Source organism: Campylobacter sp. LMG 7929 (genome assembly GCF_024723595.1).
GTDB lineage: Bacteria > Campylobacterota > Campylobacteria > Campylobacterales > Campylobacteraceae > Campylobacter_D.
The window spans coordinates 1-47389 of the sequence record NZ_JANQCY010000012.1 but is presented as its reverse complement, the minus strand read 5'-3'; the positions used below and the strand labels follow the sequence as shown (position 1 = coordinate 47389).

The following is a 47389-nucleotide window of genomic DNA, read 5'->3' as shown; positions in this document are numbered from 1 at the left end:
AAACGGTTTTTAAGAAGTTTAGTGAATTTTTAGAAGAACATCATATTTTTCCTATAAATTCTAATATAGGAAAAGAGATATCTAAAAATTTTATCTCATCTAATGATAATATAATTAATAATATAGCAAATATAGCACTTATTACAAAAGAATCTAATAATAAAATCAATAATAAAAATCCAAGCACATATATAAAAGAGTTGCTAAATAAAAAAAATACAAGATAATCAACAAGAACAATTTTTTAAAGATTTAGAAACACATTTTATAACAAAAGATATGGTTGAATATTTATTAAATGATGATTTTGAGAATTTTATTATTAGTCGAACAGCTTTAATTTATGATTATATGAAAAACATTACTTAAATTCATAGGATAACTATGTTATCCTAACTATAAAATATATATCAACAAGATATAGTAAAAACTTTAAATAATTTTTATTTTAAGCTTTCTAGCATAAAATTCATCATAATCCAAACGCTTGAAAGTATAGTTACTGTAGTTGCTACTGCAGTACCTAAAAGCCAATAAAGTGCTTTTTGCTTAGCGCTAGAAATTTGTTCTGAGAATTCAGTTTTAATTTCAGCTATTTCAGTTTTAATTTCAGCTATTTTGGTGTTAATAATTCCTTCTAGTCTTGCAACTTCAGAATAAATTAAACTTTCCAATCTTTTAATCTCTGATTGAAATAAATCTTTACTTACAAGCTCTTGTCTTATTTCTTCTATAGTTTGATTTTTAAGATTTTCAAAATTCAATCTTTGAGTAGTTGCTCTACCATTAACAAGCTCTTCAAAAGCTTTAATTAATTTTTGTGATTGTTCAGGATTAGAAAAAATACTTTCTAATAAAGCTTTAAAACTTTCATTAAGTATATACTCTTTTTCCCGAGCCATAATATTTCCTTGCATATTTAATCCTTTGTCATTATAACACAATTTGTGATAGGTTATTTATTTTATATATCAAGCTTTTGTATTTAACTTATATTAAGCTGTTTTATATTTTATACTAGATTGTAGGCATTTTCAATGTTTTTTGCACATATTCACTATATGCAACTTCAACTATAAAAGGCTTATTTGTATCAGTTCTATAAACTTCACAAATTGCAACCAAATCTTGAGTGTATTGCCATTGATTATTCACTAATTTTGGATAGTTTTTAATCTCGCTATAAGAACGAATACCACCAAATTTTCCGCTTTTGTGAGCAATAGCTAAAAAGCCATCTCTGCCCACTAAAGGTTCTATTTTTTCAACCCACACATCTTTACCATTTTTTGTAACTTTTGCCCTATGAGGAACAAAAAATACTTGGTGCAAGAAAGGATCTAGACCATATTTAGTTGCAACGCCAAGACAATATTTCATTTCTGTTACATTGATCTTAGTTTCAGCAGGGAAGAAATGTTTTTTAATTAGAGCGATTCTTTCTTTGTTTAATTCTGTATTTTGATTTGTATTTGTTATTGCTGACATGTTTTTCCTTTTTTTGATTTGATAATAAAAAAAGGAATAGAAAATTATATTGCCCAGGAAGAGAATAAAAAAATCTATTCCCAACTTATAGAGCGTGTTAAGCTAAAACCTAAAGATTAGCTTTTACTTTCGTTAGTGTATTTATCGTTAAAATAATGAGCTACTAAAACCAATGTGCCAAAAATAAGAGTGATAGCACCAATTAAAATAGCTATATTATAACCATCCATTCTCTCTTATTTTCTTTTAAAAAAAGATCAATCTTTAAGAAAGATCGATGATAGTGCAACTATCGCCCATTTGCAAACCATAAAGACTATTTACAAATAATCCTACGCCAATAGATTCCATGAATCTTAAGATTGTTTCGCAGGTATTTTTATAAATAATGCTTTTTAAAATTTTTATTTATATTATTATCTAGCAATAAAAAATAAAAGCTAAAAGATATAAACATGCTTCTAATAATAAAATATCAAAATCAATTATTTTTTATTATTATCGGTTTTTTTATCTTTATCAAAGTCATAAAATGTCACAAATATGGCAACTGCTATTGCAAAGGCTAATACAATATATTGTCCCATTTTATTTCCTTTTTTTTGTTATAAAAATTATTAAATTAATATATTATCTAATCAATTTTAAAAATACAATATTATTTTTTTTAATTATAATATTTCCAAAGATCTAGCTTTTATCAACTTTGTATTATATCCATAGTTGTTTTGTTGATATTTTTGATATTTGCGAAATCTACAAATTTCTACTAAGAATAGTTTAAATAATATATTTACAGAAAAAAATTATTTATAAGTTATAAAGTCTATTTTTGATATATTCTTTATATTATTAGCTTAGGATTTTTAATGGGTGCAAACAAAACTACTTTTGAAATTATCTTGGAAAAATTAAAATAAGCAAAATTAAATAATAAAACAAAAGGATAGATGTGTTTAAAAATGAAAAATACATAAAACAGAGAAAAGCATTATGGATAAAAAGTTTTGAAGCTTTTAAAGATGATGAAGAATTTCACAAAGAACAGTTAGAACTTGCCGAAGTAGGAATAAATGATGGATTTGAGGAAGATCAATTATATAAATTAAACCAAAATTGTAAAAAAAGAAAAAAAACTTACTCATAAATATTTAAATTGTTTTAGCTAAAAAAACCAATTTCAGATATTATTGATTAATCTGTATATAATCACAATATAAAAAAAGAAGTAGAGTTTTTTAAACACCATTATATTGTTCTAATAATTTTCTAAAATAATATAGATTACTTTGAGTTAGATTATTTAGTGAATTTTTATCAATCTCACGCTGGTCATTGCAAAAAACAGCGATATTGCAAAAATACTTTTCAGCATTTTCTATACATCCACCTTTATTTAATATTTGAGAATATAAATCGTTAGTAGATGATTTAAAATTCTTACTATCGCTATATCCTAATTTTTTATAAAAATTTGTTTTGTTATTTTTACTATTATCTACAAAATGAAATCTAAGCCAATCTTCAAAATCATCAAGAGTAAGAAATAAATGTATATCTTTTGACTTTTTTATATGTTTTATAAGTTTTTCTAAAATTTTTAACTCATTAGTATCACTTTTTGCTCTATCTAGATCCATTACAATAATAAGTTTATCAATATAAGGTGCTTTTTCTATTTTATAAAGAATGTTTTTATATGAATTATTATTTTTTAAATTTTTTACATCTATTTTAACATTATCATAATTTAGATATTTAAAAAGGGAATTAAAATAATCTTCTTCTGTTTTACCTTCACACCAAATCTGTATACTGGGTTTTGTTTTTTTATTCATCATAAAGCCCTTTTAAATAATCAATATATGCTTTTTTCTTTTCGCTTCTAATATCATAATCGTAGTAAGTTCTTATCTTACTCTCTAGGTATTGATCTTTTTGAATTAAAAATATTTGTTGTGAATTTAAAAAACTAACATCAAATAATAAAACATTATGAGATGAAACAATTAATTGTCCATTATGGTTTTCCTCTGTATTAATAAGATTGTTAAATATAAGTATTAGCGCCAAAGTGCTTATTGAAGAATCTAATTCATCAATAAAAACAATTTTTCCTTCCTTGATAATTTGGGTTATTTTATCTGCAAAATATACTATTTTTTTAATACCTTCTGATTCTATTTGATAATTAAATTTCTTTCCATTGCGAACAAAAAAGATTTCGTATATATTCTTTCCATCTTTTTCATACTTTTTAAACTCAAAATCTTTTATAGTTTTATCTAGCAATTGAAAAATTTCCAAAATACTTTCTTTGTGTTCTAAAAAATATTTCTTTTTATTTTCTTCAAATTCAAAATTATATTTTTTTGAATAATTACTATTCATATAAACTTCAATATTGTTTATAAGATTTACAAATATTTCTTTTTGCTCTATTTCAAAATCTTTTAATAAGTAAAATATATTTTCACTAAGATTTCTTGAAAAAAATGACTCTAATAGCTTATTATCTTCTTTACTGTAAATATTAAAAATAGCCTTATCATTCTCAAATTCATATATAATTTTATTATTTTTCAAAAAAGATTCTTTTAGGATATATTTTTTATCAAACTCTATCGAATATGTAAAAATATCTTTATTGTTATTAGATAACTCAATACTTAATTTTATAGAATTTGAATTTTCATTAAAGGCATTGTCTGTTAAATGCTCTCTTAGGGTATGAGAAAAGCCATATTTAATTATATTTAGTAAAATTTTTACGCCTATAAAAAAGTTAGTTTTTCCGCTAGTATTCTTTCCAAAAAAAACTGCTGATTTCATAGGTTTCCCAGCTTGTGATAAATTAAAATTATACTCGTATTTTGTATTTTTCAACTTACTTTTTGGCTTTGCTGTAAAATCAACAATTTGTGTTTCTATTCCAAAAGAATATAGACCAGATATTTCTATTTTTCTTAACATAATATTTTCCTTTTGTGTTATTATAAAGCATTGATAGTTAATATAAACATAAAATATGTTTATATTTAAAAATATATAGTTTTAAAGTCTGTTTTGATATTTTTTATAATATTCACTAAAGAATTAAAGCTATAAAAATGAATTAATAAAAATACATTCTTAATCAAGGTAAAAAATAAACAACTTAGCAAATTTCAATATTGCACTTCATAGGCATATAAAATATTAGTATAAAACTAAATCCACAAAATATATTTGCTCTTAATGATTTAAATGAAACATTCAATAAATATATTTTGAAATATTGTTAAGAATAAAATAAGTTATTATGAAGCCCTTTGAAATTAATATAATAATTATGGCTTCAAAGAAAACTAAAGCATAAAACTGTATAAGAAGATATCTCTATAAAGAAAACACTACTGATCTAATAAGCTTTCTAGTAGGTATAATATCCATTTATAATTACACAAAATAAAAATACAAAACTTTTATATTTATAAGTTACAAAGTTAATTTTTGATATATTCTTTATATTATTAGCTTAGGAGTTTTAATGAGTGCAAACGAAACTACTTTTGAAATCATCTTAGAAAAATTAAAAAAAGCAAATTTAAACACTAGATCGAAGGGATCTATGTTTGAAAAACTTTCAAAACATCTTTTAAAAGAAAAAGATACAGCAAATATTTATAAAAATATTTATCTTTGGGATGAATGGGATAAAAAAAATGGGCAAGATTGTGGTATAGATTTAATCATTCAAACAAATGATGATGATTATATTGCAGTTCAGTGTAAATTTTATGAAAACTCAAAAGTAGATTTTAAAGACTTAAGTACTTATTTTAGCAAGTTGCAAAGTGGAATAGGGGAGATTAAATTTAGTAAAGGCATTATTATAAGTACTAGCGATCTTACTCAAAACGCTAAAAAAGAGATGGAGCAAATTTTAAAAAACACACCTATAGAATTGATCACTTTAGAAGATTTTTTAAGCTCAAACATAAGTTGGGATAAATTTGATCCAAATAATTCTTTAGAACTACCAATTACTGCAAAGAAAAAACCAAGAGAACATCAAATACAAGCCATAAATAACACAAAAGAATATTTTGCAAACAAAAATAACACAAGAGGCAAGCTTATCATGGCTTGTGGTACTGGGAAAACTTTTACTTCTTTAAAAATTATAGAAGAAATTACTCCTAAAAATTCCATTGTTTTATTTTTAGCTCCTAGTATAGCTTTAGTAGGGCAAACATTTAGAGAATATTGCAAAGAGAAAACTGATGATTTTGTTGCTTCTATTGTATGCTCAGATAGTAAATCAGGTAAAAGCATTGAAGATGATATAGATATTTTAGAATTGCCCATTCCTGCTTCTACTGATACACAAAGCATTAAAAAAGCTTACGATATAGCTAAAAAAGACAACAAAAGATTTATCATCTTTTCTACTTATCAAAGTGTTGAAAAAATTATGCAAGCTCAAAAACAAAACGATCTAGATGAGATTGATCTAATCATTTGCGATGAAGCTCACAGAAGTGTAGGAAATTTATATTCAGGTAAGGAAAAAGATAAACTAAATACCTTTACTCTATGCCATAGTGATGAAAACATCAAAGCCAAAAAAAGAATTTACATGAGTGCTACTCCAAAGATTTATTCTAGTTCTCAAAAAAGCAAAGCTTTGGAAAGTGATAATGAAGTATTTTCTATGGATGATGAAGAAATTTTTGGAGATGAAATTTATAGTATTAATTTTAGAGAAGCAGTTGAAAAAGGCTTACTTACCGATTATAAAGTTATTATTTTAGCTATTAAACAAGAAGGTATTGCAAACATAGCAAATACAGCCATAGCAAAATTAAAAGATGAAAAAAATGTAGATGAAAAATATGTAGATATAGACTTTGTATCTAAAATCATAGGTACGCATAAAGGTTTAGCAAGAAATGATTTAGTTGCTCTTGATGAAAATAACCAAATAGATAATGACTTTTTAGAAGAAATGGATAGTAATATTTCAAGAAGAGTTATAAATTTTTGCAAAAGCATAAGAGATTCTAAAAATATAACCAATTCTTTTAAAATTATTATGCAATGCTATGATGAAGCATTAAAAAAAGATTCTTTTAAAAATCTTGATATAAACATAGATCATGTTGATGGAACTATGAACTCCAATATAAGATTAAACAAACTAAATAATCTCAATTCCCCAAAAGAAAATACTTGTAATATACTAAGCAATGCAAGATGTTTAAGTGAAGGTGTGGATGTACCTGCTTTAGATAGTGTAGTATTTTTTGATGGAAGAAATTCTATGGTAGATATAATCCAATCAGTAGGTAGAGTAATGAGAAAAGCTCCAAATAAAAAAACAGGTTATATCATACTGCCTTTAGCATTAAGCGAGAATGAGCTTTCAAATTTAGATGAGGCTATAAAAAATACCAATTTTTTAAATATATGGAATATCTTAAAAGCCCTAAGAAGTCACGATGATACCTTAGTAGATGAGGCTGTATTTAAAGAAAAGATCAAAATAGCTGTGGCTGATTATGTGGCAGATGAAAGCTCAAATAATACAGATAAAAACTACGAGCCAAGCTTGTTTGATAGCTTCACCTTAAGCGAACTTGCAAACACGATGTATAATGCCATACCAACTAAACTTGGTGATAAAGGTTATTGGCAAAGCTTTAGTGCAAAAACAGCTAAAATAGTAGAAAAATTAAACATTAGATTAAATGCTATTTTTAAAGATCATCCTGAAATTTTAGAAGAATTTTTAACTTCCTTAAAAGAAAACATTCACCCAAATATCAAAGAAGATGAAGCCATAGATATGATATGCTCTCACATTATAACTAAACCTATATTTGATGTTTTATTTGATAAGAATATGGATGATAATCCTATAGGAAAAGCTCTTGATGAAGTAAATAAAAAGTTAAATACCTTTGGTTTAGATGATGAAGAAACAAGATCTTTAAAAGCCTTTTATAAAAACGTAGAAGAAAATGTAAAATTGGCAAAAAGTCAAAAAAGCAAACAAGAACTCATTAAAAACTTATACGATACTTTCTTTAGATCAGCTTTTAAAAAACAAGCTGAAAAATTAGGTATAGTTTATACTCCTATACAAGTGGTTGATTTTATACTTCATTCTGTTAATGAGCTTTTAAAAAGACATTTTAATACAGATTTTAACGATGAAAATGTAAAAATCTTTGATCCATTCACTGGAACTGGAAGTTTTATCACAAGATTATTAAGTAAAGAAAATGACTTAATTAGCGATGAAAATTTCAAAAACAAATACGAAAAAGCAATTTTTGCTCAGGATATTATTTTACTTGCTTATTATATAGCGCTTATTAATATCACTCAAACGAGTAATGAAAGGATGAACTCTTTAGATAAATTTAAAAATATAGCCTTAGCTGATAGTCTTGATTATCTAGATAAAAAAACACAAGATAATGGCTTATTTGCTTTAGAATTTAAAGATTTAGAAGAAAATAAAAAGATCAAAGACTTAATAGCCAATGAAAAAATCAAAGTCATCATAGGCAATCCTCCTTATTCAACTGGAGCAAGTAGTGCAAATGATAATAATGCAAACATTTCTCATCCAAATTTAGAAAAACGCGTTAAAGAGACTTATGGCAATGAATCAAATGGTAAATTTGGTAATTCAACAAGGGATACGCTAATTCAAGCTATACGTATGGCAAGCGATAAAATACAAGATAACGGCATTATAGGTTTTGTGGTAAATGGAGGCTTTATAGATGCAACAAGTGCTGATGGCTTTAGAAAATGCGTAGCTAAAGAATTTAGCGATATTTATATTTTAAATTTAAGAGGAAATACAAGAACTTTTGGAGAAAAAGCTAAACAAGAAGGCGGACAGATATTTAGTTCTGGATCACGTGCAACAGTGGCTATAGTATTTTTCATAAAAGATACAAATGCTAAAACAAATAAAATTCATTATTATGATATAGGAGATTATCTAGATAGACAAACTAAGCTTGATAAATTAGATAATTTTAAAAGTATAATAAATGTGCCTTTTATAAATATAATCCCAAATGAAAAAGGCGATTGGATCAATCAAAGAAGAGATGATTTTGATAAATTAATGCCTTTAAAAAGCGATAAAAATGAATATGGAATTTTTGCTATAAATGCCACAGGCATAGTAACAAATCGTGATAGCTGGGCTTATAATTTTTCTAAAGAAAAGCTTGCAAATTCTATGCAAAAATGCATAGCTACTTATAATGAAGACTTAGCTAAATTTGATCACAAAGCATTTTTAGATAAAAATAAAAATATTAAAAAATCTGAACTTTATAAAGAGCTAAGCGATAATGATATAACCATAGATAATACTAAAATAGCTTGGACTAGAGCTTTAAAAAAAGATTTAATAAATAATGAAAAAATCAAAGATTTTAATCAAGAAAATATAAGAGAAATTTCTCATCGTCCCTTTACTAAAGAATATCTTTACTGGGATAAAACTTGGAATGAAGAACAATCTCAATTTTCAAAATTATTTCCTAAAAATACAGATGAGAATTTATTGATTTTAACAAGTTTAATGGCGACTAAAGAATTTTCATCTTTTATAGTAAATTCTATAACCGACTATCAAACTTTAGCCAACACTCAAGCTTTTCCGCTTTATTTTTATCAAGAAAATGGAAGTAAAGAATACGCTATAAGTGATTTTGCTTTAGATGAATTTAAAAAACAATTACAAGATGAAACTATAAATAAAGAAGATATATTTTATTATATTTATGCGATTTTAAATCACAAAGGCTATTTAGAAAAATACAAATTTGAACTTTCAAAAGAAGCCCCAAGAGTACCTATAAGTAAAGATTTTAAAAGCTTAAGCATTTTGGGTAAAAAGCTAGCCGCTTTACATTTAAACTATGAAAATAATGAAATGTTTAAAGAAGTAGAATTTAAAGATGGAGTTTTGGCTGATACAGACAATGATGAGTTTTATAAAGTCACTAAGATGAAAAAACTAGGAAATGATATTTTTTATAATCACAATATCACTATAAAAAATATACCAAATATTGCTTATGAGTATAAAATCAATGGCAAAAGTGCGATTGATTGGATTATCGATCGCTATCAAATAAGCATAGATAAAAAAAGTTTGATAGAAAATAATCCAAATGATTATCAAGGTAGTAAATATATCTATGAACTTCTTTTAAAAATCATTAATTTATCTATAAAAAGTGTTGATTTGATAAATGAGATTAGTAAAATGGAGTGTGAGTGATGAAGAAAGAACAATATAAAGCATTTTTAAATACTAGTATTGAAAATATTAAAAAAGCACTTGATGAAAATTATTTAAGCATATTTGCAGGAGCTGGAATCAGTGTTAATTCCGGCTTACCTACTTGGAGCGAACTTATAAATAATATTTCAAAAGAACTTTATGGTAACGAAAAATATTCTGAAGATAATTTAGTTTTAGCAGAAAAATTTTATAATCAGTTTGGAGAAAATTATTATTATCAAAAGCTAAGCGAATTTATTCCAGATAATAAACAACCAAACGACTTGCATAAAAAAATAGTAAAATTAAATCTAAAAAATCTTATCACTACTAATTGGGATAATCTATTTGAAAAAGGAATAGATGAGGAAGGTTGTTTTTATAATATTATAAAAAAAGATGAAGATATAGGATTTGCAACTGGATTTTCAAAGCTTATTAAAATGCATGGGAGTTTAGAAGATCAAAATATAGTTTTTAAAGAAGATGATTATCTAAAATATTCTGATAATTTCCCCTTAATAGAAAATTATATCAAAGGTATTTTTTCTACTGATTTGGTAGTTTTAATGGGATATTCGCTTAGTGATAGCAATGTAAAACAAATCATTTCATGGGTAAATTCCAAAGCTAGCAACATAAAACCTGTATATCTTGTCAAAATAAATAAAAAATTTGATAAATTAGAGTTTGATTTTTATAAAAATAAAAATATTTATATTTTATATTTAGATGAAATATATAAAAAAAATGATTATGAACAATTTTTATATGATTTCTTTTTTAAAAATGAAATTAATAATTCTATTGACAATGTATTAGATTTGTTTTTAGGTGATTTAGATAAAAAATATTTTGATTTAGATATGTTAAGCAATCAAGAGATAAATGATAAAGTGGAGGATTTTTTGCAAAGATACAAAAATTGCAAATTTATAATACCAAAGCTACTAGTACAGGATTTAAAGAATTATTTTCAAATAAGCTATCAAGAAATTAACTTAGATTCGCTAGCAATTAGAATAAATAATAATAAATTAGCTGAAAATATAAAAGAAGAAACTTTTAATAAAATTGCAAATTTAACAAATACCATGGTGTATACTTGTAATAAAGAATATGGGAAATTGAAAAATAAATTTATATTAGATAAGGATTTATTATATTTTAATTATGATTATATAGAAGATAAAATAAAAAAACTTACACTAAAAAACTTGAGTGATGAAGAAGAACTAAGTTTAGCTTTTTGGCTTTATCAAAATGAACATTATATACAATCTTATAATGCTTTAAAAAGAGTATCTAAAAATGCTTTTAAAAATAAAGATTACACTACTTGGTTTATAAGTGAAACCAATAGAAAAAACTTTGTATTTAGAAGTATAATTGAAGAAAACGAAATTGAAGAAATAAAAACTTATTTAAAAGAAATGGATAAAATCAACATAAGTGAAATGTATTTAAAACTTCCAGAAAAAAATAGGAACGAGATAGCCCATATAAAAGATTTTGATTTTTTTATAGGAGAAAATATAATTAAGACTTATGTTCTTAAGGAAGAAATTATAGAAGAATATAATAGACATATCAAAGGAGGGCTAACTTTTGATAATAAATTTTATTTACTTTGTAATATTTTTTCCAGGATTGTCAATCTAGAAGTAAGACTGAAGATTATATATGAGTTGAAATCTATATATAGTAACATTATAGAAGGATTGTTGATTTACTATTCTATCAATGGACTAAAAACAGAAAATTCTTATAAATACACCAAAGAAAATATTTCTATTGAAGTTGAATTGAATGTATTTAGTTTTGCTATAAAATATTTTAAAAGCCAGGAATTAAAAAAGATCTTTGATAAATATTTTAAGCAAAATTACATATTGAAATTAAATAACAATAAAGATATAGATAAAATTAATAAAAATATTTGTAAAAATTTTACTACTTCAGGATTTATTGCAACTAAGTATAGTCAATTATTCGATAGTTTTTTAGTAATTAGTTCTTGGGTAGATTTAGCTCAAGAAAATTTTGAATTAATCATAGATAGTTTTAATGAAAAATTGGAAAACAATTTATTAGGAATTAACCAATATGATAGCATGAACTATTTTTTATCTAATCAATACCAAAAAAATAAAAATTTAGATTTTTCTAATATAGCTAATATTATTAAAAAATATATAAATGCGTTTTTAAGTGGCAAATTAGGTAATAACGATACATTAGTTTTGCGGTATTCAAATATGTTTTATGATGTTTTTAAAATACTGATTAATAAAAAAATAAAATTAGAAGATGATTTTAATCCGAAAATATCAGAATTTATAGCTAATTTAAAAAATAAAAACATAAATGATAAGTATTATTGTACAAGGTATTTTTTGGGATTATTAGGTCATATTGTTTCTAAAACTATACGAAAAGAAATAGATAATTTTAATCTAGAATGTTATAATCAGGTCAGAAATGAAAATAAAGATTTATATACACTAGAATTAGGATTTTGTTTATATAGTGATAAAAAAATACCTAAAGAAGAATATGAAAAAGTGTTCTTTGAGATCAAAAAAAGAGTAAAAGAAGAATATGATAAAAAAATATCTAAAATGGAACTTAATAATTTAGGTGAAATTATGCACATTTTAGATTTTATAGAACAAAATGAAAAAAAGATATTTGGAGAAGATAATGAGTGATATTAAATCAATAAATGATTTATTTGGGTTGAATTTTGTAATTCCATCTTATCAAAGGGGTTATAGATGGGATAAAACACAAGTTAGAGATTTATTAGAAGATATATGGAATTTTTGTGAAAAAGAGGATGATAAGAAAGATAGTTTTTATTGCTTACAGCCGATTATTGTAAAAAAATACGAACAAGATGAGAAAAAATATAAATTAGTTGATGGACAACAAAGACTTACTACTATATATATGATTCTTTCTCATTTTAAATTATATATGGATGATAGTAGATATGAATCATTTGAAATAGAATATGAAACTAGAAAAGATAGTAAAGATTTTTTAAAAAATATACAAGAAAAATACAAAACAAATGAAAAAGAATCAAATATTGATTTTTATTATATGAGCAAGGCTTATGAATATATTGAAAAATGGTTTAGTGAAAATAACAACAGAAGGCAAGAATTTTTTAGAATTTTAACATCACAAAATAATATAGCAAAAAATGTGAGAATTATATGGCATGAAATAGAAGATAATGAAGATGAAAGGGAAGTATTCTCAAGAATAAATAGCGGAAAAATTCCATTAACTAATGCCGAATTAATCAAAGCCTTATTTTTAAATAGTAATAACTTTAAAAAAGAAGAAGTTGATTTAAGACAAATTGAAATTTCTAAAGAATGGGATGAAATGGAATATGCCTTACAAAACAATGAATTTTGGAGATTTTTAACTAGCGATGAAGATTATCCAGCAAGAATAGAGCTTTTGTTTAAAACTTACTACAAAATAAAAAAAGATGAAAAATATGAAGACTCTTATGTGATTTATAGATTTTTTGCTGATAAACTTAAAGGCGATAATAAGCTTAAAGTTTTAGATGAAATTTGGTTAGAAGTTAAAAAAATATTTTTAACATTTAAATATTGGTATGAAAATCATAAGTTATATCATTTAATAGGCTATTTAAATGTTTTAGAAAACAAAGAAAGCGAAAAATCACTAGTTAGTCTTTATAAAGAATCTTCAAAAAAGAGCAAAGAGGATTTTGTGCTATTTATAGAGGAGCAAATTAGTAAGCGTGTAAATGTAAAAAATATAAGTGAAATAAAGGAAATGAGCTATGAAGATAATAAAAATGAGATAAAGAAGATATTATTGCTATTTAACATAGCTACATATTTAGAGAGTGATATAAGATTTTCATTTGATAAATTTATATCAGAAAAATGGAGCTTAGAACACATAAATCCTCAAAGCAGATTTACCATAAAAAGCAAAGATGAAAAAAAACAATGGATGAAAGAAATTATTGATATTTTAAAATTACTTCAAGATGATAATTCGAATGAGCAAACAACTTCATTATTAAAAAAACTTATTGATAATATAAATGAAAACATTGATGATAAAAAATTTGCTGATATAACTAACGATGTTTTTGAATATTTTAGTCCTGAAGATAAACATAGTATAGCTAATTTGACTTTGCTTTCGCTTGATACAAATAGTAAGCTTAGCAATCATATATTTGCTATTAAAAGAAATAAATTAAAAGAAGATGAAAAAAATGGAAAATTCATCCCTTTATGCACTAAAAATGTGTTTATGAAGTATTATAGTGAAAAATTTGATGATATAAAAAATATTTATTTTTGGACTAGTAGTGATCAAGATTCGTATTTAAAAGCTATTGAAGAAAAAATCAATGTTTTTATAAAAAATGGAGAATAACAATGCTTAAAAATATTACCAATTTTAAAAAATTAATTGAAGAATATAAAATTGAAATTCCTATTATACAGAGAGATTATGCGCAAGGAAGAATTGAGGCTAGTGTTATCAGGGATAAATTTTTAGACAATATTCTTGCACACTTGAACAACAATAAAGAAATGCGTTTAGATTTTATTTATGGAAGTGTTAAAAATGATGTTTTTTTGCCGCTTGATGGGCAACAAAGACTGACTACTATTTTTTTACTTTATTGGTACTTCGGAAAAAAGGAAGATAAAGAAATAGATTTTTTAAAAAAATTTACTTATGAAACTAGAGCTAGTTCAAGAGAGTTTTGTCAAAAATTAATACAAGAAGAATTTAATACTTTTGAAGATGGTGATAAATTATCTGAAAAAATTAAAAACAGCAGTTGGTTTTTATATTTTTGGGATAATGATCCTACTATTAAATCTATGCTAGCAATGATAGATGATATACATAAAAAATTTAACAACGAAGAATTCTTTGATAAATTAGAATTACTTAAATTTCATTTTATTAAACTAGAGAATTTTAATTTAGATGATGATTTGTATATAAAAATGAATGCTAGAGGTAAAAAATTAACAGATTTTGAAATTTTTAAAGCAGAATTTGAAAAATTTCTAATTAGCAATAAGAAAAATCTCTTCAAAGAATATTTTATAAAAAATATTGATGGCGAGTGGACAGATTTGTTTTGGAGATTAGGCTTTAAAAATAAGCACCATTTGATAGATGATGCTTTTATGAATTTTTTTTATTTTATCAGTGAAATGCTTCATGTAAAAAATAAAGAAAAAACAACAGTTATTGATTTTGAAAATATGAAAAAAAACATTAGTAAGTTGATTGAAAATGTGTATTTTGATGATGAAAATATTGATTTCTTCTTTAAAGCTATTAAATACTTAGAAAATATAGCTAATTTTAACAAGGAAAACCTTTCGGTTAATTTTGAAAAAAATAAATTAGCTTTATTTGATAAATATCCAGATTTATTAATAAAAGTAATTAATAATGATAAGGGTAATCTGATTAATTTACAGCAAAAAATATTATTATTCATCATTATTAGTAATTTTGTAGAAAATGAAAGTAATATTAATGTTGTAAATTTATTAGATAAACTTAGAATTGTAAGAAATTTAATTCAGAGAATTAGAGCTTTAAAGCAAGGTAAAATAGATTATACTGCTACTTTATCTTATGAAAAATTACATTATATATTAAATATGTCTTTAGTTAATGCAAAAGAAAATATATATACCTATCTAATCAATAATGAAGTAAAATTAACAAATACAGATATAAGCAAAGATTCATTAGATCAAGAAGTATATAAAGCAAAATATATACAAAATGACAATAATTTAAAATACACCATTCAACAATTAGAAGATTATAAATATATTTGTGGAGATCTATCTTTCTTTTTGTTTGAAGATAAAGAATTGTTAAAATTTACAAGTGATAATATTGATGAAATTTTTAATAGTCAAACTCATTTAATTATTAGGTCTTTGCTAACTATAGATGACTATGTAAAATATATTGGTTTTGCTGGCTCTGGTTTAAAATATTACTTTGGTGTTGATGATAAATGGGAAATTTTATTAACCAAGAATAATCAAAATGATATGGAAGATTGCATAGACTACCTTAACTTATTTTATCAGTTCTTTAAAAAATATAAATCTATTAAGGATGAGTTTTTAGATTATGATTCAAATGAAATATTAGAGCAGTTAGTTTCGGATTATCTCAATAACAAAAGTAATATAAACTATACCAGTTGGGTTTATTATTTCATTAAATATGGAGATAAAATATTTAACAATACAGAAAAAAGGGAAAAAAATTATTTTGTTTGGTATGATGAAGAAAATTTTAATATAGATAAGATGTATGGTGAAACAATGGGTAGCAAATATGTAAATACTTATGTAAAAATATTATCTGAAATAAGTAATATCCATTTGATAGAAGATGAACAAAGATCTGAATATATTAAAATTGCTGATAAAATAGAAATAATATCATGTAATAAAAATGGGTGGCTTTTAAAATTGAATGATAAATTTATTATAGAAAATATAAATAGTGATTTTGTTTTAGAAAAAGAAGATGAAGATGGAGTTTATATTTTAAAACACAATAAATCACAAGATGTTATTGAAATGACACAAGAATTAATTAATACTATCCAAGATAACTAGTTTAACCTAGTTATCTTGCTTTTAAAAGAGAAATAAAATCCACTTTTAAGTCCTCTAGCTTTTTGTATCTATTTTCCTTGTCTTCACCAATTCCTTTTTTTAAAAAATCACAATTTGCTTTTTTTACATTCTCTTTACCTGTAGCTATAAAATACAAGACTTGAGTTAACGCATAAAGCTCATCTTCAATGTTATACTCATTAAAACCTTTAATTTTCAAAGTAGAAAAATCATTTAAACTCCCTTTTATTTCCGTATCAATACTTATTGAATCGCTATTAATTTCTTTTGCTAATCCAAAATCAGAAATTTTTATCACAGGATAAATATTATCATATAACTTCAGTAAGATATTATTAAAACTAATGTCTCTATGTAATATATTATTATTCCATAGAATTTCAATTCCTCTGAGCACTTGACAACCTAAGGAAATTCTTTCATTGTTTGAAAGCTTTTGGTTATAATTTTTTATATAATTTTCTAAAGTGAAATCAGCATACTCCATAATATATTCCTTCTTTTTTCACCCATAGAATATACTTTTAGAATATAAGGATTGTTAACACTTCTCATTATTTCATACTCTTTAATAAATCTAATAAATTCTTTATTGTTGGTAGCCTTATTTAGTCTCTTTAGTGCAAAATGACATTGATAAAAATCATCGTAATATTTATACACATTAGCATAATATCCACTACCAATAGGAGTTAAAGTGCAACTTCTGAGTATGTTTGGAATATTTATTTTATTTGACAAAATAAAAATAGATATTTTTTCATAAATAGTTATTTTTTTCATTCCTAAAGGAATCTCACTACCTCCACTATTTTCTAGAAAATCTAAGCACTGTTTAAAAATATTGTAATAATATTTATCTATCTCAAAAGATAACTCACTGTTTTTAAATTCTTTCTGTAAGTGCAAAGCTAACTCTATATTGGTTTTTAACTTTTTACTATAGTCGGACAAATAATGTTTATTGCTTTTTTCGGTAGATGGAAGACGTTCGTTCATTTTTTTAAAACACTCTATGATGTTATTATGTAAAGATGAAAAAACCAATTGAAGGTGTTTGTTTGTAGTGCAAGAATACAATTCTAAATAAGAATTAGATAATGTTTGTTGAAGTTCGTTAAGTGCATTAGTTAAATTATTTTCTAATATTCTATCTATATTTAAAACTCTTTTACCTATAAAAAATAAAACTATTGATTAATAAAATCTATGCAAAATAAATTATAACACAAAACAAGCTCATAAATCGATTTTAATTATTTAATGCTAGGTTGATATTACTTTATAGTAGATTTTTGATTTTAAGCTTATTTTTGTTTATATTTGGCGGTATTTAATTGCAATAAAATCTTTATAATATTTTCAAAGTCTTTAACATCTTCATTTAATAAAGCACATTTATTGCTTAATATGGCATATTTATAAGCATTGATAATATCTAAATCAGGATATTTTTCTTGTAAGCTTTTTATTTTACTTGATTGCTTTACTCTAGCAAGTTTTGATTTATAGAGATTTTTATATTTATCATAAAGCGAAGAGCTAATGCCAATTAAAGCACCTTCATTTTTAGTTTCTTTAAAGATTCTTAAGACGAATTTGATACAGCCATTTTTTCTGTTAATGCGTCTTGTATCATAAGGATTTTTTAAAGAATATTTAGTGCAATTTACTACCCAAGTGTGAATTATTTTTTCTAATCTATCACTTTTGTATTGTGTAGGAGTTTCATCTAGTTTTATCTCATCTTTAGGATTATCAGCAGATACAGTTTTTTTGAAAAATATATTTTTAAACACAGAATAACTTGCCTTTTTTAACAAAAATTTATAATATTTTATCATACAAAAATTACAAAATCATAACATTTTCATTTTTTAAAAAAACACAGCAAATCTCAAAAAAATCTCAAAAAAATCTCAAAAAAACACTAAAGGTAACGAAAACATATAATATATACTTACGAAGTAATGTATAGGTGTACGATTATTTTTTACAAAAATGACAAATTTTATAAATATCTATAAAAAATACACCAAAAATTTATCAAAATATACGAAATATATACTTTTTAAGCTAAAGGTAACGAAAATGGCATATCTGCTTAGCATGGTGTAGTGATTATTTTAAAAATTAGAGTATTTTATACGAAATATATACTTTTTTATATTAAAGGTAACGAAAACGGCATATCTGCTTAGCATGGAGTAGTGATTGTTTTAAAATGGGCTATTTTTTGATAAATTTTAACCTATAAAACTCCAAAAATAAAGCTTTAAAATACAGCTTAAAATTTCCATTTTACTAAACTTTTTATCAAAACAAAAAAAGTAAGATTTTTTGAAAAAATTAGCTTGTATTTTTTTGGATATTTTTTTATAACTTTAATAAAATGAAGATATATTTTAAGAAAAAATGAGAGTATTTTTAAGCTAGCGATCCAACTAAAATAAATTTCATTTTTATAAAAAATAAAAAAGATAAAATTAGATTAATTTTTATTTTAATATCAATCATGATCACCTCCTTGTAATTTAATAAAATATAAAAAGGATCATAGCTTAAGCTAATCGCTAGCTTAAAAATACTAAGTAATATAATTTTATAATAATTTTAAATTAAAATAATTTTTTCATATTTTTGATAAAAAGATTAAGATGTATATAAAATAATATTTGCTTAATCCTAAAAGCAAAAAAACCGAAAAAGCCGAGAAACCATTGTTTTACCAATACTAATAATTATAAAATTTCATATGTTTTAATGGTTTAACTAATTTTAAGCATTATGAATAAAATAAATAAATTATAATGTATTTAGTTTATACTGTCTTCTTTTAATAAAAAAAAGAAATAGAGAATGAATTAGCAATTGAATATAAAAAAGTAAAATGTATTTTTTATTTTATTCTTTTTTTAAATATTTTTATAAAAGTCAATTTCTTTTTTTAGATTATAATGATAAATTATATTATTTTAATATGGAGTATTAAAAATTAATTTTTGAGAAAAAAACCGCTACCAAAACCGCTCCCTGAGTTTTTTAAAAATTTTAGAAAACACTTTGAAAAGTAATGGTGCCCGAGGTCAGCTACTAAAAAATTTCATTTGATATCTATTTTTAGATATATTTTATTCTATTAGTAACCCACTGAGTAACCCATTACCTTACAATTCAATATATGCACAGCAACGGTTTCTTTTAATCCGATTAAAGTCAATATTAGTATATTTTTTATATTTCCGATTAAAATTAATACGATGTCGACTAATGCTCCGATTAAAAGCCATATGTTTAATAAGAGCAATAGCTTTTATTTGGTTGTTTATTGCGGAGAAAAGATATAAATACTTTTTGCTATTTAGTATCTTAGTAAGAGCAAATAACATTCCAAACTTATGTATTTTTTATTTTTGTGTGAAATTATGATAAAATACAAAATATAAGGAACTTCACTTATTTTTTTGCTTTAATTTGATAAGAGTAGAAAAATGTTTAAAAATGAAATAATTAATAATGCTGTACCTGCAAAGATTTTTATAAATAATCTTGGATTATATGATAATTTTCATAGAAATGTTAATGATATTAAAAGTGGTTTTAAAGTTAAAAGAGTTGGTGGAAATTTCTTTATTTTGCTACCTGAATGGTTTGTGAAGATAATTGAAGCTGGTTATAGTTGTTATGCTATTAAGGCTTATGATGATTTTGAATATGAATTTAAAGTATCGCTTACAAAGAAAACCGAAATAGGTTTTTATAAAAGATGAATACGTATAAATTTTGCAAATGCGGAAAGAAGATACTCTCGCATTTGAGTAAGTGTTCTGAGTGTAAGATAACAACTGTTAGAAATCAAAATAAACACTATGATGCTTTCAAAAGAGATAGAGATAGCTCTAGTTTTTATCATAGTGTAGAGTGGAAGAAATTACGTTCTAGTTTTATTAATGACAATCCATTTTGTTTTAAATGTGGAAGATTTGCAAAAATTGTTGATCATGTTATCCCTATAAGACAAGGTGGAGAAAAACTAAATGTAACAAATTTGCAAAGCTTATGTATGACTTGTCACAATAAAAAAACCAAAGAAGAATTAAAAGGGGTAGGGGGTTAAATCTCTATAAAATCGATATTCTGGTCACCGACCGGCTAGTCGCGAAAAAATGCGAGCTATTTTTTTTATTGCGTGTGTAATTGACTAACTAATTAACCAATAAATACCAAGTTTCAAATATGAATAATTAGGGCTTGTGCTTTAATTTCTTTTGCATGTTTTCCTTATATTTAACGCCCAATTAACTAATACGCACTTTAACGCCTTATGTTTTGTATAAAATCACTAAAAAGAAAGGTGTTAATGCAAAAAGAATTTTTAAGTTGTGATGAGGTTTTGCAAATACTAAATATTAATTCTAAAGAGTATTTGAGTAGATATTTAAAGAAAAATGGAGTTAAGGTTTTAAGAGGAAAAGCTAAACCTTACTCAAAAGAAGAAATACTAAAGTTAGCTAAAAGAAGACAAGATGATAATCACCATAACTCAAAGCAAAATGAAATAGCACTTTTTATAGATGAAAGTATTATAAAAGAAAAACCAAAAAACAAGCAAATTGCTAAAGACAAAGAAATAAGTGAAATTAGCTTAAATTTTCAAATAATAGAGCAAGAATTGGCTCAAAAAGTAAAAAACGACTTAATTAATTTAGGAATTTATGATGATCTTGAAGATGATATTATTAAAGTATATGCTAAAAATCTTATTTTACTAGAATGCTCAAGCAAAGAGGTAGAGAAAAAAGGTTTTTGCACTACAAGTGATAAAGGAGTGCAGATTATCACTCCCGAGCTAGTTGCTTTTAACTCTCTAACTAAAAATGTAATAGGCTTGGCTAAAATTTTAGGCATAGGCGCTCCAAGTAGAACAAGAGTAAATCCAAAAGAGAAAAAAGAAAGCTCTCCTTTTGATGTTTTATTGGAGAAAGAAGATGAATGATATCAAGTTAAGATCTAGAGAAGATATTTTAAATTATGCTAAAAAATATATCAAAATAAAAAACGAAGAATTTCAAAATTCTCCATTTTATATAGATGAAAAAATAGCCTTAAACGCAGTTGTTTTTGTATCTTTATTAAAACATACCGATGGAGAATTAGCAGGAAAGCCATTTGCTCTTTTAAATTTTCAAATAGAGTTTATAATAGACATTATTGCTACATATTCAAAAGAAAAAAATGCTAGGAGGTATTCTTATGCATTATTATTTATTCCGCGAAAAAACGGCAAAACAGAGCTTATAGGAGCTATTTTGCTTTACTTTCTTTTTGTGGATAAAGAAAAAGGAAAGAAAATATATTGTGCTGCAAATGAAACTGAACAAGCAAAGTTAGTTTTTAATGCAGCTTCATCTATGATAAGTCAAGAAAAGCATTTGAATGATATGTGCTATCAATATAAGACTTATAGGGAAATTCGTAAAAAAAATACAAAGTTTGAAGATTTTATAAAGGTTTTGACAGCTACTAGTGAAACTAAAGATGGATTAAGACCTTATGTTTTTATTTACGATGAGCTTCATGCTGCAAAAGATGGAAAATTATACAAGGTCTTAGAAGAAGGAACGGCAAGTCGTTCTAATTCTCTTTGTATAGTAATATCGACAGCAGGTTATAACCAAAATTCAGAGATGAAAAAACAATATGATTATTGTAAAAAGGTTGCTTGTGGTATTATAAATGATCCTTCTACATACTCTAAAATTTACGAACCAAATGAAGATGATGATTGGCATGATGAAAAAGTGTGGGCTAAAGTAAATCCTGCTTTAGGGTATGGAGTTAAGATAGAAAAATTAAGAGAATATTTTGAAAAAGCAAAATCAAATGCAAACGATGAGGTTAGTTTTAAGACAAAGCATTTAAACATATGGACTTCAAATGCTGGTGCTTTTGTAAAAGATGATGATTTTATGAAGTGTAATCTTGGAAAAATAAATTTAACTTCTGATGTTTTTATGGGAATAGATCTTTCAGCTACGACAGATTTGACTGCACTAGCTATAATCTGTGAAATTGATAAAATTTTACATGTTGATTTTAAATTTTATGCACCTAGACTGTGCGCTGAGCAAAGAAGTAGAAGAGATAAGGTTCCATATTTAGAATGGGCTAGGCTTGGATATCTGACTTTAACACCAGGTAATAGTGTAGATTATGACATATTGATAGAAGATATTATTTGTTTTAGTAAAACACTTAATATCAAAATGATAGGTTATGATCCTTGGAATAGTACTGAAGTAGCCAAAAAACTTAGTGAAGAAAACTTAGAATGCGTACAAATTAGACAAGGTTTTGCAAGTATAAGCGAACCGCTAAAAGAGTATCAAATAAGAGTATTAAAACAAACTATAAACCACAATGCAAATCCTATTTTTAGATGGTGTAATAATAATTTGGTAATAGATAAAGATGCAAGAGAAAATATAAAACCTGATAAGAAAAAATCAAGTGAAAGAATAGATGCAATTTCAGCTTTAGTAACTGCCATAGCGACTAAAAATACCTTTGCAAAACCTCAAGAAAGTGTTTATGAAAAACGGGGTATTAGGAGCTTGTAAGCATTAGGAAAGCCATAAGCTCTCCTTTCTAAAAACTAGCAAAAGCATTATAACCTTCTTTTTAGAAGCTAGCTAATTAAATTTTATTTTAAAAGGAATTTGTCATGAACACTATAAACAAATTTCTAAAAACTAGCACACAAACTAAACCTACACAAACTAAATTAAAAGCTGCATTTGCTTGGGTAGGTGGTAAAAACTATTTAGCTAAAGAAATCATTGCTTTAATGCCAGAGCATAAAACTTATATAGAAGTTTTTGGCGGAGCTTTGAGCGTTTTTTATCAAAAAAACCCATCAAAAATAGAAGTTATTAATGATATAAATAACGAGCTTATTAATCTACATCTTTGTATTAGAAATAAACCACAAAGCTTAGCAAATGTGCTTAATTCTATGTTAGTGAGTAGAAAGATATTTGCAATGATAAAAAATAAAGAATTAAAACCAAGGAATGATATAGAAAGAGCTGCTTTTTATTTTTATCTCATTAGTACTTCTTTTGGATCAAACATGGGTCAATTTGCTATGAGCAAACAAAGAGCGCCAAAAAGATTGCTTAGAGATTTTAGCTTACATACGCAAAGGCTTAAACATGCTAGTATTGAGAATAAAAGCTTTGAATATATTTTAAAAGAATATGATTACAATGAAGCTTTGTTTTATTTAGATCCACCTTATGTGGGGACTGAAAATTATTATAAAAACACTAATGGTTTTGGAATAAAAGAGCATAAATTATTAAATGAGTTATTAAAAAACATCAAGGGCAAATTTATGCTTTCTTATAATGATTGTGAGCTTGTAAGAGAACTTTATAAAGATTTTAATTTTAAGGAGCTCAAAGTAAGATATTCTTTAAATAATAATATTTTAAAAAGAAAAGAAAGCAAGGAGGTTTTAATAATGAACTTTTAAGGAGTTTTACTCCTTAAAATTCACAAAAAGTGCTTTTTAATTCATATTTTTGTTTTTTATCATTGTATTGAACTACAAATTTTCTACCGATTATATATCTTTCAAATAAAGGCACTTGTATAATGGTTTTATCTTCATTTATTTCAAGTATTTTTGCAATAGAATAAGAATATATTCCCATATTATAAATAGTCATAAGCTCTAAGATATTATCTCTTGCTAGATAATCTTTTTCTTTTAAAAGTCTTTTATACAAAATTTTAAATTCATCCTCTAAATCCTGCATAATTTTTTCTTTTAATTCTTCATCAGTATAGTTTTTAATCTCTTTCATTTTTTTCTCCTTTTGTTGATTAAGCACACAATAGCTTGGCTTAGCTTATTGTGTGCTGTTAGATCTTAGAAAGCTCTCCAACTACCACACCAACTAATAAAAAATCTCCATTTTTATAAAATATGTCTTTATATAAAGGGTTTAAAGAGTGTAAAATCACTCCATTATCTTGTTTTAAAACTTGTTTGATAAAAAGCCCATCTTTAGTATTGACTACACAAATGCTTCTGTTTTTAAAAGTTTTATTTCTATTTATTACACAAATACTTTTATCTTTAATAATTGGCTCCATACTCTCACCATAGCAAGTAATAAGCTCACAATCTTTTGTTTTAAAAAAATCTAATATCTTTTGATCTATTAATATGTTTTCAAAATCTAAAATATCATTAATACCACCTCCACCTAAACTAGCATTGGTTTTATATAGTTTTAAAATTTTATATTTGTATTCACATTCTAATTGATCTTTTGGAGAGCTTCCATAAAAGAAGTAATTAATACTAATATTTCTTTTTTCTAAGAAATTTAAAATATGTGCATAAGGAATGGAGTTTCTAAATTTCATAGAATTAAAAGTGTCTGGATGGATACCTAATTCTTTAGCTATATCTTTTGTTTTTAATTCGCACTTACCTTCACTTGCAAGTATGTCTTTTAACTTCTCAATTACTTCTTGCATTTGCATGATCAATCCTTTTATTTTAATTTAAAAGAATTTAACAAAAAATTGCAAAAAGCAATGAAAAGATTTTATTTTGAAAGATTAATTTTTAAGTCAAACTTAAAAAGTTTGTAAATAAAAATATGCTTAATTTTGTGTTAGAAATTAAAGTCAAAGAATAAAGCTTTAACTTTTAAAATTGACTAAATTAAAAATTTAATATATCATTTCAATGAAATTTAATTATATATCAAAGGATTTTTAATGAAAATATTAAAAAATAAATATTTTATCCTATTTCTATGGACTATCGGGTTTTTTATAGCAATATATTTATGTTTTATATATGTTGATGATTTAGAAAGTAGAATTAAAGCTATTGTATCTGTTGTTTCTGCTTATGTAATTTCAAGCTCATTGGCACTAAATGCTTATTCTATTTTTGAAAAAACAAGAGTGGATAAATTTAATTCAACAATGCAGTTATTATCCAAATGGGATGAAAAACATTTTATAAAGGCAAGAGATTATACAAGAAAGCAACAAAATATAAAAAAAGAAAAAGGAGATAAAGCAATATTAAAAAAGATTAGAAAGAATTCAAAACTACAAAGATCAATTATAATGATGATGAATTATTTTGAAACACTTCAAACTTCTATTGAAAATAATAGGTTAGATGAAGATATTATAATGGAACATTTTGCATATATGATAAAAGATATTTTGGAAAGATATGATTGTTATTTAAATAGCAATGATTTCAAAAAAAATAATCCTTTGGGGTTACAAAAACTTCTGAAATTAAGAAATAGATGTATTATCTATACGCAAAAACACAACTCATACTTAATTAAAAATTAATATAGTTATATTTATAAGTCTAAAATAAATATAGCTATGTATTCCTATAAAAGTTAATATACCGCTCTTTATATTTATCTTTTAAAAAAATATTACAATTGGCAAAAGTTATTATCAAAGTTAAAAAATAAAAATAATTTTTAAATAAATTGAAGTAATCTTAGTCTATTGCAAGCTTGCAAAAACTTACTAAATGTTTAAGTTTTCTATGTAGCTATCCTCCAAACCTCAAAGTTATAGATAGTTACATACTATTCTTGTATAAAAAGTGGTTAAACTATGATTATATAGTGTTTTATATGGATAGTTACATGGTTAAAAAACATAAGAATACTTTAAGTAAAAATGTAACTATCCTAGAGAGTAAAAAACACTTTTGGGATATAAAATTTAAAATCAAAGCTCGTATTCATCTATCTTTTAAACAGTATTTAATCACTTTTTTGGGATAAAAGGGACATTTTGGGATGTTTGGTGTTTTGAATTGAGAAAGATGAAAATGTATTTCTATAAGCTTCAAAACTCTATTATTTAATGTTTTTGATAAAAACATTTATGATAGTTACTTATTCTTTTTATAATACTCCTTATAAAAAATTGCAAAAAAGCAATGAAAAGATTTTATTTTGAAAGCTAGTGATTATTTTCTATTAGTAACTTTCTTAATACGTTATTTTGTGAATTTATATATTCTAAAACAACACTTTTTTTTATTTTATTTTCATCTAAATCTAAAAAATCTAAATAAGCTTGAAATAAATTATTATTTAAATCATCATCAAATTTATGACTTGCAACCATATTCATAGAAAAATGATTAAAAAATTTCCTACAAAAATTGTTATTATTTTTAAATAGCTGTACTAATTCTTCTTTTTTAAAAAAATTATATTGCTTGATCGCTTCGGGATAAAAACTACTTTCTATGTTCTCATAGCTATTAATAAAAGCATTAATACTTTCATACTTGCTTGTTTTATATTTTTCTTTGGTATCTTCATAACAACGCTTCCATTTTTCATCTTTTAATAATTTTAAAAAATCTTTATCTGATTTATAATCATCGCGAAAATCAAATTCTAATTCTTCCATAACAAGAGCTTCTATATAGTGCTGATTGATTTTTTCTTCTATGTTGCTTAATTTTTTCTTTGTAATTTGTGTGTAAGTTGAAAGTAAGTTTTGATAAAAACCATAAGGATAGTGTGTCATTCCATTTTTTGAATAAAAATCTATTTTTAGGAGTGAATTTTCAATATCTTTTACAAATTGTTTATCACTTAAATTACCTACCAAATATTCTATCTTGCAGTTTTGAAGTTTATAATAAAGATCAATTTTTAAAGTTTGATAAAAATCGCGTCTTAGTTGGTATTTTTCTTCTTTACTTAAATAAAACATATTTTTTAGGTATTTTTCGTAAAGATGGTAGCTTGAAGATAAATCATTTTCTTCTATTTTAATAGAAAGATATTTTTTAGTTTTAGATATTAATGATTTATAACTTAATTTTAGAGCATCTGAAAATGTTTTTTTATTTTCATACTTGCAAAACAATAAAAAACAATGCTTGTTAAAATAATCTATGTGTTCTAATACGTGATATAATAATCTTAGATTTCCATTGCATTGTTCTTTATATCTTTCGAAAATAATATTTTCAATAATATTTCTTATCTCATCTGTAATTTTAGTATATTTATTTATTCTATCTTTTATGATTGCCTTTGCTACTTCATCATTGTTTTTTATCGTTATTTCACAATCAATAACCTTTTCTTTGTATATTTGATACCAGTTTTTACTATTATATTGTTTGACTTGTCCTTCTTTAGCTTTTTGATACCAACTATTAAAATCTTGTTCAGTCTCTTCTTCTTTATTATTTTCAGTCAAATTATCATCTTGTTCTTTTAGTTCTTTCTCGTGAAAAATAACAACAACATTACATTCTTTTTCTTCTTTAAGTAAATTTACAAGTCCTAAAATTTCTTTCAAAGATAGATTATCAGATCTTCTTTCTATGTTGTCAAAACACACAATAATATTATTAAAATCATCTTTTTTAGCAAAAGAAAAAATAGCATTAGGTTCTATTTTTATAAACTCATAACTTGCTTTTTCTATAAGCTTGCTTACAATATTGGAAGCTTTTTCTGTAATAGAATTATAAGTTCCATATAATTTAAAAACTATCTCTTCTAATATTTGCTTATAACTTTCTTTACCAAAAAGATCTATATAAACAATCTTTTTATCTGCATTTATTTCAGAAAGTTTATTTTCAACTTGTTTCCATAAATAAGTTTTACCTATGCCCCAAGACCCATTTATAGCTAAACATTTTTTAGAGTTGTTATCTAAAAAATTTGCAATATTATCAATCTTATTCATTGTATATTCCTATAAAATATTTACCATATATTATCAAAATTATTTTTTATTTTTATACCAAATACGCATTCTAACGCCTCAAAGTTTTTTTAAAATACTTAAAAAAACGAGGCTTTGAATGCTAGATAAAATAAAATCATTTTTTAAAACACAAAAAAGAAATCAAGATTATCATACCTTAGAGTTCCTTTCAGGAGAAAAGGTAAATTCTGATGAGCTTTCTGCTGTAATTGCAGCTATATCAAATATAAGCGAAACTATAGCTTCTTTGCCATTAAATCTATACAAAAAAGAAAAAAATGGCTCTATGTTAGCCACTAATCATCCTTTGTTTGATCTTATAAAAATTGCACCAAATGAAACCATGACACCATTTACACTTATAGAAGCTTTTATGGTGCAAATGCTTATTTATGGAAATGGTTTTTTATATCCTATGCGAAAAAGAAATGGGCAAATTTGCTCCATAGAACTTATAGAAAACAAAGATATTTCATTGTTTAAACAAAGTGGAAAATACTTTTATAGTGCATACTCTAGCAATGGCAGTGTTGTTTTAAGCTATGATGAAATAGTCAATGTTCCATATCACACAAAAGATGGTGTCAATGGAATAGCACCTTTAAGAAAAAGTAAAACCACAGCAAAGTTAGCTACAGCCATAGAACAACATGGGCTTAGCTTTTTTCAAAATGGTGCTTTTACAAGTGGTGTTATTACTGTTCCAAATGAGCTTAGTGATCAAGCATATGATAGATTGAAAAAATCATTTAAAGAAAACTATAGTCAAAAGAAAGCTTACAACATATCCATTTTAGAAAGTGGCTCTACATTTACTCAAACTACAAGCGCAAATAAAGATAGTCAATTTATAGAAAGCAAACAATTTCAGATTATAGAAATTGCAAGATTATTTAACATACCCCCGCATAAGCTAGGAGATCTTTCTAGAGCAACATTTTCTAACATAGAACAACAAGAAACAAACTACATGGTTCAAACAATCACGCCTCTTACTACAAAAATAGAACAAGCATTTAATCGCTTTTTGCTTACTAAAAGCGAATGGGGAAAATATTATTTTAAATTTAATATCAATGCTATTTTAAGAGCTGATAGTGCTTCAAGATGGGAAAGCTATACAAAAGCTTTAAACAATGGAGTTATGAGTATTAATGAGGTTAGGGCATTAGAGGAGATGAACCCAATTAGCAATGGAAATGAACATCTTATAGCATTAAATTTAGGAAAGTTAAATGCATTAAAGGATGGGGTTTGGGAGAAATAGAAGTAGAAGGTCTTGTAGAATTAATGAAAGATTTAAACACACTGAGTAATTCATCATTATCAAAAGCTGCTAGAAAAGGCGCTATGAGTGTAAGCAAGGAAATAGCTAAGGTTTATAAAAAAACAGCACCTAAAGAAAGTGGTCTTTTAAGATCAAGTGTTAGGGCTGTTACAAGTAGAAATTTAGAAAAAGGTGTTTATAGGGCAGCTGCTGTTATATTTAAAAAGAAAAAAGTAAGCCAAAAAAGATATGAAAAACTAAAAGGTTTTAAAAAATGGACTTTAGAGAAAAAGAATGAAAAGAAAAATAAAATAGAGTATTTTTCTAGTGCTTATTATGCACATTTTTTAGAGCATGGATTTTGGCATAGAGGAGGAAAAAACAAAAAAGGTAAAACAAGTTTTGTAAAAGGATATAAAACTATGGAAAATGCTACAAAAAAAATAGAACCAAAGGCAGATATTTTAGTTCAAAACGAATTAGAAAAAGAATTAAAAAAATTAGGGTTTTAAATGAAAATGTACAAAGAATTTTTAGTCCGCTTTCTACAAAATTTAGAAAATGAATTAAAACTAGATGTTTATCCTATAAAAGCAACTATAGAAAGTAAAGAAAATTTTATAGTTTATGAAATAAGCAATGAAGAAATAGTTTTAAGTATTGATAATAAATTATTAGTAAAAGAAATAGAAATATCCCTTACCATATATAGTAAAAAGTATCAAAAGTTAAGAAATATAAAAGAAGATTTGGAAAATTTATTGTTTAGTATAGATAAAAAGCCAACAGATATACTCATAGCCGGAGAAGATGAAGAAAATGGTTTTTATTACAGTAATGTGTTTTTAACTTTTAAATTTTAATACGCTTTCTAACGCCTCAAAGTTTTCTTAAAATCTATTTGTATTTTATTGCAAGGAGAACCAATGCCAAAAGAAAAAATAATTTCAGAAGCACCAGATGTTCAAGGTCTTAGAGTATTAGTTTTATCTCGTGCTATGGAAACAGCCGGATCTACACCAGTACAAGCAGGTTTTTTAACTAGCATTTCAGGACTTAAAGGAGGAAGTAGGGAAAGTCAAAAATTAAGCCCAATTAATGACAGAGATTATGAAGAAATAAATGCAGTAGGTAAAAAAACAAGTGCCACTGTGAATATGTCTTTGCTTTATAAATTTGTAAAAGATGGAAAAACGCAAGATTTTGAAGGTGTAAATTATCTTGAAAAGGCTTTTGAAGAAAATGAAGAAGTTTTTATTATTGTTGAGGTTAATGATGAAAGAAAAACAACTTTAAAAATCAAAATGAAAATAACGGGTTTTGAAGTTACCAGCGAAGCTAATAATAAATTTAGCGCAAATATTACAGCAGAAAAAATAGGAGAAGCAAAAGACATCACTCCTTTTAGATTTGAAGAAGGAGATAATATAGAGCATACTAGCGATGCGTTAAATGTAGGTGATGTTTATGCGGATAAAAAATCAAAAACGATCTATTACTATCCAAATCCAAGCACACTAAAAACGCCACAAACTAATGATGAAAGACTTGTATATATCTTTGATAGCATTAGAGGTGTGTGTCCATATGCTAATAAGCAGATTTTTAATGAAAGTAAAGAATTTATAGATAGTGAGCAAGAACATGAGGATAAATGGGTAAAAGAAGATGATGAAAACATCATTCATGAAATCAAAAATGAGCCAACTCAAGGTCAAACTTATGAAGAATTAAAAGGCAAGACAATTTATTTTTATCCAAATCCTTTATCTCTTACATATCCAGCAAATAAAGATATAAGAAAAAAATACACATGCGATGGAAGCAGTGGTGTGGCTTCATCTGCCACTGAAGAAGAATTCAACATTAACAAATTTACACAAAAAGGAAGAAAAAAATGAATTTAAAAGATTTTTTACAAAACAATTCTCTTAAAACAAAGGAAATTAATATTGATGGCATTGATGAAAAAATAACCATAAAACAACTTTCTATGTTAGAACAATATGAGCTTATGAAAAATCATAAAATAGAGTTTAAAAAAGATAGTAAAGATGGTGATGATATTAATGAAATCAATATAGAAGCCATAAGCAACAACTCTAATTTTAGAACCGAAGTTGTCTTAAAAGGACTTGTAGAGCCAAGATTAAGCAAAAAAGAAATTACACAGCTTAATCAAGCCGCACTTGCTGTTATTTCTAAAATAGCTGATGAAATTTTAACCTTTAGTGTAGAAGTCCCAAAGCAAGAGAGCAAGGGCGATTAAAATATCGCCTAGCCCTTGCATTAGGAAAAACAATAGGCGAACTAGAACAAAGCATTACCCAGGCAGAATTTAATGAGTGGATGGAGTTTTTGTCTAATGAGCCTTTAGCTTGCGATAGAAATGAAATACAAATTAGTATTTTGCTTAGTATGATTGCATCTTTTATGGGAGTTAAAAACAAATGTGAAGATTTTTTACTAAGTGAGCATTTGAAGCCATCAATTAAGCAAAGTGCTAATACAAATCAAAATATAGATTTAAAAAAATTAGGTTTAGATTTTTTAGAACTTTTAGGATAATAAACTATGATCAATCTCCACGATAAATTCTTTTTCATTTGGGTTTTCTTGCAAAATTTGACAAAACTGAACTTTTATATCGTGATTAAAAAGATTGTTTTTTATACCAAATTGCATAGCTTTTGCACTAAGCAGAGCTTTTTGTGGTTTGTTTTCTTTAAGAAAAATATCAACAGCTTTAGTAAAGCTAGCAAGTTCTTCATCAATAATCTTTTCTTGAAATTCTTTTTTACTCTTAGTTTTAGCCATAAAAAACACCACAAGCAAAAACAGCAAAGTTATAAAAGTAAGTGGCTCATAAGAGTAAAAAAACATTCTAATACCTTTTTTTGTTTTCATTCTAGCTAAATTATATATAAAAGGAAATTAAAGTGGCAAAAAATGTAAAAGTTGGTATAAGTGTTGATACAAATAAAGGAGTGGTTAGTGTTAATAAGTTAAACCAAAGCTTTGTTAATCTAAATCAAAAAACAAAAGATACCAAAGAAAGCTTTTTGGGTCTATCTAAAGCGATACTAGATATGAATGCACATTTTGTGCAAAGCTATCATGGTTATAAAGCTATGTTTGATAGCGTGAGTAATTATGCCAAATCTTTTATAGAATTAAATGCTCAATATGAAAAAACAAAGAAAAATATAGCTTCCTTAATAGCTGTAAATTCATCCAATGTTACATCTTTTGGTAAGACACTAAATATACAAGAAAAATATCAATTGTCATTAAAACAAAGCGCTAAAACACTAGAGCAGTTTAATAATTTATCTGCTAAGTCAGGATATGCTGTATCAGATTTAGCGGATATTTTTTCTAGTTTTTATGCAGGTGCTTCAAAAAATATGAATTTTGATGAAAGTATAAAATCTTTTGAAAATTTAATGCAAACTCTTAAAATATCAGGTCTTGGAGTAGAACAGCTGAAAATGACAATAGATGGTCTTGGAGATGGAGCTGTATTATCAAGTTCTGATCTTGGTAGGTTTTTAAAACAAATCGGACTTACTAACGAAGCTATTAAAGAAGCTAATGCAAGTGGTAATCTATATAATTTAATTATTCAAAAAACAAGTGAAAATGTTAAGGTTGCTCAGCTAGCTCTTGGAGGATATGAAGATAATGTTAGACTTCTAAAGTCAAATATAGATAAATTAAAAAGAGAGCTGAGTAAGCCTATATTTGAAAGTGTAAATGAAAGCTTGTTAAAGCTAAATATTTACATGGAAGAAAATAAAGATAGTATTTCTAGTTTTATTAAAACTTTTCAGAGTTTAACACCTATACTTATTAATGTTTCTTTGGCTTTTGCTAGCTTAAAGGCATACTCTAAAATAGCTCCGATTTTATCTAAAGGATTTTTAGAACTAAAAGCTTCGATACTAGATACTAAAAATGCTTTATATCTACAAAGAGTCGGGTTGCTTTCTAATACTCAAAGTATAAATGAAATAAATAAAAGAACTATTGTTTTATCTAGGGGATTTAAAGCGTTATCAAATGTTGCCAAGAATGCTATACCTTTAGTTTTAATAGAAAGGTTGTTTGCTATAGAAGATGCTTTAGATAAAGCGTATGAGAAAACAGAAAAGTTAAATTCTTCTTTTAAAAGAAAAATTGAAATTTTAGATATAGAAGATTTGAAAAAACAAAAAGAGCAATTAGAAAAAGAGTTGGAAAGTATATCAGATATTGGAAGCTTTCAAAACACAATAGGAAATTTTTTAAAAGAATATTCATTTGAAATCATAGGAGATGATTATAAAAAAGCAATCTCTTATCTACAAAAAATAGATTTTTCTTTTATGGGGGCTATTAGAGAACAAAGTGTTGAAGATGCAAGAGAGATAGCAAATATTGCTCAAAAAATAGCATTTTTAGATGATAAAATTAAGCAAAATGCAAAAGAGGAGGTAAAACTAAAGAGTGTAGAAAAGCTCAATAAGGAGTTAAAGGATGCAGTTGAATTAATAACAAAAATTCAAATTCCAAAAATAGAAAGCCAAGAGTTAGAAAAAACAAACAAAGCTTTAGATGATTTAAATAAAAAATTATTAGAACTTGTCAGTATTAATAATTGGGAGCAAAATAATGCTTTGGTAGAGCAGGTAAACATTATATCTAATGCATTAGCTCATGCTGTTAAAGCTGATGAGGTTAAAAGAATACTAGATCAAGAAGAAAAAGCAAAACTTGCTCAAGAAAAGCATACTCAAATCATAAAAGAGCAAAATCAAGCACTCAAAGAACTTTCACAAATCACTATGAGTGAGTATGAAAAAAGCTTGGAATCTATCAATGAAAAATTAAAACATTTCAAAGAAATAGGTTTTGATAGTAAAACTATACAAAAAGCTAAAGAAGAAATGATTATAGATCTTGATTTAAAAGAGAGTGAAAAAGAATTTCAATCCTATAAGAGTTTAATGCTTGAATTTTATGAAAGTGTTGGTAAAAAACAAGAAGCTTGGGCTTTGAAAGAAATAGAATTAAGAGAGAAATTTGTAGATATTTTAGATAAAGAAGATCTCCAAAAACTTATAAAGACGCAAAAAGAAGCTTTTCTAAATGTAGAAAAAAATGCATCAAAAACATTTAAAAATGTAGAAAATGATTATCTTAAGATGATAGCAAATATGCAAAGAACCATAGAAAGTCGTTTTTTTGATTTTATAGAAGGAAAAATAAAAAATTTAAAAGAATTATTCATAGGTTTAGGCAAATCCTTAGCTATGGATATGCTATCACCTGCTATTAGTTCTATTAGCGGATCAATATCAAGCATTTTTACAAATTCATTAATGGGTGCGAACAATTCTTATCAAAATGTTAGTTTAATTTCTCAAGATTTAGGTTTAAAAAAAGATAATAATGGAAATTTTACCGGTGTTATAGATGGTAAAGAAGTTATTATATCTTCTAATGGAGAGGTTAAAAAAGGACAAGATGTGTTAAATGGTGTATCTAATGTGCTAAGTGGATTTAATGCATTAGAAGGTATTTTAAGTGGCTCTACATTTGAAAAAATACAAAGTTTTGGTAGTTTTAATTTTAGCAGTATTGGTGATAGTTTTACTTCTGTGTTTCAAAATTTTTCTAATTTAATAAAAAATATAGGAACACTAGGAAGCAATATTTTAAGTTTAGGAAGTGCATATCTTGGTAGTTTTTTTGGAGGGACTGCTTTAACTTCTTTTAGTTCTGGTGCTTTATGGAGTTCTTTAGGTATTGGCGGTATAAATGGAGCTTTAGCCGGTGGTATTGGTTCTACTTTGGGTTTTGTTGGTGGTTTAGCTACTAATGCATTAAGTGGTGGTCTTTTGGGTTATGGTATAGGAAAGCTTGGAGATATGTTATTTAAAGCTGATACTCATGCTGGAAGTGGTGGTGCTATAGGAGGAGTTTTGGGTTCTTTAATAGCACCTGGTATAGGTACTTTGGTAGGTGGTCTTTTAGGTAGTGTTATAGGTGGAATTTTTGGAAAAACTAAAGCTACCGGAAGTGGTCTAAGACTTTGGCAAGATATAAATTTTAAAGATCATTTTTCACAAGGAAATTTGCAAAGCTATATTGATTATCAAAAGAAAGGGTGGTTTAGTAAAAAAAGTTGGACTGAATATCAAAATATAAATGATAGAAAGATAAAAGAACTTAATCTATTTTTGGATAATCAATATGCATTATTAGAAAGGTTAGGGGCAAATTTAGACAAATACGAAATAAACGCAGGGAAATATAGTGGCAATTCTCTTATAGATACAGCCGTTCCAAATGCTTTATTAAAAAGTTTTTTAAATACTGATGATAATGAATTAATTAACGAACAAATCAAAGCCATACAGCAAGCTGCTAAAGAAGCAAATATATCTTATGCACAGCAACTTTCTAAGCAATTTGGTCAGTTTATGAGTATGCAAAGTAATATTTTAAGTCAAATATATAAAAATGATCCTGTGAAGGTGGCAAAAATTACTCTAGATGATACCATGTATGCACTAAAAACTGCCATTAGAAATGTAAGTGGTGGTTTTGATATCTTAGGGTTAAAAGAAGATGAATTTAAAAATATTTCACAAATTTCACTAGATAAACTTAATGAGGCTTATAATGAAAGCTTAAGAAATGATTTCTCAACTGAAAATGTAGAAGCTTGGGAGCAATTATTACAAGCTTTAGCAAGTGCAAATGAGCAAGTAAATAACATCTTGCAAGCCATTATTAATAAAACAAGTGAATTAATGCAGATAAATCAAAGTTTTGCAGGTGTTAATGGATTGGATACTAGTGTTTTTAAAGTTAATGATTTGCTTAATCAGTATGCTACTATAATGGGTGGATTAAAAGATGATCTAAGTAAAGAAGAACAAGATATTTTTAAAGATATTTTTAGTGCTAATGATAAGTTGTTAGAGCTTGGATATGAAGGAATAAATGATTTTTTAAGCACTGGTAATACTGAACTTAGAAAACAATTAATAGCCATTATCACTTCCTTTGAACAAATAATGAAAGAGCAAGGTGGTTTAGTTTTTTCATCAGAGCATTTGAATGAGTTAGCTAAAGTTGATGAGCTTATAAAAGCATATGAAGATGAGAATTCAAAAGAATATGCCAAAATTAAAATTAATGAAAACAATAAACTTTTAGAAAATTTAAACAATCAAAAAAATATTTTATCATCTCTTGCTAGCTTTAGTGATAATTTGATTAAGCAAACTATTCAAACACCTCAAATGATAAGTAAAAACTATGAAAAATTACTAAAAAAAGCTAGCGATGATTTTAAAAATAATAATTTTAATTCATCTTCCTTTGAAGAACTAAAGCAGGCAGCAAGTGCCAAAGCAAATGACTTAAGAAATTCATCATCTTATGAAGAATATCAATTTCAAATGTTAAAAATGGCTAATGATATGAAGGATTTAGGAGGTGAAGCTGATTTAAATACAATACAAGATGAGATTGCCAAAATCACATTAGAAAATGAAAAATTAAATGAAAAACTTCAAGAAACTATAAAAGATACATCTTCTATGACTTTAGAAGAATTAAAAAAATATAGAGAAACTCTTTTAGAGCAAAGCCAAAAAGAAGTTCAGGAAATGATTAAGTATCTTGGAAAAGATTCACCTATAGCAAAATACTTAGAAGGTATGATTAAAGAATTAAAAAATGGTAGTACTTTAAGTGTGGCTGCTATAGAAAATTTAAAATATGCTTTGCTTGCATATCAAAACAATTCTAATAAAGTAGATAGTGAATTAAATCAAGAAATAAAAAACCCTAATAAAAAAGCGCTCGCTTTTGCAGATGGTGGAATAATAACACAAAAAACAAATGCTATTATAGGAGAAAATGGATATCCTGAGGCAGTTATTCCGTTAAAAGATGGTAAGGGATTAAAGGTTGATGTTTCTAATATATTTGAAAGATTAGAAGCAGCTCTTTCTAAAGGTATAGATAATGGCTTTAAGCAATTAAATTCTAAATTTGATGGATTAATTACAAAAGTAGACAATGTAGATAAAGGCATTAAAAGACTTTGTATGGATATGTCAATTCTTACAAAACAAACAAGAGAAATTGTAGAAAGGATTGAGAAATGATTATAGTAAGACCTTTGGAGTTTATCATAGAGCAAAATACCATAAGCAAAGATAATACAGCTATTTGGGATAAAGATAAAACATATAAGATCAACGATGAGGTTTCTTTTAAGGGATATATTTATAAAAGTGCTAGCGATGAAGACAAACATGAAGAACCAGATGTTTATTTCGATAAATGGGTAAAAATGCGTCCTACAAATGAAAATGCATGTTTTGATGATGAGGTAAATACGCAAAGTAAAGACAATAAAACTTGGAGTGTTATTATAGATGTTAAAGAAAGTTTTGATGCCTTAGCTGTATTAAATGCCAATTTATCCAAGATTAAAATACAAACATTGGATAAAAGGGTTATTTATGAAAAATCACTATTTTACAGAAAATCTCGCACATGGTGGGAATATTTTTTTGGTAGATTTAAAATCAACAAAGATGATTTTATATTTTTTAAATATCCCATTAATTCTAAAATAAAAATAACATTCTATGCTCTAAATGATATTGCTAATGTTGGACATATACTTTTGGGTAAAAAAGAAAAATTAGGTATTACTATACACCCTGCTAATCTTACTTATCTTAATTATTCTAAAACAAACACAAATGAATGGGGACATACTACTGTAGTAGATGGTAAAAAAGCGAAATTTTTAGAATTTATAGTTGCCTTAGAAAAAGCTCATTTTGATTACTATGATGATTTAATTGAAAGCATTTATAATAAAAAGACACTATTTATTGCAGATGAAAGTGAAAATGGGTTTAAAAAACTGACCACTTTTGGTATTTTAAAAGATTATTCAGCTCCTATTGAAGACTATGACTTTTTACAAATTAAATTAAATATACAAGGTTTGATATAAAATTTTTATATCAAGCTAACACGCATTTAAACGCCTCAAAAAATTTATAAAATCTATACAAAACATATTTTAAGGAAAAATATGAACTTTGTTAGATCAGATACTGCAAAAATAAGAAATATAGACAGTGATAATAATATATTAAGTTTTGTCATGATTTCAAATTCTAATGCTTGTAAGCGTTGGGATTGGGATATGGGTGAATACCTTGAGGAATTAGATATCTCCGGTGCAAGATATAACGAATTAAGAACGCTTTTTACAGACCATAATCCGAGCGTAGATAATGCTATAGCAAAAATTGAGAATATAAGAGTTGAAAATAACGAATTAGTTTGTGACTGTATTTTTGCAAAAGATGAGAGAAGTCAAAATATTTTTAAAAAATACAAAGATGGAATTTTAAGTGATGTATCTATCGGATATAAAATCTTAAAACAAACTATAGATAAAGACAGCAATCCCAAGAAAGTACTTGTAAATGAGTTTGAAATTTTTGAACTTAGTGCTGTTTGGAAAGGTGCAGATAAAAATGCAAAAAAACGCTTTTTTGATGAGCAAACACAAAAAGAAGCTAAAGCTTTAGCCCAAGCAAGAGAACGCGAGCTAGAGCTTATGATTAAAACACTTTAAAGGAGAGATAATGCAAAAAATAAGAGAAGAAATAGGTGCTTTACATAAGCAGATGTTAGAGCTTTCTAATAAAGCAAAAAATGAAAAAAGAGCATTTAGCACAGATGAAGAACAAAAATATAATGAAATGCTTAAAGATTTTGAAAGCAAACGCAGTGAGCTTTTAAGACTTGAAGAAGAGCAAAAAAGAGAAAAATTTTTAAATGAAGTTACAAGTATAAGATTAGAACAAAATCCACATCCACAAAAAGAAGAAGAAAGAGACTCTATGAGATCTTTTGTTAAATACTTAAGAAGTGGAGTTATAGACACATCTTTGCAAAGAGATGCATTAAACGAAGCTTCAGGTGATAAAGGCGGTGTTTTAGTTCCTACAACATTACAATCAAAAATTAGATCAAAATTGACAGATCTTAGTGTAATTAGGAAAATAGCTACTGTGCAAAAATCATCCACAAATCAAGATATACCTATACTTGAAGATATAAGTGGTTTTGGTTGGATTGATGAAATGGCTAGTTTTAATGAGGCAAGTGCTTCTTTTTCAAAATTAACTATTGGAGCATACAAATTGGGAGGTATTATTAAAATTAGTGAAGAATTACTAAATGATAATATCTCAAATTTAGAAAGTTTTTTAATTAGAAAGAGTGCTGAAAAAATTGCACAAGCAGAGGAAGAAGCATTTATAAAAGGCGATGGAAATAAAAAACCAACAGGTATTGTAAATACAAAAACAAAATATGAATTAGCAAGTAACAGTGGCATTACAAGCAATGATGTAATTGATGCATTTTTTACATTAAAAAGTGCATATAGATCTAATGCATGTTGGCTTGTTGGGGATGATTTTATGAAAGCTCTTTATAAATTAGTCGATGGAGATGGTAGACCTTTATGGATGCCAGCGCTTAGTTCTGGTGGATATGACACTATTTTAGGTAAAAAAGTAATCTATTGTTCTTCATTAGATGGTTTTGGTGCTAATAAAATTCCTGCTATCTTCGGTGATTTTAGTTTTTATGAAATTTGGGATAGAGAAACTATGAGTTTTACGAGATTAAATGAATTGTATGCTCAAAATGATTTAGTTGGAATTAAAGTTAGATCAAGACTTGATGCTAAATTAATCACAGATGAAGCAGTTTGTAAAATAGTAACTCCTTCTTAAAGTATAAGTCATGAAAAAAGTTGAATTTTTATTTTGTTTAAGTGGTGATGTTTTTTATAGAAAAGGTGATGTGGTAGAGCTTAATGATAAAGAAGCTCTACGACTTCAAAAGAGAAATATTGTAAAGATACTTATAGATCAAGAGCAAGTAGATGAACAAGTAGATGAACAAGTAGATGAACAAGTAGATGAACAAGTAGATGAACAAGTAGATGAACAAGTAGATGAACAAGTAGATGAACAAGTAGATGAAGCTCAGCAAAAACAAAAAGGTAAGGGCAAAAAATGATTATTAAAGAATTAAATGCACCTGAAAAAACTCTTATAAACATAAAAGAATTAAGAGAATTTCTAAGAATAGATAGTGAAGTTTTTGATGAAAGCATAAAGCAGTCTTTAAAAGCTGCCATAACAGAATTTGAAAACAGAACTAATCGCATATTGGTTAAGAATAATTATGAAATATCTTTTTTCAATGAAAGAGTTGTGTTAGCCCCATTTAATTCTTTAGAGAATGCGCAATTCAAAGCAGAATTTAAAACAAATTCCAATGTTTTGTATTGTGAAGGTAGTGGAAGAATGATTGTTAATTTAGGTTATGAAGAGCTTCCAGAAGATATAAAACTTTGGCTTAAAAACTATTGTTTGCACGCTTTTGAAAACACAAGTTTTCCTAATATAAGTAAAGCTCTTATCAATAGATATAAAATATCCTTCTTCTAAGGTTTTTAAATGAAAGCAAAAGAACTTAAACATCGTTTAAAAATATATAAAAAAATGCAAAGTAAAAATGAATTTCAAGAGCTAGATTATGATGAGGTAGTTTTTATAAAAGAAATATTTGCAAGTTGTAAAAATTTAATCGTTGAAAATAAAGAACAAGGCAACATAACAAACAAAACTTCTTTTTGCGAGTTCGAAGTTAGATTTTTAGAGCTTGACATGTCTTATCTGATCGAGTTTGAAGGTGGTAGATATGAAATTTTAAGCATACAAGATGAGGGTATGAGTAAAAGATTTTTAAAAATAAAAGCGAGAAAAATAGATGATTACAACTAAAATCAGTCAATTACCATCACCACCAGATTTAGAAAATCCTATAGATTTTGATAAGCAAGCAGATGCCTTTGTAAGATCTTTAAACCCTTTTGGAAAAGAATTAAATAGCTTGTCAAAAGAAATTAATGAGCTTAGTGAATTTATTTCTCAAAAATCAGATGAATTGGTGTCTTTTATAAACTTAAAACTAGAAGAGATTGATTTAGAAGCAAATGAAGAAAAACTAAAACTCTTAAAATATGCAAAAGAATTAGAGCAAGCCTTATTTTTGCATACACAAAATAAAACAGAAGAATTGCTAAGTTTGATAGATGAAAAGGGTTTTGAAATTATAGAAAGAATAAATGATAATTGCTTAGGGGCTGATTACACTGCTTTAAGTCAATCTTTAGCTCATAATATTTCTATTGAGCGTTTTTTATGGGAAAGCAATATGATAAAGCTTAGCCAAAAAGAAATACCTAACAATGAGCAATTAATCATTGAAGTTTTAAACAACAAAGAAGATACTAAACATACTATAAAAATTTTAAAAGACTTATTAGATCTGCTTAATATGCAAAATGAAATAAATCAAATTTTTAAAGGAGAAGAATAATGAATCAAAAGCCTACACCTCTTATGCTTTATACAATTTTAGAACAAGCAAGTAAAGATATCATAGCTATAAGAGAATACTTGTACAATAGCAAAGAAAAAATAGATGAACATATATTAGAACATATTGATAAATTTGAAGAAAAGGTAAAAGAAGCTATAGCTTCTTATGAAGCTTTAAGCAAAGAAAAGCTTGAAATTCTTGAAGAACTTTATAAGCAAGTGGTTTATCCTTTTGATTTTGCAAGTAGTGATAATGAGCCGGTTAATCCTAAATTAAACCAAATATGGTTTAAAAAATCAACAGCACAAATATTGCAATTTTTACAAAATCCGACAATAAACTTTATTCAAAAAACACCACCAAGTCAAAAAAAAGAAGGAAGTGTTTGGTTTAAACCTCTTGATGATGAAAACATTATGCAAGGGGAGATTTATGTTTGTGAGAAAGTTTTAGATAATAAAGCTTGGGTTAATCCTGCTTTGCCAAAAGAATTAAAACCTGCTTTTATCAGCGAAGAAGAACCAAGTGAGGCTAACTTGGGTGATATTTGGAAAAAACAAAGCACCGGAGAATATTTTGTATATGTACAAACTAGTAGCGGTAAAACTTGGACAAGTCCTGAAAATCCAAGTGTTTATATTCCAACTCACACCAGCGAAGAAGAACCAAGTGAGGCTAACTTGGGTGATATTTGGAAAAAACAAAGCACCGGAGAGTATTTTATACATATAAGAACAACAGATGATAATGCTTGGATTTTAAAGCATGATTTAAAGATAGAGCCATATATTTGGGTTGATCAAAAAGATGAAAATATTAAATATATACTTTCTTTGCTTGGTGATTTGCAAAATAAAGATGATGTTCAAGAAAAACATGAGAATGAAGTATTAGAAAAGGAACAAGAATTAAATAATAAAAAAGATGAATTAGAAAATATAAAAAATCAAATTCAAGAAGAACTTAACAAAGTTCCACCTGGCGATGTATCTTCTTTAGAAGAAGAAAAAGCAAGACTTGAAGAAGAGATTAGTCAAATTAAAAAAGATTTAGATGAAAAAAAAGAGGAATTGGAAGCTATATTAGAAGAAAAAAGACTTGTAAATAAAAAAATGTTAGATGAGGCTTTGAAAACAAAAGTTTCTATAGAAGGAAACAAGACAATAAACGGAAATATAACTTTAAGTGGTGCTTTAACGGCAAATGGAGCTACTAATTTAAATGGAAATACTACTTTTAAGTTTATTCCAAATTGTGCAGTTAATCCAACAGCTGATAATCATTTAGCTAGAAAGTGGTATGTAGATTATGGCGGTGGTATTAAAAATTTAGGAACAGTAGGTTCAACAAACATAGACTTAAGACAAGCTCAACATTTTATTTTAACAGCAAATGCAAATACAGAGTTGGGCATAGCTAATTGGGGCGGGGCAGGTAAAAGTGGAACCATAACCATAAATAATTGTCAAAACATAAAATCTTTTAAAGCACCATTTAAATTTAGAATAGCACAAAGTGGTTTTAGTGGAACTGAGACCTTTGCTTATTTTTGCATAGCAGCAAATAACATCAGATTAGTAAGGTCTTAATATGAATACTCTAATGCTTGCAAATTTAACATTTCAAGTTAATTTACCTCCAGAACTTGGCGGAGGCGTGGCTAATTATAATTATATGTTTAGTTTAAATAATCTAGTAAGACCTAATGAATATGTTGTGCCTGCTAATTTAGCAAATAAAGAAGTTTTAGTTGTAGGAGAAGTTTGGACTGCAAACAACATGAATAATAAAACTTCAGCAAATTCTATTGATATAACTTGGAATAATTATACTAATTCGCATCGTTTTTATGGTCCATCAAGATCATACACAGCTAATAAAAAAATACCAGTGAAAGCAAAAATAAAATTTGGCGCTATAAACTCAAATAAAATTAGATTTTCTTCATATCAAACAGGTAGTCACAACGCACAAGCAGGGTGGAATACTAGCGATTGTAATTTGCAATGTCGTGGAAACTTGACATTTTATTATAACTAAGGAGGAAAGATGTTTTACAAGATAGATGATAAGGCTTTTTTTAATGAAGATGTGTATTTAAAAAAAGTTATTATTAAAGTAGATGAGGAAGAATTAGAAGGGGAAGATACTTATTTTTTAAGTAAATTAAATGATGATGAGCTTAAAGCTCTTGGTTTTGCTAGAGTGAGTGAACAAGAATTGCCAAGTTTTGATGAAAAAAGCCAAGAGCTTGTTAGAAAAGAAGAATTTGATGAGCTAAGTAATATCTTTCATATAAAATACGAAGTACGCCAAAAAAGCTTAGAAGAACTAAAAACAATTAAGCTTGATGAAATAAGAGCTAAAAGAGATGAGACTTTAGAAGGCGGACTTATTTATAATGAGCATACTTTTCAAACAAGAAAAGAAGACAAACAAAATATCATTGGAGCTGCAACTAATTTAATGCTTGATATGCAAAGTGGAACTAACTCAATCTCTGAAATCATTTGGATTGATATAAATGATGAAAAAGTAACTTTTACACCACAAGATTTTTTAAAATTTGCTTCAAGTGTAGCTTATCATACCCAAGAAATTATCTTTAAAGCAAATGCATTAAAAGAAAGAATAGAACAAGCTGAATCTGAACAAGATTTAGAAGCTATTGTTTGGGAGGATTAATATGTCGCATTTAGAAAATTCAGCCAATATAGCTTTATTTGGAGGTTCTTTTATCTTAGCTTTTTTCTTTCAGTTTTTAGCATATACTGGTATTAAAGAAGCTCAAGCTTTTACTTTGTTTGTTATTTTTATATTTTCAGCAATAGTAGGTTTTTGCAGAACTTTAGCCTTAAATGAAAGTGTTAAGGCTTATACCTTTTCTGATCTTTTGTCAAAGTTTTTAATGCTAGGAATACCTTTTATGTTTGCTTTGGGTGCAAAGCAAATAGATGCTTTATATTATTTTGTAGATTATAGTTTTAGCTTCTTGATTTTAGGAGAAATCCTTTCTGTAATGATTAATATTCAATGTATAAAAACAAGAAAAGCAATAGCTGAAGTAGATATTTACAATATTGCAGTTGAGAAAATAAAGAATTTTTCAAGCGGTTTTTTAAAAACAAATACTTATATAAAAGAAGAAGAAAAGGGTAGGCAAGATGATAAGAAAAACACTTAAAAGGGTTATAGTTAAGCCTTTTGGTAAAGATAGATTTGAAGTTGTAAAAGAATTTGAAGTTAGTTTGTGTGGTTTAAATTTTATCGTGCCAAAAGGCTTTATTAGTGATGGTGCTTCAGTGCCACGCATTTTTTGGAGTATTTATCCTCCATATAAAAGTGAGTACTTTAGCGCAGCAATTGTGCATGATTATTTATGCCAAAAAGCATATTCAAAAGATGATTATAAGCTAGCAGATAAAGTTTTAAAAGAAGCTATGAGTGAGCTTGGTTGCTCTAAAGTAAAGACTTTTATTTTTTATCATGCGTGTAATACATTCCATGTGGTTAAATGTTTTTTGAAAGGAATTTAAATGCACAATATATTAGAAGAAATTAGCAAAAACACAAAAGAACTAAATAAAGATTTTGATGAGAGTTTGAAAGTTTTAAAAGAGCTTTATAAAAATGGAGTGAAATTAGATGATGAGCAAGTTAAAAAAAATATATTAGAAATTTTAGAAAATGGCAATTATAAAGGCGAAAAAGGCGATGCATTTACTTATGAAGATTTTACGCCTGAGCAACTTCAAAGTTTAAAAGGCGATAGTGGAGCCAAAGGAGAAGATGGAAAAAGTGCTTATGAAATTTGGCTTAACAAAGAAGGTAATGCAGGAAAAAGCGAAGATGAGTTTTTAGCTTCTTTAAAGGGTGAAAAAGGAGACAAAGGCGAAGCAGGGGAGCAAGGAGCCAAAGGTGAAAAAGGAGATAAAGGTGATAGTATATCTAAAGAAGAGCTAAAGCCCATAGTAAAAGAAGTTGTAGATGAATTAGGACTTAGTAATCAAGCAGGTTCTATTATAACAAGCACTAATCTTCCAAGTCCTGATATAAAAGCACAAATAGGTACTTTGTATAATTATTGCAACAAAGAAAAATCAACTTTATTTGTTTGTATAGACAAAAAAGAACAAGATAGTGTTTGGATGGATTTGCTTAGTAAAGATGAAATATCTTTTAGAAAAAGTTTATTATTTAGTTTTGATATAGAAAAAATAGCAGGACAATATGGTGGATGTATTAGTGATGTATTATTTTACTTTGAAGGTAGTGGTTGGGCTAGAACTACTTTGATACAAAAAGGACTAACTAAAGGGAAATTTGTCATAAAGAAAAACGGCTTAGGCGGTATTAAAAGTGGAGTGCAAGAAGCAACACAGGCTAGAGAAGGCTTAAGCGATGATTATGTTTTAGAAGATGATGAAATATTAGGCACTATAGGTACAACAAACATTTATGCAGATGAAAGATATCATTGTATTACAAATGCTCTAAAGCAAAATTATAGTTTTTCTAATGAAGAAGTTGCTGATATTAACGGTGGTATGACACATCCATTGTGGAATAGTAGCGGAAATAAAATTACTATAGAGCTTTTTACTAAAGAATTTCCTACTAAATTTTTTCTTAGAGGAACTGGAAGCTATGGTCAAAACATGATTAAAAATCTTAAAATAGGAGAAGCTACTATCTTAATTAGAAAAAGTCTTAAAACATTGTCAGAAATAGCTACTCTTGATTTAAATACCACTTTAGAACAAAACGAAGAACTTGTTGAGTTTAAAGAATTTCAAATAAATACTCTAGCACCTTTTGGTACTGCCAAAGAAAATGAAAATCACGCTGGATATGTTTTTGAAAATGCAACTCAAGCTGAGTTCAATAATCAAACAAATACAAACAATGATGAAAACAATCTTTATAAAGATTATGGGAGATATGCAAATTTGTTTTTAATTACACCAAAAGGAGAATAAATGAAATTAAAATTAACTAGAAAGTATTTAAGAAATACTTGTGTCATAGGAGAGTTTAAAGTTTTAGATGAAAAAGAAAATATTCTTTTTGAGTGTTTTTCTTTGGAAGAAGATAAAGAAGGTGTTGAAAGAGAAAAAGACTTAAGAGTTCCTGCTGGAGTTTATAATCTAAAAAGACATGCGCTATCTAGTTTTAATGATAAAGGTAAAAGGGTAGTAGCAGGAGTTAAGGTTTTAAACGATGATGATAGCGTTGTAAATATCTACAACGATGATGTGCCTTTTGATAGACACATTTTGTTGCATTGGGGAAATACAGACAAAAATACAA

42 protein-coding genes and 1 pseudogene are annotated in these 47389 nt (G+C 26.1%); 33 read left to right on the top strand and 10 right to left on the bottom strand.

All coding sequences use genetic code 11. The features are described from left to right. On the top strand, nucleotides 1–227 hold a 227-nt coding region (locus CAMP5118_RS06685), incomplete at its 5' end, for a hypothetical protein (protein WP_337216921.1). 216 nt (nucleotides 228–443) lie between these two features. Here CAMP5118_RS06685 and CAMP5118_RS06680 read toward each other — a convergent pair. Both CAMP5118_RS06680 and CAMP5118_RS06675 read right to left on the bottom strand, forming a co-directional pair. Continuing rightward, the gene (locus CAMP5118_RS06680; protein WP_337216920.1) at nucleotides 444–902 is read right to left on the bottom strand and encodes a hypothetical protein; all 459 of its coding nucleotides are present in this window, start codon (nucleotides 900–902) and stop codon (nucleotides 444–446) included. Between the two features lie 115 nt (nucleotides 903–1017). Beyond that, nucleotides 1018–1488, bottom strand: coding sequence for a recombinase RecT (locus tag CAMP5118_RS06675; protein ID WP_337216919.1), 471 nt, complete (start codon nucleotides 1486–1488; stop codon nucleotides 1018–1020). A 952-nt stretch (nucleotides 1489–2440) separates the two neighbouring features. On the opposite strand from CAMP5118_RS06675, the gene CAMP5118_RS06670 reads away from it, so the two are divergent. Then, nucleotides 2441–2635 carry a hypothetical protein gene (locus tag CAMP5118_RS06670; protein WP_337216918.1) on the top strand — a complete coding sequence of 65 codons (195 nt, stop codon included), beginning with the start codon at nucleotides 2441–2443 and terminating at the stop codon, nucleotides 2633–2635. Between the two features lie 91 nt (nucleotides 2636–2726). On the opposite strand, the gene CAMP5118_RS06665 is transcribed toward CAMP5118_RS06670, so the two are convergent. Further along, nucleotides 2727–3326 carry an RloB domain-containing protein gene (locus CAMP5118_RS06665; RefSeq protein ID WP_337216917.1) on the bottom strand — a complete coding sequence of 200 codons (600 nt, stop codon included), beginning with the start codon at nucleotides 3324–3326 and terminating at the stop codon, nucleotides 2727–2729. Then, nucleotides 3319–4461: an AAA family ATPase gene (locus CAMP5118_RS06660; protein WP_220523503.1), complete on the bottom strand. Its 1143-nt coding sequence runs from the start codon at nucleotides 4459–4461 to the stop codon at nucleotides 3319–3321. Before CAMP5118_RS06660 ends, CAMP5118_RS06665 begins: the two co-directional genes overlap by 8 nt. Before the next feature lie 556 nt (nucleotides 4462–5017). Here CAMP5118_RS06660 and CAMP5118_RS06655 point away from each other — a divergent pair. Genes CAMP5118_RS06655 through CAMP5118_RS06640 form a run of 4 tightly spaced genes read left to right on the top strand, consistent with a single transcriptional unit; the run spans nucleotide 5018 to nucleotide 16479 of the window. Then, the gene (locus CAMP5118_RS06655) at nucleotides 5018–9790 is read left to right on the top strand and encodes a type ISP restriction/modification enzyme (protein WP_337216916.1); all 4773 of its coding nucleotides are present in this window, start codon (nucleotides 5018–5020) and stop codon (nucleotides 9788–9790) included. After that, nucleotides 9790–12504 (top strand): SIR2 family protein, encoded by a 2715-nt coding sequence (locus CAMP5118_RS06650; protein WP_263658002.1) that lies wholly within the window; start codon nucleotides 9790–9792, stop codon nucleotides 12502–12504. The genes CAMP5118_RS06655 and CAMP5118_RS06650 overlap by 1 nt, the downstream gene beginning before the upstream one ends. After that, nucleotides 12497–14236 carry a DUF262 domain-containing protein gene (locus CAMP5118_RS06645; protein WP_263658003.1) on the top strand — a complete coding sequence of 580 codons (1740 nt, stop codon included), beginning with the start codon at nucleotides 12497–12499 and terminating at the stop codon, nucleotides 14234–14236. Before CAMP5118_RS06650 ends, CAMP5118_RS06645 begins: the two co-directional genes overlap by 8 nt. Nucleotides 14237–14238: 2 nt before the next feature. Beyond that, a complete protein-coding gene (locus CAMP5118_RS06640; RefSeq protein WP_263658004.1) occupies nucleotides 14239–16479 on the top strand; it encodes a GmrSD restriction endonuclease domain-containing protein in 2241 nt (746 codons plus the stop codon). A 10-nt stretch (nucleotides 16480–16489) separates the two neighbouring features. On the opposite strand, the pseudogene CAMP5118_RS06635 reads toward CAMP5118_RS06640, so the two are convergent. Further along, nucleotides 16490–17283: pseudogene (locus CAMP5118_RS06635) on the bottom strand (protein kinase family protein). A 524-nt stretch (nucleotides 17284–17807) separates the two neighbouring features. Further along, entirely contained in the window at nucleotides 17808–18299 is a 492-nt protein-coding gene (locus tag CAMP5118_RS06630; protein WP_337216915.1) for a hypothetical protein, read from the bottom strand. Nucleotides 18300–19991: 1692 nt separating this feature from the next. Here CAMP5118_RS06630 and CAMP5118_RS06625 point away from each other — a divergent pair. From CAMP5118_RS06625 to CAMP5118_RS06605, 5 genes are all read left to right on the top strand, one after another. Beyond that, entirely contained in the window at nucleotides 19992–20270 is a 279-nt protein-coding gene (locus CAMP5118_RS06625; RefSeq protein ID WP_337216914.1) for a hypothetical protein, read from the top strand. Beyond that, nucleotides 20267–20617, top strand: a complete 351-nt coding sequence (locus CAMP5118_RS06620; protein ID WP_066006913.1) for an HNH endonuclease — start codon at nucleotides 20267–20269, stop codon at nucleotides 20615–20617. The genes CAMP5118_RS06625 and CAMP5118_RS06620 overlap by 4 nt, the downstream gene beginning before the upstream one ends. 243 nt (nucleotides 20618–20860) lie before the next feature. Then, nucleotides 20861–21496, top strand: a complete 636-nt coding sequence (locus CAMP5118_RS06615) for a P27 family phage terminase small subunit (protein ID WP_337216913.1) — start codon at nucleotides 20861–20863, stop codon at nucleotides 21494–21496. Further along, nucleotides 21489–23120: a terminase large subunit gene (locus CAMP5118_RS06610; protein ID WP_012661576.1), complete on the top strand. Its 1632-nt coding sequence runs from the start codon at nucleotides 21489–21491 to the stop codon at nucleotides 23118–23120. Before CAMP5118_RS06615 ends, CAMP5118_RS06610 begins: the two co-directional genes overlap by 8 nt. Nucleotides 23121–23224: 104 nt before the next feature. Beyond that, nucleotides 23225–24037: a DNA adenine methylase gene (locus tag CAMP5118_RS06605; RefSeq protein ID WP_337216912.1), complete on the top strand. Its 813-nt coding sequence runs from the start codon at nucleotides 23225–23227 to the stop codon at nucleotides 24035–24037. A 13-nt stretch (nucleotides 24038–24050) separates the two neighbouring features. Here CAMP5118_RS06605 and CAMP5118_RS06600 read toward each other — a convergent pair whose 3' ends face one another. Next, nucleotides 24051–24371, bottom strand: a complete 321-nt coding sequence (locus tag CAMP5118_RS06600; RefSeq protein WP_257395759.1) for a hypothetical protein — start codon at nucleotides 24369–24371, stop codon at nucleotides 24051–24053. 58 nt (nucleotides 24372–24429) lie between these two features. Then, the gene (locus CAMP5118_RS06595) at nucleotides 24430–25059 is read right to left on the bottom strand and encodes a S24 family peptidase (protein WP_337216911.1); all 630 of its coding nucleotides are present in this window, start codon (nucleotides 25057–25059) and stop codon (nucleotides 24430–24432) included. A gap of 240 nt (nucleotides 25060–25299) precedes the next feature. On the opposite strand from CAMP5118_RS06595, the gene CAMP5118_RS06590 reads away from it, so the two are divergent. Beyond that, complete coding sequence (locus tag CAMP5118_RS06590) at nucleotides 25300–25899, top strand: DUF4760 domain-containing protein (RefSeq protein WP_337216910.1); 600 nt, start codon at nucleotides 25300–25302, stop codon at nucleotides 25897–25899. Between the two features lie 633 nt (nucleotides 25900–26532). Here the strand turns inward: CAMP5118_RS06590 and CAMP5118_RS06585 are convergent. Continuing rightward, the gene (locus CAMP5118_RS06585; RefSeq protein ID WP_337216909.1) at nucleotides 26533–28293 is read right to left on the bottom strand and encodes a P-loop NTPase fold protein; all 1761 of its coding nucleotides are present in this window, start codon (nucleotides 28291–28293) and stop codon (nucleotides 26533–26535) included. Between the two features lie 118 nt (nucleotides 28294–28411). Here CAMP5118_RS06585 and CAMP5118_RS06580 point away from each other — a divergent pair, with 118 nt between their 5' ends. The 6 genes from CAMP5118_RS06580 to CAMP5118_RS06555 all read left to right on the top strand — a co-directional run bounded on the left by CAMP5118_RS06580 (nucleotide 28412) and on the right by CAMP5118_RS06555 (nucleotide 32149). After that, nucleotides 28412–29581: a phage portal protein gene (locus CAMP5118_RS06580; RefSeq protein WP_337216908.1), complete on the top strand. Its 1170-nt coding sequence runs from the start codon at nucleotides 28412–28414 to the stop codon at nucleotides 29579–29581. After that, nucleotides 29569–30093: an HK97 gp10 family phage protein gene (locus tag CAMP5118_RS06575; RefSeq protein ID WP_337216907.1), complete on the top strand. Its 525-nt coding sequence runs from the start codon at nucleotides 29569–29571 to the stop codon at nucleotides 30091–30093. Before CAMP5118_RS06580 ends, CAMP5118_RS06575 begins: the two co-directional genes overlap by 13 nt. Next, nucleotides 30094–30444 carry a hypothetical protein gene (locus tag CAMP5118_RS06570; protein ID WP_337216906.1) on the top strand — a complete coding sequence of 117 codons (351 nt, stop codon included), beginning with the start codon at nucleotides 30094–30096 and terminating at the stop codon, nucleotides 30442–30444. A gap of 63 nt (nucleotides 30445–30507) precedes the next feature. Next, complete coding sequence (locus CAMP5118_RS06565) at nucleotides 30508–31482, top strand: hypothetical protein (protein ID WP_257395614.1); 975 nt, start codon at nucleotides 30508–30510, stop codon at nucleotides 31480–31482. Next, entirely contained in the window at nucleotides 31479–31850 is a 372-nt protein-coding gene (locus CAMP5118_RS06560; RefSeq protein ID WP_214098817.1) for a DNA repair protein, read from the top strand. Before CAMP5118_RS06565 ends, CAMP5118_RS06560 begins: the two co-directional genes overlap by 4 nt. Nucleotides 31851–31882: 32 nt before the next feature. Beyond that, entirely contained in the window at nucleotides 31883–32149 is a 267-nt protein-coding gene (locus CAMP5118_RS06555) for a phage tail assembly protein T (RefSeq protein WP_431520899.1), read from the top strand. Here the strand turns inward: CAMP5118_RS06555 and CAMP5118_RS06550 are convergent. Further along, entirely contained in the window at nucleotides 32141–32464 is a 324-nt protein-coding gene (locus tag CAMP5118_RS06550) for a hypothetical protein (protein WP_066006897.1), read from the bottom strand. The genes CAMP5118_RS06555 and CAMP5118_RS06550 overlap by 9 nt on opposite strands. Before the next feature lie 56 nt (nucleotides 32465–32520). Between CAMP5118_RS06550 and CAMP5118_RS06545 the strand changes: the two genes are divergently transcribed. The 15 genes from CAMP5118_RS06545 to CAMP5118_RS06475 all read left to right on the top strand — a co-directional run. Next, nucleotides 32521–37749, top strand: a complete 5229-nt coding sequence (locus CAMP5118_RS06545; RefSeq protein ID WP_337216905.1) for a hypothetical protein — start codon at nucleotides 32521–32523, stop codon at nucleotides 37747–37749. Beyond that, nucleotides 37746–38615 carry a hypothetical protein gene (locus CAMP5118_RS06540; protein WP_066006890.1) on the top strand — a complete coding sequence of 290 codons (870 nt, stop codon included), beginning with the start codon at nucleotides 37746–37748 and terminating at the stop codon, nucleotides 38613–38615. Before CAMP5118_RS06545 ends, CAMP5118_RS06540 begins: the two co-directional genes overlap by 4 nt. Before the next feature lie 81 nt (nucleotides 38616–38696). Beyond that, a complete protein-coding gene (locus CAMP5118_RS06535; RefSeq protein ID WP_214098822.1) occupies nucleotides 38697–39248 on the top strand; it encodes an HK97 family phage prohead protease in 552 nt (183 codons plus the stop codon). Nucleotides 39249–39258: 10 nt separating this feature from the next. Continuing rightward, on the top strand, nucleotides 39259–40419 hold the full coding sequence (locus tag CAMP5118_RS06530; protein ID WP_012661561.1) for a phage major capsid protein: 1161 nt from the start codon (nucleotides 39259–39261) through the stop codon (nucleotides 40417–40419). Between the two features lie 10 nt (nucleotides 40420–40429). After that, nucleotides 40430–40708, top strand: coding sequence for a hypothetical protein (locus tag CAMP5118_RS06525; RefSeq protein ID WP_337216904.1), 279 nt, complete (start codon nucleotides 40430–40432; stop codon nucleotides 40706–40708). After that, entirely contained in the window at nucleotides 40705–41142 is a 438-nt protein-coding gene (locus tag CAMP5118_RS06520; protein WP_012661559.1) for a head-tail connector protein, read from the top strand. Before CAMP5118_RS06525 ends, CAMP5118_RS06520 begins: the two co-directional genes overlap by 4 nt. A 9-nt stretch (nucleotides 41143–41151) precedes the next feature. Next, nucleotides 41152–41478: a phage head completion protein gene (locus CAMP5118_RS06515; protein WP_012661558.1), complete on the top strand. Its 327-nt coding sequence runs from the start codon at nucleotides 41152–41154 to the stop codon at nucleotides 41476–41478. Next, nucleotides 41465–42076, top strand: a complete 612-nt coding sequence (locus tag CAMP5118_RS06510) for a hypothetical protein (protein WP_012661557.1) — start codon at nucleotides 41465–41467, stop codon at nucleotides 42074–42076. Before CAMP5118_RS06515 ends, CAMP5118_RS06510 begins: the two co-directional genes overlap by 14 nt. Next, entirely contained in the window at nucleotides 42076–43668 is a 1593-nt protein-coding gene (locus CAMP5118_RS06505) for a hypothetical protein (protein ID WP_337216903.1), read from the top strand. Before CAMP5118_RS06510 ends, CAMP5118_RS06505 begins: the two co-directional genes overlap by 1 nt. A gap of 1 nt (nucleotide 43669) precedes the next feature. Next, the gene (locus CAMP5118_RS06500) at nucleotides 43670–44119 is read left to right on the top strand and encodes a hypothetical protein (RefSeq protein WP_337216902.1); all 450 of its coding nucleotides are present in this window, start codon (nucleotides 43670–43672) and stop codon (nucleotides 44117–44119) included. 9 nt (nucleotides 44120–44128) lie between these two features. Further along, a complete protein-coding gene (locus CAMP5118_RS06495) occupies nucleotides 44129–44764 on the top strand; it encodes a DUF4376 domain-containing protein (RefSeq protein WP_337216901.1) in 636 nt (211 codons plus the stop codon). A gap of 1 nt (nucleotide 44765) precedes the next feature. Further along, entirely contained in the window at nucleotides 44766–45263 is a 498-nt protein-coding gene (locus CAMP5118_RS06490) for a hypothetical protein (protein ID WP_214135135.1), read from the top strand. Further along, complete coding sequence (locus CAMP5118_RS06485; RefSeq protein ID WP_139493082.1) at nucleotides 45244–45615, top strand: DUF1353 domain-containing protein; 372 nt, start codon at nucleotides 45244–45246, stop codon at nucleotides 45613–45615. The genes CAMP5118_RS06490 and CAMP5118_RS06485 overlap by 20 nt, the downstream gene beginning before the upstream one ends. Then, the gene (locus CAMP5118_RS06480) at nucleotides 45616–47058 is read left to right on the top strand and encodes a collagen-like protein (RefSeq protein WP_337216900.1); all 1443 of its coding nucleotides are present in this window, start codon (nucleotides 45616–45618) and stop codon (nucleotides 47056–47058) included. After that, nucleotides 47059–47389 (top strand): DUF5675 family protein (locus CAMP5118_RS06475; RefSeq protein WP_337216899.1); only part of this gene is annotated, 331 nt, incomplete at its 3' end.

What these genes read in the sequence shown, in the direction of transcription:
- CAMP5118_RS06680 (WP_337216920.1), bottom strand. Translation starts at nt 902, where the DNA reads ATGGCTCGGGAAAAAGAGTATATACTTAATGAAAGTTTTAAAGCTTTA.
- CAMP5118_RS06675 (WP_337216919.1), bottom strand. Translation starts at nt 1,488, where the DNA reads ATGTCAGCAATAACAAATACAAATCAAAATACAGAATTAAACAAAGAA.
- CAMP5118_RS06665 (WP_337216917.1), bottom strand. Translation starts at nt 3,326, where the DNA reads ATGAATAAAAAAACAAAACCCAGTATACAGATTTGGTGTGAAGGTAAA.
- CAMP5118_RS06660 (WP_220523503.1), bottom strand. Translation starts at nt 4,461, where the DNA reads ATGTTAAGAAAAATAGAAATATCTGGTCTATATTCTTTTGGAATAGAA.
- CAMP5118_RS06655 (WP_337216916.1), top strand. Translation starts at nt 5,018, where the DNA reads ATGAGTGCAAACGAAACTACTTTTGAAATCATCTTAGAAAAATTAAAA.
- CAMP5118_RS06650 (WP_263658002.1), top strand. Translation starts at nt 9,790, where the DNA reads ATGAAGAAAGAACAATATAAAGCATTTTTAAATACTAGTATTGAAAAT.
- CAMP5118_RS06645 (WP_263658003.1), top strand. Translation starts at nt 12,497, where the DNA reads ATGAGTGATATTAAATCAATAAATGATTTATTTGGGTTGAATTTTGTA.
- CAMP5118_RS06640 (WP_263658004.1), top strand. Translation starts at nt 14,239, where the DNA reads ATGCTTAAAAATATTACCAATTTTAAAAAATTAATTGAAGAATATAAA.
- CAMP5118_RS06625 (WP_337216914.1), top strand. Translation starts at nt 19,992, where the DNA reads ATGTTTAAAAATGAAATAATTAATAATGCTGTACCTGCAAAGATTTTT.
- CAMP5118_RS06620 (WP_066006913.1), top strand. Translation starts at nt 20,267, where the DNA reads ATGAATACGTATAAATTTTGCAAATGCGGAAAGAAGATACTCTCGCAT.
- CAMP5118_RS06615 (WP_337216913.1), top strand. Translation starts at nt 20,861, where the DNA reads ATGCAAAAAGAATTTTTAAGTTGTGATGAGGTTTTGCAAATACTAAAT.
- CAMP5118_RS06610 (WP_012661576.1), top strand. Translation starts at nt 21,489, where the DNA reads ATGAATGATATCAAGTTAAGATCTAGAGAAGATATTTTAAATTATGCT.
- CAMP5118_RS06605 (WP_337216912.1), top strand. Translation starts at nt 23,225, where the DNA reads ATGAACACTATAAACAAATTTCTAAAAACTAGCACACAAACTAAACCT.
- CAMP5118_RS06600 (WP_257395759.1), bottom strand. Translation starts at nt 24,371, where the DNA reads ATGAAAGAGATTAAAAACTATACTGATGAAGAATTAAAAGAAAAAATT.
- CAMP5118_RS06595 (WP_337216911.1), bottom strand. Translation starts at nt 25,059, where the DNA reads ATGCAAATGCAAGAAGTAATTGAGAAGTTAAAAGACATACTTGCAAGT.
- CAMP5118_RS06590 (WP_337216910.1), top strand. Translation starts at nt 25,300, where the DNA reads ATGAAAATATTAAAAAATAAATATTTTATCCTATTTCTATGGACTATC.
- CAMP5118_RS06585 (WP_337216909.1), bottom strand. Translation starts at nt 28,293, where the DNA reads ATGAATAAGATTGATAATATTGCAAATTTTTTAGATAACAACTCTAAA.
- CAMP5118_RS06580 (WP_337216908.1), top strand. Translation starts at nt 28,412, where the DNA reads ATGCTAGATAAAATAAAATCATTTTTTAAAACACAAAAAAGAAATCAA.
- CAMP5118_RS06570 (WP_337216906.1), top strand. Translation starts at nt 30,094, where the DNA reads ATGAAAATGTACAAAGAATTTTTAGTCCGCTTTCTACAAAATTTAGAA.
- CAMP5118_RS06565 (WP_257395614.1), top strand. Translation starts at nt 30,508, where the DNA reads ATGCCAAAAGAAAAAATAATTTCAGAAGCACCAGATGTTCAAGGTCTT.
- CAMP5118_RS06560 (WP_214098817.1), top strand. Translation starts at nt 31,479, where the DNA reads ATGAATTTAAAAGATTTTTTACAAAACAATTCTCTTAAAACAAAGGAA.
- CAMP5118_RS06550 (WP_066006897.1), bottom strand. Translation starts at nt 32,464, where the DNA reads ATGTTTTTTTACTCTTATGAGCCACTTACTTTTATAACTTTGCTGTTT.
- CAMP5118_RS06540 (WP_066006890.1), top strand. Translation starts at nt 37,746, where the DNA reads ATGATTATAGTAAGACCTTTGGAGTTTATCATAGAGCAAAATACCATA.
- CAMP5118_RS06535 (WP_214098822.1), top strand. Translation starts at nt 38,697, where the DNA reads ATGAACTTTGTTAGATCAGATACTGCAAAAATAAGAAATATAGACAGT.
- CAMP5118_RS06530 (WP_012661561.1), top strand. Translation starts at nt 39,259, where the DNA reads ATGCAAAAAATAAGAGAAGAAATAGGTGCTTTACATAAGCAGATGTTA.
- CAMP5118_RS06525 (WP_337216904.1), top strand. Translation starts at nt 40,430, where the DNA reads ATGAAAAAAGTTGAATTTTTATTTTGTTTAAGTGGTGATGTTTTTTAT.
- CAMP5118_RS06520 (WP_012661559.1), top strand. Translation starts at nt 40,705, where the DNA reads ATGATTATTAAAGAATTAAATGCACCTGAAAAAACTCTTATAAACATA.
- CAMP5118_RS06515 (WP_012661558.1), top strand. Translation starts at nt 41,152, where the DNA reads ATGAAAGCAAAAGAACTTAAACATCGTTTAAAAATATATAAAAAAATG.
- CAMP5118_RS06510 (WP_012661557.1), top strand. Translation starts at nt 41,465, where the DNA reads ATGATTACAACTAAAATCAGTCAATTACCATCACCACCAGATTTAGAA.
- CAMP5118_RS06505 (WP_337216903.1), top strand. Translation starts at nt 42,076, where the DNA reads ATGAATCAAAAGCCTACACCTCTTATGCTTTATACAATTTTAGAACAA.
- CAMP5118_RS06500 (WP_337216902.1), top strand. Translation starts at nt 43,670, where the DNA reads ATGAATACTCTAATGCTTGCAAATTTAACATTTCAAGTTAATTTACCT.
- CAMP5118_RS06495 (WP_337216901.1), top strand. Translation starts at nt 44,129, where the DNA reads ATGTTTTACAAGATAGATGATAAGGCTTTTTTTAATGAAGATGTGTAT.
- CAMP5118_RS06490 (WP_214135135.1), top strand. Translation starts at nt 44,766, where the DNA reads ATGTCGCATTTAGAAAATTCAGCCAATATAGCTTTATTTGGAGGTTCT.
- CAMP5118_RS06485 (WP_139493082.1), top strand. Translation starts at nt 45,244, where the DNA reads ATGATAAGAAAAACACTTAAAAGGGTTATAGTTAAGCCTTTTGGTAAA.
- CAMP5118_RS06480 (WP_337216900.1), top strand. Translation starts at nt 45,616, where the DNA reads ATGCACAATATATTAGAAGAAATTAGCAAAAACACAAAAGAACTAAAT.